Annotated in this window: 56 protein-coding genes and 3 tRNA genes (1 of these 59 only partly in view); 22 read left to right on the top strand and 37 right to left on the bottom strand. The window is 65.5% G+C overall.

Annotation, left to right across the window (positions count from 1 at the left end; translation table 11 throughout):
• The 7 genes from LQ144_RS14120 to LQ144_RS14090 form a co-directional block, all read right to left on the bottom strand.
• Window positions 1-785, bottom strand: partial view of a sugar phosphate isomerase/epimerase gene (locus tag LQ144_RS14120; RefSeq protein WP_230119330.1) — the 5' portion only. The gene continues 52 nt to the left of window position 1, outside the view; 785 of the gene's 837 nt are visible here — the first part of the coding sequence; its start codon is at window positions 783-785; its stop codon lies beyond the left edge, outside the window.
• Window positions 786-915: 130 nt separating this feature from the next.
• On the bottom strand, window positions 916-1,791 hold the full coding sequence (locus tag LQ144_RS14115) for an ATP-binding cassette domain-containing protein (RefSeq protein ID WP_230119329.1): 876 nt from the start codon (window positions 1,789-1,791) through the stop codon (window positions 916-918).
• A complete protein-coding gene (locus LQ144_RS14110) occupies window positions 1,788-3,659 on the bottom strand; it encodes a dipeptide/oligopeptide/nickel ABC transporter permease/ATP-binding protein (protein WP_230119328.1) in 1,872 nt (623 codons plus the stop codon). Before LQ144_RS14110 ends, LQ144_RS14115 begins: the two co-directional genes overlap by 4 nt.
• A complete protein-coding gene (locus LQ144_RS14105; RefSeq protein WP_230119327.1) occupies window positions 3,656-4,597 on the bottom strand; it encodes an ABC transporter permease in 942 nt (313 codons plus the stop codon). The genes LQ144_RS14110 and LQ144_RS14105 overlap by 4 nt, the downstream gene beginning before the upstream one ends.
• A 6-nt stretch (window positions 4,598-4,603) precedes the next feature.
• A complete protein-coding gene (locus LQ144_RS14100) occupies window positions 4,604-6,127 on the bottom strand; it encodes an ABC transporter substrate-binding protein (protein WP_230119326.1) in 1,524 nt (507 codons plus the stop codon).
• 207 nt (window positions 6,128-6,334) lie between these two features.
• Window positions 6,335-7,345 carry a Gfo/Idh/MocA family oxidoreductase gene (locus tag LQ144_RS14095; RefSeq protein ID WP_230119325.1) on the bottom strand — a complete coding sequence of 337 codons (1,011 nt, stop codon included), beginning with the start codon at window positions 7,343-7,345 and terminating at the stop codon, window positions 6,335-6,337.
• Window positions 7,342-8,190 (bottom strand): TIM barrel protein, encoded by an 849-nt coding sequence (locus LQ144_RS14090; protein WP_230119324.1) that lies wholly within the window; start codon window positions 8,188-8,190, stop codon window positions 7,342-7,344. The genes LQ144_RS14095 and LQ144_RS14090 overlap by 4 nt, the downstream gene beginning before the upstream one ends.
• Before the next feature lie 241 nt (window positions 8,191-8,431).
• Between LQ144_RS14090 and LQ144_RS14085 the strand changes: the two genes are divergently transcribed.
• Both LQ144_RS14085 and nadE read left to right on the top strand, forming a co-directional pair.
• Window positions 8,432-9,469, top strand: a complete 1,038-nt coding sequence (locus LQ144_RS14085) for a LacI family DNA-binding transcriptional regulator (RefSeq protein WP_230119323.1) — start codon at window positions 8,432-8,434, stop codon at window positions 9,467-9,469.
• A gap of 50 nt (window positions 9,470-9,519) precedes the next feature.
• Window positions 9,520-10,374: an ammonia-dependent NAD(+) synthetase gene (nadE, locus tag LQ144_RS14080; RefSeq protein WP_230119322.1), complete on the top strand. Its 855-nt coding sequence runs from the start codon at window positions 9,520-9,522 to the stop codon at window positions 10,372-10,374.
• Window positions 10,375-10,383: 9 nt separating this feature from the next.
• On the opposite strand, the gene LQ144_RS14075 is transcribed toward nadE, so the two are convergent.
• The 3 genes from LQ144_RS14075 to LQ144_RS14065 all read right to left on the bottom strand — a co-directional run bounded on the left by LQ144_RS14075 (window position 10,384) and on the right by LQ144_RS14065 (window position 13,481).
• Window positions 10,384-11,298 carry an NADP-dependent oxidoreductase gene (locus LQ144_RS14075; protein ID WP_230119321.1) on the bottom strand — a complete coding sequence of 305 codons (915 nt, stop codon included), beginning with the start codon at window positions 11,296-11,298 and terminating at the stop codon, window positions 10,384-10,386.
• Window positions 11,299-11,387: 89 nt separating this feature from the next.
• Window positions 11,388-12,344, bottom strand: a complete 957-nt coding sequence (locus tag LQ144_RS14070; RefSeq protein WP_230119320.1) for a plastocyanin/azurin family copper-binding protein — start codon at window positions 12,342-12,344, stop codon at window positions 11,388-11,390.
• Between the two features lie 354 nt (window positions 12,345-12,698).
• The gene (locus LQ144_RS14065) at window positions 12,699-13,481 is read right to left on the bottom strand and encodes an IclR family transcriptional regulator (protein WP_230119319.1); all 783 of its coding nucleotides are present in this window, start codon (window positions 13,479-13,481) and stop codon (window positions 12,699-12,701) included.
• A 248-nt stretch (window positions 13,482-13,729) separates the two neighbouring features.
• Here LQ144_RS14065 and LQ144_RS14060 point away from each other — a divergent pair, with 248 nt between their 5' ends.
• From LQ144_RS14060 to LQ144_RS14050, 3 genes are read left to right on the top strand one after another with little or no spacing between them, the layout of a single operon-like run.
• The gene (locus tag LQ144_RS14060; protein ID WP_230119318.1) at window positions 13,730-14,446 is read left to right on the top strand and encodes a CoA transferase subunit A; all 717 of its coding nucleotides are present in this window, start codon (window positions 13,730-13,732) and stop codon (window positions 14,444-14,446) included.
• A gap of 55 nt (window positions 14,447-14,501) precedes the next feature.
• Window positions 14,502-15,188, top strand: coding sequence for a CoA transferase subunit B (locus LQ144_RS14055; RefSeq protein WP_230119317.1), 687 nt, complete (start codon window positions 14,502-14,504; stop codon window positions 15,186-15,188).
• A complete protein-coding gene (locus LQ144_RS14050) occupies window positions 15,185-16,381 on the top strand; it encodes an acetyl-CoA acetyltransferase (RefSeq protein WP_230119316.1) in 1,197 nt (398 codons plus the stop codon). The genes LQ144_RS14055 and LQ144_RS14050 overlap by 4 nt, the downstream gene beginning before the upstream one ends.
• 123 nt (window positions 16,382-16,504) lie before the next feature.
• Here LQ144_RS14050 and LQ144_RS14045 read toward each other — a convergent pair whose 3' ends face one another.
• Both LQ144_RS14045 and LQ144_RS14040 read right to left on the bottom strand, forming a co-directional pair.
• Window positions 16,505-17,083, bottom strand: coding sequence for an ankyrin repeat domain-containing protein (locus LQ144_RS14045; protein WP_230119342.1), 579 nt, complete (start codon window positions 17,081-17,083; stop codon window positions 16,505-16,507).
• Window positions 17,084-17,283: 200 nt separating this feature from the next.
• Window positions 17,284-17,877, bottom strand: a complete 594-nt coding sequence (locus tag LQ144_RS14040) for a heme-binding protein (protein WP_230119315.1) — start codon at window positions 17,875-17,877, stop codon at window positions 17,284-17,286.
• A 216-nt stretch (window positions 17,878-18,093) separates the two neighbouring features.
• Here LQ144_RS14040 and LQ144_RS14035 point away from each other — a divergent pair, with 216 nt between their 5' ends.
• The 7 genes from LQ144_RS14035 (at window position 18,094) to LQ144_RS14005 (ending at window position 25,533) form a co-directional block, all read left to right on the top strand.
• Window positions 18,094-19,290, top strand: coding sequence for a histidine kinase (locus tag LQ144_RS14035; protein ID WP_230119314.1), 1,197 nt, complete (start codon window positions 18,094-18,096; stop codon window positions 19,288-19,290).
• Entirely contained in the window at window positions 19,287-19,913 is a 627-nt protein-coding gene (locus LQ144_RS14030; protein WP_230119313.1) for a response regulator transcription factor, read from the top strand. Before LQ144_RS14035 ends, LQ144_RS14030 begins: the two co-directional genes overlap by 4 nt.
• A gap of 71 nt (window positions 19,914-19,984) precedes the next feature.
• Window positions 19,985-21,040, top strand: coding sequence for a zinc-dependent alcohol dehydrogenase family protein (locus tag LQ144_RS14025; protein WP_230119312.1), 1,056 nt, complete (start codon window positions 19,985-19,987; stop codon window positions 21,038-21,040).
• Window positions 21,041-21,126: 86 nt separating this feature from the next.
• The gene (locus LQ144_RS14020) at window positions 21,127-21,444 is read left to right on the top strand and encodes a hypothetical protein (protein ID WP_230119311.1); all 318 of its coding nucleotides are present in this window, start codon (window positions 21,127-21,129) and stop codon (window positions 21,442-21,444) included.
• A 31-nt stretch (window positions 21,445-21,475) separates the two neighbouring features.
• Window positions 21,476-24,280, top strand: coding sequence for a PEP/pyruvate-binding domain-containing protein (locus LQ144_RS14015; protein ID WP_230119310.1), 2,805 nt, complete (start codon window positions 21,476-21,478; stop codon window positions 24,278-24,280).
• Between the two features lie 289 nt (window positions 24,281-24,569).
• A complete protein-coding gene (locus tag LQ144_RS14010; RefSeq protein WP_013599688.1) occupies window positions 24,570-24,773 on the top strand; it encodes a cold-shock protein in 204 nt (67 codons plus the stop codon).
• A gap of 139 nt (window positions 24,774-24,912) precedes the next feature.
• The gene (locus LQ144_RS14005; protein ID WP_230119309.1) at window positions 24,913-25,533 is read left to right on the top strand and encodes a DinB family protein; all 621 of its coding nucleotides are present in this window, start codon (window positions 24,913-24,915) and stop codon (window positions 25,531-25,533) included.
• A gap of 86 nt (window positions 25,534-25,619) precedes the next feature.
• On the opposite strand, the gene LQ144_RS14000 is transcribed toward LQ144_RS14005, so the two are convergent.
• Window positions 25,620-26,852 (bottom strand): acyl-CoA dehydrogenase family protein, encoded by a 1,233-nt coding sequence (locus LQ144_RS14000; protein WP_230119308.1) that lies wholly within the window; start codon window positions 26,850-26,852, stop codon window positions 25,620-25,622.
• A 154-nt stretch (window positions 26,853-27,006) separates the two neighbouring features.
• Between LQ144_RS14000 and LQ144_RS13995 the strand changes: the two genes are divergently transcribed.
• Complete coding sequence (locus tag LQ144_RS13995; protein ID WP_230119307.1) at window positions 27,007-28,749, top strand: AMP-binding protein; 1,743 nt, start codon at window positions 27,007-27,009, stop codon at window positions 28,747-28,749.
• 3 nt (window positions 28,750-28,752) lie between these two features.
• On the top strand, window positions 28,753-29,259 hold the full coding sequence (locus LQ144_RS13990) for a MarR family transcriptional regulator (RefSeq protein WP_230119306.1): 507 nt from the start codon (window positions 28,753-28,755) through the stop codon (window positions 29,257-29,259).
• A 40-nt stretch (window positions 29,260-29,299) separates the two neighbouring features.
• On the opposite strand, the gene LQ144_RS13985 is transcribed toward LQ144_RS13990, so the two are convergent.
• Window positions 29,300-29,974, bottom strand: a complete 675-nt coding sequence (locus LQ144_RS13985) for a PAS and ANTAR domain-containing protein (RefSeq protein WP_230119305.1) — start codon at window positions 29,972-29,974, stop codon at window positions 29,300-29,302.
• Between the two features lie 29 nt (window positions 29,975-30,003).
• Window positions 30,004-30,351: a DUF1508 domain-containing protein gene (locus tag LQ144_RS13980; RefSeq protein WP_290369773.1), complete on the bottom strand. Its 348-nt coding sequence runs from the start codon at window positions 30,349-30,351 to the stop codon at window positions 30,004-30,006.
• Between the two features lie 338 nt (window positions 30,352-30,689).
• Between LQ144_RS13980 and LQ144_RS13975 the strand changes: the two genes are divergently transcribed.
• A complete protein-coding gene (locus LQ144_RS13975; protein ID WP_230119304.1) occupies window positions 30,690-31,040 on the top strand; it encodes a metalloregulator ArsR/SmtB family transcription factor in 351 nt (116 codons plus the stop codon).
• A gap of 21 nt (window positions 31,041-31,061) precedes the next feature.
• Here the strand turns inward: LQ144_RS13975 and LQ144_RS13970 are convergent, their stop codons facing one another.
• From LQ144_RS13970 to LQ144_RS13945, 6 genes are all read right to left on the bottom strand, one after another.
• Complete coding sequence (locus tag LQ144_RS13970; RefSeq protein WP_230119303.1) at window positions 31,062-31,325, bottom strand: hypothetical protein; 264 nt, start codon at window positions 31,323-31,325, stop codon at window positions 31,062-31,064.
• A 90-nt stretch (window positions 31,326-31,415) separates the two neighbouring features.
• A complete protein-coding gene (locus LQ144_RS13965; RefSeq protein ID WP_230119340.1) occupies window positions 31,416-32,171 on the bottom strand; it encodes a CPBP family glutamic-type intramembrane protease in 756 nt (251 codons plus the stop codon).
• A 62-nt stretch (window positions 32,172-32,233) separates the two neighbouring features.
• The gene (locus LQ144_RS13960) at window positions 32,234-33,013 is read right to left on the bottom strand and encodes an enoyl-CoA hydratase (protein WP_230119302.1); all 780 of its coding nucleotides are present in this window, start codon (window positions 33,011-33,013) and stop codon (window positions 32,234-32,236) included.
• 33 nt (window positions 33,014-33,046) lie between these two features.
• Window positions 33,047-34,024 (bottom strand): 3-hydroxyisobutyrate dehydrogenase, encoded by a 978-nt coding sequence (mmsB, locus tag LQ144_RS13955; RefSeq protein WP_290369772.1) that lies wholly within the window; start codon window positions 34,022-34,024, stop codon window positions 33,047-33,049.
• Window positions 34,017-35,111: an enoyl-CoA hydratase/isomerase family protein gene (locus tag LQ144_RS13950; protein ID WP_230119301.1), complete on the bottom strand. Its 1,095-nt coding sequence runs from the start codon at window positions 35,109-35,111 to the stop codon at window positions 34,017-34,019. Before LQ144_RS13950 ends, mmsB begins: the two co-directional genes overlap by 8 nt.
• Window positions 35,111-36,610: a CoA-acylating methylmalonate-semialdehyde dehydrogenase gene (locus LQ144_RS13945; protein WP_230119300.1), complete on the bottom strand. Its 1,500-nt coding sequence runs from the start codon at window positions 36,608-36,610 to the stop codon at window positions 35,111-35,113. Before LQ144_RS13945 ends, LQ144_RS13950 begins: the two co-directional genes overlap by 1 nt.
• A 154-nt stretch (window positions 36,611-36,764) precedes the next feature.
• Between LQ144_RS13945 and LQ144_RS13940 the strand changes: the two genes are divergently transcribed.
• The gene (locus LQ144_RS13940) at window positions 36,765-37,571 is read left to right on the top strand and encodes an exodeoxyribonuclease III (protein ID WP_230119299.1); all 807 of its coding nucleotides are present in this window, start codon (window positions 36,765-36,767) and stop codon (window positions 37,569-37,571) included.
• Window positions 37,572-37,604: 33 nt separating this feature from the next.
• Window positions 37,605-38,504 carry a hypothetical protein gene (locus LQ144_RS13935; protein WP_230119298.1) on the top strand — a complete coding sequence of 300 codons (900 nt, stop codon included), beginning with the start codon at window positions 37,605-37,607 and terminating at the stop codon, window positions 38,502-38,504.
• Between the two features lie 14 nt (window positions 38,505-38,518).
• Here LQ144_RS13935 and LQ144_RS13930 read toward each other — a convergent pair whose 3' ends face one another.
• The 5 genes from LQ144_RS13930 to LQ144_RS13910 form a co-directional block, all read right to left on the bottom strand.
• Window positions 38,519-39,571, bottom strand: a complete 1,053-nt coding sequence (locus LQ144_RS13930) for a LacI family DNA-binding transcriptional regulator (protein WP_230119297.1) — start codon at window positions 39,569-39,571, stop codon at window positions 38,519-38,521.
• Between the two features lie 81 nt (window positions 39,572-39,652).
• A complete protein-coding gene (locus LQ144_RS13925) occupies window positions 39,653-39,919 on the bottom strand; it encodes a hypothetical protein (RefSeq protein ID WP_230119296.1) in 267 nt (88 codons plus the stop codon).
• Window positions 39,916-40,806, bottom strand: a complete 891-nt coding sequence (locus tag LQ144_RS13920; RefSeq protein ID WP_230119295.1) for a carbohydrate ABC transporter permease — start codon at window positions 40,804-40,806, stop codon at window positions 39,916-39,918. The genes LQ144_RS13925 and LQ144_RS13920 overlap by 4 nt, the downstream gene beginning before the upstream one ends.
• Complete coding sequence (locus LQ144_RS13915; protein WP_230119294.1) at window positions 40,803-41,840, bottom strand: sugar ABC transporter permease; 1,038 nt, start codon at window positions 41,838-41,840, stop codon at window positions 40,803-40,805. The genes LQ144_RS13920 and LQ144_RS13915 overlap by 4 nt, the downstream gene beginning before the upstream one ends.
• A 7-nt stretch (window positions 41,841-41,847) precedes the next feature.
• Window positions 41,848-43,140, bottom strand: coding sequence for an ABC transporter substrate-binding protein (locus LQ144_RS13910; protein WP_230119293.1), 1,293 nt, complete (start codon window positions 43,138-43,140; stop codon window positions 41,848-41,850).
• Between the two features lie 127 nt (window positions 43,141-43,267).
• Here LQ144_RS13910 and LQ144_RS13905 point away from each other — a divergent pair, with 127 nt between their 5' ends.
• The gene (locus LQ144_RS13905) at window positions 43,268-45,301 is read left to right on the top strand and encodes a glycoside hydrolase family 13 protein (RefSeq protein WP_230119292.1); all 2,034 of its coding nucleotides are present in this window, start codon (window positions 43,268-43,270) and stop codon (window positions 45,299-45,301) included.
• A gap of 180 nt (window positions 45,302-45,481) precedes the next feature.
• Here LQ144_RS13905 and LQ144_RS13900 read toward each other — a convergent pair whose 3' ends face one another.
• The 11 genes from LQ144_RS13900 to LQ144_RS13850 form a co-directional block, all read right to left on the bottom strand.
• The gene (locus tag LQ144_RS13900; protein ID WP_230119291.1) at window positions 45,482-45,763 is read right to left on the bottom strand and encodes a hypothetical protein; all 282 of its coding nucleotides are present in this window, start codon (window positions 45,761-45,763) and stop codon (window positions 45,482-45,484) included.
• 154 nt (window positions 45,764-45,917) lie between these two features.
• Entirely contained in the window at window positions 45,918-46,529 is a 612-nt protein-coding gene (locus LQ144_RS13895) for a hypothetical protein (RefSeq protein ID WP_230119290.1), read from the bottom strand.
• Window positions 46,526-47,089: a DUF6286 domain-containing protein gene (locus LQ144_RS13890; RefSeq protein ID WP_230119338.1), complete on the bottom strand. Its 564-nt coding sequence runs from the start codon at window positions 47,087-47,089 to the stop codon at window positions 46,526-46,528. The genes LQ144_RS13895 and LQ144_RS13890 overlap by 4 nt, the downstream gene beginning before the upstream one ends.
• A gap of 83 nt (window positions 47,090-47,172) precedes the next feature.
• On the bottom strand, window positions 47,173-47,553 hold the full coding sequence (locus LQ144_RS13885) for a hypothetical protein (RefSeq protein ID WP_230119289.1): 381 nt from the start codon (window positions 47,551-47,553) through the stop codon (window positions 47,173-47,175).
• Window positions 47,550-47,741 (bottom strand): hypothetical protein, encoded by a 192-nt coding sequence (locus LQ144_RS13880; protein ID WP_230119288.1) that lies wholly within the window; start codon window positions 47,739-47,741, stop codon window positions 47,550-47,552. Before LQ144_RS13880 ends, LQ144_RS13885 begins: the two co-directional genes overlap by 4 nt.
• Window positions 47,738-48,193 (bottom strand): Asp23/Gls24 family envelope stress response protein, encoded by a 456-nt coding sequence (locus LQ144_RS13875; RefSeq protein ID WP_230119287.1) that lies wholly within the window; start codon window positions 48,191-48,193, stop codon window positions 47,738-47,740. Before LQ144_RS13875 ends, LQ144_RS13880 begins: the two co-directional genes overlap by 4 nt.
• A 135-nt stretch (window positions 48,194-48,328) precedes the next feature.
• Window positions 48,329-48,793 (bottom strand): hypothetical protein, encoded by a 465-nt coding sequence (locus LQ144_RS13870; protein WP_230119286.1) that lies wholly within the window; start codon window positions 48,791-48,793, stop codon window positions 48,329-48,331.
• Window positions 48,794-49,042: 249 nt separating this feature from the next.
• The gene (locus LQ144_RS13865) at window positions 49,043-50,638 is read right to left on the bottom strand and encodes a glycoside hydrolase family 68 protein (RefSeq protein ID WP_230119285.1); all 1,596 of its coding nucleotides are present in this window, start codon (window positions 50,636-50,638) and stop codon (window positions 49,043-49,045) included.
• Window positions 50,639-51,463: 825 nt separating this feature from the next.
• Window positions 51,464-51,539 (bottom strand) — tRNA-Phe (locus LQ144_RS13860).
• A 48-nt stretch (window positions 51,540-51,587) separates the two neighbouring features.
• Window positions 51,588-51,661 (bottom strand) — tRNA-Asp (locus tag LQ144_RS13855).
• Between the two features lie 95 nt (window positions 51,662-51,756).
• Window positions 51,757-51,829: transfer RNA gene (locus tag LQ144_RS13850), tRNA-Glu, on the bottom strand.
• 240 nt (window positions 51,830-52,069) lie between these two features.
• On the opposite strand from LQ144_RS13850, the gene LQ144_RS13845 reads away from it, so the two are divergent.
• From LQ144_RS13845 to LQ144_RS13830, 4 genes are all read left to right on the top strand, one after another.
• Window positions 52,070-53,080, top strand: coding sequence for a DMT family transporter (locus LQ144_RS13845; RefSeq protein WP_230119337.1), 1,011 nt, complete (start codon window positions 52,070-52,072; stop codon window positions 53,078-53,080).
• A gap of 9 nt (window positions 53,081-53,089) precedes the next feature.
• Window positions 53,090-53,518 carry a metallopeptidase family protein gene (locus LQ144_RS13840; protein ID WP_230119284.1) on the top strand — a complete coding sequence of 143 codons (429 nt, stop codon included), beginning with the start codon at window positions 53,090-53,092 and terminating at the stop codon, window positions 53,516-53,518.
• A gap of 9 nt (window positions 53,519-53,527) precedes the next feature.
• Window positions 53,528-54,448: a cation diffusion facilitator family transporter gene (locus tag LQ144_RS13835; protein ID WP_230119283.1), complete on the top strand. Its 921-nt coding sequence runs from the start codon at window positions 53,528-53,530 to the stop codon at window positions 54,446-54,448.
• Between the two features lie 213 nt (window positions 54,449-54,661).
• The coding region (locus LQ144_RS13830) for a glycoside hydrolase (RefSeq protein ID WP_230119282.1) at window positions 54,662-55,740 on the top strand (1,079 nt) is incomplete at its 3' end.

Below are 55,740 nucleotides of genomic sequence, written 5' to 3'. Positions count from 1 at the left end.
AGGGCATCCCACACAGTGCGGCCGTAGAGTTCGTCCTGCTCCACGAGCATGTACTGGGCGCCGGCAGCCTGCGCGGCCGGAATGATGGCGGGGAAGTCCAGGTTGCCTTCGCCCACTTCGGCGAACTGCACCACGTTCTTGAACTCCGCCATGAAGCCCATAAAGTCCCCGGAGTCCAGCAGCCCGAAGGAGGACTCGGGCAATTCGCCGATCCGGTAGTCCTTCAGGTGCACCATGGCCGTACGGCCCGCGTACTTTTCCAGGGTGCGGACAGGGTCGAGGCCGCCGCGCTGTACCCAGTGAACATCGATTTCCATGCCCATGGCGGGGGAGTTCTCGGCGATGATGTCCAGCATGTACTTCCCGTCGAACTTCGCGAACTCGATGTGGTGGTTGTGGTAATACAGGCCGAGGCCCTGTTCCCGCAGGCGTTCGGCGTATTCGTTCGCCTGCTTGGCGAAGTCAATGACTGCGCCAATCGATTTCATGGCGGGGAACGGCAGCATGCCGATCCGAAGAAGCGTGGAGTCGAGGCGCTTGGCGTCATCCACGATCTTGTCGAAGTCGTCCCTGAGCGAGTCACCGGGACGGCCTTGGGGTGTCTCCATGGCCACGGACAAGGCTGCAATATCCATGCCCAGTTCGCTGCGGGAACGCTCCAGTTCAGCGACGTTTTCCGGAGTCATGGGAATCTGGGAGATCTCGACGGCGTTGTAGCCGATCGCGCTGACCTTGCGGAGCGTTTCAAACGCGCCGAGTTCGGTGAAGCTGTCTTTCAACATCATCGCTTGTACGCCAATTTTGGCCACTGTTTCCTCCGTGGTGTTCCGGGCCCCTAAGGGCCATTTTGCCGGTTTCGTGCTGTCACCCGATGCCGCCGCCCGGTGTTAGACGAACGCTGTTAGGCGAACGCCGTTAGGCGACGGCGCCGGCCTGTTCAATTTGATGCTGCTGGTTTTCCAGCAGCCGGTGCCGGTCCGCCCGGCGCTGTTCCTGCCGGTCCGGATCGGGGACCGGAGACGCCAGCAGCAGCCGCTGGGTGTAGGGGTGGTCGGGGTCGGTGGTGACGACGCCGGCGGGGCCCTGTTCGACGATCTCCCCGTGGTACATCACGGCGACGCGGTGGCTGATGTGCCGGACCACGTCGAGGTCGTGGGAGACGAACAGGTAGGAAACGCCGGTGTCCTTCTGGATCTGCAGGAACAGGTCGAGCACCCGCGCCTGGGTGGACAGGTCCAGGGCACTGACGGGTTCGTCGCAGACAATCAGCTTCGGCGAGAGTGCCAGGGCTCGGGCGATCGCGACCCGCTGGCGCTGGCCGCCGCTGAACTCACGCGGCAGCCGGTGGATGGCGTCCGAGGGCAAGCCCACCTGGTCGAGTAATTCCTTGACGCGCTTCCTGGCCGCTACGGACTCCATGCCCTGTACCCCGAGGGGCTCGGCGAGGATGGCGCCGATCTCCAGGGCCGGGTTCAGCGAGGTGTATGGATCCTGGAAGACCACCTGGAGGTCGCGGCTGAGCGTGCGCCGTTGCTTGCGCGTGGCGTGGCTGATGTCTTTGCCTTCGAAGATGATCTTTCCGCCCGTCACCGGGGCAAGGCCCAGGACTGCCCGGCCCAGGGTGGTTTTTCCGGAACCGGACTCCCCCACCAGACCCAGGGTTTCGCCCTGGCCGATGGAAATACTGATGTCCGTCAGGGCCCGGAACGGCTTGGCCCGGAACTTCTTGCTGGGATATTCCACAACCAGGTTGTCCACCGTCAGCAGCGGGGCGCTCTCCGTGGTGCTCATGCGACCGGCTCCTTCTGGCTGGATACAAGCATGGACATGGGTGTTTTGCCTTCGAGCATCGACGCCAGGAGGGTCCGGGTGTAGTGCTCTTTCGGGTTGCGGAGGATGTCGCGGACGGACCCTTCCTCCACAAGCCGGCCGTTCTGCATGACGGCCACGCGGTCGCAGAGGTCCGCCACCACACCGAAGTTGTGGGTCACCAGGATGACGCCGATGTTCAGTCGCTGCTGGAGTTCGCGCAGGAGGTCCAGGACGTCGGCCTGCACCGTGACGTCCAGGGCCGTGGTGGGCTCGTCGGCGATCACCAGGTCCGGCTCGCAGCTGATGGCTCCCGCGATCAGCACACGCTGGGCCATGCCTCCGGAGACCTCGTGCGGGTAGGCGCCAAACGTCCGGTGCGGATTGACGATTCCGACGTCGGTCAGGAGCTTCAGCGCCCGCGCCGTCGCCTCAGCCTTCGAGATTCCCAGGACACGCACCATCGGCGTCACCAGCTGGTAGCCGATGGTGAAGGCGGGGTCCAGGTTGCTCATGGGCTCCTGCGGAATGTAGGAGATCCTCCTGCCGCGCAGCTTGGACAGCCGCGCCTGGTCGACGCGTTCCTCGCCCGGTGCCACGGTGTAGTTGCCGTCGAACTGGATGGAACCGGCCACGAGCCGGGCGTTGTCCGGAAGCAGACCCAGGATGGAGAACGCCGTCTGGGACTTGCCCGAACCGGATTCACCCACAATGCCCAGGATCTCGCCGCGGTCCACGTGGAAGGAAACGTCGTCCACCACCTTCTTGACGGTGCCGTCTGCCTGCGGGTAGCCGACGCCGAGGTTGGTCACCTTTACCAGGTGGTGCTCGGTTCCGGCGTCGACGGCGGCCACCGACTTACGTGACTGGCGCGCGGTGGCTGGTGCCGCCGTCGTGCCCATCACCGGGGTTGCCTGCTTCTTGCGGTGCCTGATCTTTTCGCCATCCTCCAGAGCGTCACGGATGGCGTTGCCCAGCAGGACCAGCCCGCCGATGGTCAGCGCCATGGCCACAGCCGGCCAGAACAGCAGGGTCGGGTTCAGGTAGACGTTCTTGAAGCCTTCCGAGAGCATGACGCCCCAGGTGGCCTTGGTGGGATCGCCCAAGCCCAGGAATTCCAGGCCGGATTGGATGGCGATGGCAACACCTGCAATCGCCGCGGTCTGGATGATGATGGGTGCCCGGACCACGGAGAAGATGTGGCGGGCAATGATGCTGAGGTCGGAGAGCCCGGACACGCGTGCGGCGTCAACATACAGTTCGTTCCGGACCGACTGGACGGCTGTGCGGGTCAGCCGGAAGTAGGACGGACTGATCAGGACGCCGAAGGCGATCATGGACATCCATACCGACGGGCCGAAGGCCGCCCGGATGGTCAGCAGCACGATCAGGCCGGGGAGGCTCATGAGAATGCTGACCACCCAGTTGGAGACCGCCTCGAACTTTCCGGAATAGTAGCCGGCGATCAGGCCGGCCGGCAGGCCGATGACAATGGCGACGCCGGCGCACAGCAACGCCGAAAGAAGCGTCAGCTGCGCACCGAACAGCAGCCGGCTCCAGACATCACGGCCTGAACTGTCAGTTCCGAGGATGTTCACGGAGTCCGGTGCGGCCAGGGTTTTGGCGATGTTTGCGTGATTCTGGTCAAAGGGCGCCAGAACGGGCGCGAGGATGGCCAGAAACGAGATCGCCAGCAGAATTACCGTGGCAGCGATGCCAAGGGGGTTCTTGAACAGGCGCCGGATCACGGTGGAGCGGACCACAGTGCCGCTCTGCCCCGCGTGATTGGAGGGCGTGGGGGCGGCAGGTGCAGGGGCGGCAGCTGCCGCGGTTTCCACGGAATCGCTCATGACACACGTACTTTCGGGTTGAGCCAGCCATTAAGAATGTCCACCAGCAGGTTCACCACAATGACGACGACCACCGTGTACATAACGACGCCCATCACCACGGGAAGATCCGACTGGCCGGTAGCGGCGACCGCCAGCGGACCCATGCCCGGAAGGGCAAAGATCTGCTCGATGATGACCACTCCGCCAAGCATGCCGATCAGCTGCAGGCTCAGCACGGTCAGGCCGGCCGGTGCAGCACTGCGCAGTACGTGCTTGAAGAGGATCTCGCGCTCACCGATGCCGCGGCTGCGCAGGGTGCGGACATAGTCGCGCTCAAGCTGTTTGATGACCGCGCTGCGGATCTGCTGCGCGCCTCCCGTGACGCCGTTGATCAACAGGGCAATCACGGGAAGGGACATGGAATAGACCCACGCCTCGGCCCCGGAGTCCGGGGAGATGGTGCTGGTGGCAGGGAACAGTCCCATCTGGATGGCCAGGATGGTGACCAGGATGACGCCAATCACGAACCCGGGGATCGAGTCCCCGATGATGGCGCCAACCTGGACCACCCTGTCCACCCAGCCGCGCTTGACGGCCGCGGCCACACCGATCAGTGCGGCGCAGATGGCGATCAGGATCATTGCGGTGAAAACCATGGTCATGGCGACCGGAATCCGGGTGGCCAGGGAATTGGCCACCGGTTCCGAGCTGAACCACGAAGCACCAAGGTTTCCGGTCAGGGCATCGCCCAGCCAGGAGAAATAACGGGTCATTAGGGGCTGGTCCAGCCCCAGCTCGTGTTCCTTCATCGCCACTTGTTCAACAGTGGCCTGGTCACCCAGGATGTTCCTGGCGATGCTTCCGCTGGAGACATAGAGCAGGCAGAAGGTGAGCGCGGAGACCACAAACAGCACCACCAGCCCGCTTCCCAGCCTTTTCGCAATGAACCTGATCATGGTGTCCTACTTGGCCGGTGAGTAGTTGTAGATGGACGGAACGGCCTGCTGGATCTGCGGCCTGACGTTCACCTTGGAGTTGTGGTAGTACATCTGGTTGACCCGGAACAGCGGGGCGAACCATGCCTGTTCGACGACGTACTTGTTGACTTCCTGAGCCAGCTTGCCGGCATCGGCACCTCCGTTGCGCACTGCCGCGATCTTGGCGTCCAGCTCCGGCGTCGCGTTCTTGAACGGGTTGTAGAGCGCTTTGGTGGAAACAATCTGGTCGGTGGCGACCGTGGGCTGGCCCTGGAAGAGCGAGAAGTACATGCTGGTGAACTTCTGCGCGGCAATGTCAGAGGTGAAGGTATTGGTCAGCGCGGCGCCAACCTTGAGGGTGATGCCCACGTCCGCCAACTGCTGCTGGACCACGGAGATCTGCGTTTCGAAACCGGGAACGCCAGGGATTTCCAGGGTTACGCCGCTTTCGAAGCCGGCTTCCTTGAGGAGCTGCTTTGCCTTGGCCGGGTCGTAGCTGTAGTAGTTCTCGAGCTCTTCGGTCCAGGCCCCGCTGGCCTTGCCGAACGGCTGGGACGTCGGGGTTCCCTGGCCCAGCATGACCTGGTCAAGGATCGTCTTGCGGTCGAAGGCGTAGTTAATGGCCTGGCGGACCTTGACGTTCGCGAGCGCCGGGTTCTTGGTGCCGTCGCGGTCCAGGAGGAGCAGGCCCTGCCAGTCCACTTCGTTGGCGGCCAGCTTCATCTTGGCGCCCTCCGCCTGCTTGCCGTTCTTGGGATCCAGGATCGTGGCATCGACCTGGCCGGAGACAAGGGCGTTGGTGCGGGCGGTAAGGTCCGGCAGGATCTTGAAGGTCAGCTTGGAGTACTTCTGTAGGTCCTTGTTCCAGTAGTCCTTGCGGGCAGTGAAAACGGTCTGGGAGTCCTTGACCGACGCCGCCTTGTCCATCACGTACGGGCCGGAGCCCACCGGTTCGGTCTTGATGCCTTCGCTTCCAAGTGCCTTGGGGCTGCCCATCAGGCCCGCAGCCTGGCTGAGGAAGTATTCCAGGGCCGGGTCCGGGGTGGTGAGGTTGATGTCGATGGTGTCGGCATCCACAACGGCCACATCTTTGACCGCATTGAGCTGGGCCATCTGCGGGCCGTTGGCCTTCTTGAAGTGGTCCATGTTCGCCTTGGCCGCTTCGGCGTCGAACTTGGCTCCGTCGCTGAAGGTGACGTCAGTCCGCAGGTCCACAGTGAGCTTGGTGCTGTTGCTGTTGTACTTCCAGGCGGTAGCCAGCATAGGGCTGAGCTTTCCGTCCGGTTCGCGGAGGATCAGGGTGTCATACACGGCCTGGTAGGGCTGGAGGACGTGCCCCACGTGGGCCTGGGCCGGGTCCCAGGAACGTACGTCCTGGATCGTGCCGATCGTCAGCGCAGTGGCGGCGCCGGCGGCTGAGCCGGAGTTTGCGGTGCCGCCGCACGCGGTCAGGGCAAGCGCCGCGCTGACTGTTAGGGCGGTCACTGCCGCCTTGGGACCTAACTTCATTGTTGGCTCCTTGGATCTTTGGAACGTGATGCTTACGGAATAGGCCGGTGTGGCGTGGACCACACCGGCCTTGCGAGATTCAGCGTACGCATTGTTGCCCGTTTTGGCAACCGATTGTCAAAACGACTGCCATTTTGACTCGAATGGGCTGAAATACCGCGGCCTGACTTTGCTCAAACAGCCACAACCAGTTGCCGAACAGACGGCTCAGGACATCCTGTGGGCAGGCGCCGGGTAGCTCTGCCGGTAAATATCCTTGATGATGCGCAGCGACTTTTCGGCCTCCGCGGGGCCGATCCAGAACGTCTCCGCCTCGTCCAGCCGGCCATAGAAGTCGTTGATCAGCAGCTCGTGCGACACACCCCAGTAGGAGCGGCCGCCGGAGTCGCTCTTGCGCTCCGGAGTGACGTCTACGCGTCCGTCCGCATAGGTGACCGTGAGGTCGTCCCGCAGGCTCAGGACGGCCTTTTCCGTGACGACGTCGAGTGTTACGGGCGCGTTGAAGGCATTGGCCAGGGTGGCATAGAAGGCGCTCCGGGCACCGTTGGCATGTTCCGCAACGAATTCCGCGGTGTCTTCCACCTCAATAGTGCCGGCCAGGAAGCGCGTGGAAGCGTTGCCGCTGACCGTCACGACGTCGCCAACCAGCCACTGGAGCAGGTCCACGGTGTGGATGGCCTGGTTCATCATCAGCCCGCCGCCACCGCCGGCCCACGTCCCCCGCCACGGGCGGCTTTGGTAGTACTCGGCGGAACGCTGCCACATCACTGTTGCCGACGCTCCCACCACGGCCCCCAGCTCGCCCGTAGAGAGCAGCGAGTGCATGGCCTGCGACGTTGCGTTGTACCGGTTCTGGAAGCACACGGCGATTTTCGCCCTGGCTGCCGAGGCGGCTTCAACCAGCCGCCGTCCCTCCGCCAGCGTGTGGGCCAGCGGCTTCTCCACGATGACATTGACGCCGCGCTCCAGGCAATCCGCAGCCACCGAGGCGTGCTGGTCATGCGGGGTGCAGATGTGCACCACGTCCGGCCGGACGGCCTCAATAAGGGCGAGGTGGTCAGCGAAGCCGGGGACGCCGTAGGCGGCCACCGCGGAAGCCAGCCGCCCCGGATCCGAATCGCAGACCGCAACCAGCGTGGCGCCGTCGAGCTTTGCAACCGCTTCGAAATGCACGGCGGAAACGTCGCCGCAGCCGATGACCGCCGCCGTCGTGCTCAAGAGAGTTCAACCCCATTTTTCGCGGCGAGCGCGGCAAAGGCGCGGGCCGCGACGCCGAAGGCCACCGGCCCCGAGAATCCGCCCAGCTCATGGGCGCTGGCCAGGTGGGGTTCCAGCGAGGCGAAGCCGGTGAAGCCGTCCGCCTTCAAGGCGGCAATGGTGGCGTCCAGTTCGCCGTCGCCCTCGCCAGAGGGCACCACTTCCCCGCTGGTGGACAGCGCATCCTTGACCTGGAAATACTCAAGGTAGGGGCGCAGCATGGCGTAGCCGTCGGTGTAGGGCTTGACGCCCACCTGGACGAAGTTGGCGTTGTCCCAGGCGATGCGCAGCGACGGGGAGTCCACGGTTTTCATGATGTCGAGGACGCGTTCGGGGGTGTCGCCGTAGATTCCCTTCTCGTTTTCATGCAGAAGCACGACGCCGGCCTCCGCGGCTTCCGCGGCCAGCGCACCCAGGCGGGCGATGACGTCGTCCCGGATGTCTTCCTGGCTCTGGCCTTCGGCCCGGTAGAACGAGAAGATACGGATGTATTTGGTATCCAGGCCCTTGGCCACGGAGATGATCTGGCGGAGCCGCTGCACTTCGTGCTCGACGGGCAGCGAGACGTCCACCTTGCCGATGGGGCTGGCCACGGCCGAGACCTTGAGGCCCTTCTCATCGAGGATTTCCTTGAGGGTGGCAACCTGCTGCGGTTCCAGCTCGGAGACATTAGTGCCCCAGGCGCTGCGCACCTCAATGTGGCTGGCACCTAAGGCCAGCAATACCGCGGCCTGCACCGCGGGATCCGGATCTATTTCATCGCCAAAGCCTGAGAGCGGCCAGACTGCGGTTGTTGATTTGCTCACGCGGATCTCCTGGGTTTAGCGGCCGCCGCGGTGAAAGCTCGCCTTCCTGCTCCAGCGCGGTGACCCAGTTCACAAACGGTGTCCAGGCCAGTTTAGCCAGCTTGGCCGGCAATGACAACCGATTGCCAAACTTTGACAATCTGTGGCATTCTTTGCTGACGGGATCTGTGGCGGCAGTCACAGGCCCGCCTGTCCGCCCCCGGCCATTCCGGCCCGGCCACCACGTTCAGAGAGGAGCGCCGTGGCTACGACGCAACCAGCAGCAGTGGACCGTCCGCCCACCATCCATGACATTGCCGCGCTCTGCGGCGTCGCGGCCTCCACCGTTTCCCGGGCCCTCTCGACTCCTGACCGCGTCAACATCAGGACGCGCCTGCGGATCGAGGCGGCTGCGGCCCAACTGCACTACATCCCCAACAGCCAGGCGAAGGCGCTCAGCTCCGGCCGGACAGGTGCCGTGGGAGTCCTGGTCCCGGACATTACCAACCCGTTCTACTTCGACCTCATCAGGGGCACGCAGCTCCAGCTCAAGGCGGCCGGGTACACCCAGCTGCTCGTGGACACGGAGGAATCCGATGAGGTGGAAGCCAGCACCATGGAGCAACTGCGCAAGAGTGCGGACGGCATCATTGTTGCCGCATCCAGGCTCAGTGACGAAGCCCTGCTGGCTGCGGCCGCAAAGATGCCTATGGTCACCATGAACCGCGACGTTCCCGGGGTCCCTGCGGTCCTCATTGACACCCCGTCCGCCACCAGTCAGGCCCTCGACCACCTCATCTCGCTGGGCCACACCCGGGTCGCCTACATGGCCGGGCCCACGACGTCCCAGTCCAGCGAACGGCGCTGGACCGCATTGTCCGAGGCAGCCGAGGAACGCGGCGTGGAAGTCCGCAGGCTCGGTCCGTTCGCCCCCAAGACGCAGTCCGGCGCAGCTGCCGCGGACGCCGCCGTGCACAGCGGAGTGACTGCGTGCATCGCGTTCAACGACCTCATCGCCATCGGCATGCTCCAGCGCCTCCGCGAACGCGGCATCCGTGTTCCCGAGGACATGAGCATTGTGGGCTGCGACGACATCTTCGGCGCCGACTTCTGCAATCCGCCGCTGTCCACCATGGCGTCACCGATTGAACAAGCCGGCCGCGTGGCCGTCTCCATGCTGCTGGCCCAGCTGAACCCGCTGGCCGGCGGCGGCACACGCAGCAGGTCGGTGATGCCCACCCACCTGACGGTCCGAGGCTCCACCGGCCCGGCACCCGGCGCGACCCACGCATGGAAGTGACGGTGCGGACACAGTTGAGCGTTGCCGACGCCGCTGACTAGGCTGGGCACATGCGCGAACTCCAGGCCAAGATCATTGAAGAAATGGGCGTCCAGCCCCGGATCGATCCTCCCGAGGAGGTGCGCAAGCGCGTCACTTTCCTAAAGGAGTACCTGAAAGCCACCCGCACCAAGGGCTTTGTTTTGGGCATTTCCGGAGGCCTGGACTCTTCGTTGGCGGGACGCCTTGCCCAGATCGCCGTCGAGGAGCTCCAGGCCGAGGGCACCGAAGCCAACTTCGTGGCGGTCCGCCTCCCCTACGGCGTGCAGCATGACGAAGACGACGCCCAGGCCGCCCTGGACTTCATCCAGGCAAAGACGGAGTGGACCTTCAACATTTCGGCGGCCGTGGACGGTTTCGAGGACGAGTTCGAAAAGACCGTCGGATCGGAGATCTCCGACTTCCATAAGGGCAATACCAAGGCCCGGACGCGCATGATCGCCCAGTATGCCCTGGCCGGTGAGCACAACTACCTGGTTATCGGCACGGACCACGGCGCCGAGTCCGTGACGGGGTTCTTCACCAAGTTCGGCGACGGCGGCGCGGACATCCTGCCGCTCTTCGGCCTGAACAAGCGGCAGAACCGTGCACTGCTTGCCGAACTTGGCGCGCCCGCACGGATTTGGGAGAAGGTGCCCACGGCCGACCTCCTGGACGGCAAGCCCGGCCGCACGGACGAGGACGAACTCGGCATCACGTATGACCAGATCGACGACTACCTCGAGGGCCGTGATGTCCCGGCGAACGTAGCCGTGACCATCGAGCAGAAGTTCCTGCGGACCCGGCACAAGCGCACCGTTCCGGTCAGCATCTTCGACACCTGGTGGAAGCACGAGGGTCCGGAGGAGCCCAGGGCAGGACTCTGATCCGGGCTCCTAGGGCAGCAGCACGATCTTGCCGCGGCCGTGGCCCGTCCTGCTGATCTCCAGGGCATCGGCAGCCTCAATGAGGGGCATCCGGTGGGAGATGTGGAAGGTGATCTGGCCGTCCGCAGTGAGGGTAGCCACTTCCTCAACGCGTCCTTCCAGCTGCCGGACGGCGGCGATTCCGGCTTCCGCCGAGTGCTTGCCGGGAACTGTTGTTACGGCGCGGCTGCGGTCCTGCAGCAGTTGGGCCGTCGCGGCAACGGCCTCGTCGTTGCCGATGGTGTCGAACACAGCGGTGACATCACCCGTGGCGTGGCTCAGATCCCGCACCCGGTCTGCCAGCCCCGCTCCGTAGGTCACGGGTTCGGCACCCAACTCGCGGAGGTACTCGTGGTTGGACTCGGACGCCGTGCCGACCACCCGTGCCCCGAGTGCTACGGCGATCTGGACCGCGGCCGAGCCCACTCCTCCGGCCGCGGCATGGATGAGGAGGGTGTCTCCGGGGCCCACTCCGAGCTGCTTCAGGGCAGAGTACGCGGTGCCGCCGGCCACGGGGATGCATGCCGCCTGTTCGAAGTCGACCCCGGCAGGGAGCGGGGTGAGCTGTTCGGCCGGGACCAGGGCTTCCGTGCGGTAGCCGCCGGTGAGGCCGTTCCAGATCACTTCATCGCCGACGGCAAACCCCTCGAAGGCGGGCCCCACAGCTGTGACCACGCCGGCTGCCTCGCTGCCGGGCACCGCCGGAAAATCCAGCGGTGCCCATTGTTTCAGGTAGCCGGCCACAAGTTTCCAGTCCACAGGGTTGACGCTGACCGCCCGGAATTCCACGCGGACTTGGCCCTCGCCGGGCTCAGGCAGTTCCTCGGCTCCTACCTTCAGGACCTGCGGGCCGCCGTATTCGTCGAAGTAGATCCTGGTGCTCATGGCGCTGGCTCCTTTGCTGCTGTCCCTGGCCTCTAGTGCAAGGGTAGGCAGGGAACTGCAGGCGTCACAAGGAGACATCAGGAGTCCGGTCAGCGCCTGACTTCCACCTCTCCCACCATGCCCATGTAGTCATGCAGGGCGCAGAGGTAGTCGTACTCGCCCACCTTGTTGAAGGTCACGGTGAATTTTGCCCCGGGCTCCATCAGGCCGGAGCTGAGGTCCCCGCCCTTGAAGTTCTTGGGATTGCCCACCGGCGCGAACACATTGGCCGGCTCGTGCCCGAACGTCACGGTGTGCGGCGCACCCATGCCGGAATTCACGAAGGTCACAGTGTCGCCGAGGTGGACGACAATCTCGTGGTGGACAAACCGCATCAGCATCGCGGTTCCGTTGTCCGTTCCGGCGATCACCTTGTGGTTGCTGGCCTGCTTGCGGGCCGCCTCCCATTGCTTCTCGCCGTCCCGCACGATCTTCCGTTCCTCTTTCTTGGTCAGGCGGTCGTACTGCGACTGCGTGAACGGGTAGTCGGTTCCGGCTGCGCGGACATGGACCGTACCCTTCATCGCCATGCCATGCACAACGCAGTAGTAGGTGAACTTGCCGGTGTGCGTGAACTTCAGCGTGTAACGCTCCACCGCTTTGAATCCGGTGTTGGAGACATTGGCCATGATTCCGGAGTTGAAGTACGAGTGGCCGTCATACGTGGTGCCTCCCTGCCGGCTTAACTGCTTCGGATCAAAGGGGTTGAACGGCGTGAGCGGCTTGCCTTTCGCCAAGAACGTCACGGTGTGGATTTCTGCGGCGTTTGCCTCCCACTTGATCTTGTCTCCCGCGTTGATATAGATGTTCGACGGAAGGAAGGACATCCCCTGGATGGCCTGGTCTGAGGACTCTGAGCCGACTTGGACGGTCCAGGTCTTCGGCGAGTTCTCATCGTCGGCAACAGCAGCGGTACTAAGTGACAGCGGCAGGAGGATGGCCGCCAAAAAGGCGAGGAGAAGGCGCAGCAGGTGCGGCCTTTGGTGGTTTTTTGGTTTGAGAGTCATGCGACTCATTCCTTTACGCTGGGCGTTGGCAGCCGCGGTGCGGCCGGGAAGGTACCGGCCCGCAGATTGCGGTACCGGACCGATGCCAGAGCGGCGCGGATCCAGCGGGACCCTTCTGCTTTTCTCTGTCGCCCAGCCCAGGGAAGGGAAGAGGCCTCGGAACCGGACCCGCCACCGAACTAGGCGACAACACGGGACTTTCCGGTTCTCGAAGGGATAAGTTGTGGTTCTGTTGAGCCGTCAGAGCCCTGATTCGTGGCCGACGGCGTGCGGTCGAAGCCGGTCGGTCCGAGACTACAGATACAGTTCCCATGGTGCTCCGCGTCGAGGAAATTGTCGAGATGCCGAGGGTGGTCAGCCGGCGCTGGGCGTGCGGAGCAGGGCTGAGATCCGGTGTGCCTCTTCGAGGAGGAGCCGGCCCAGGAACTCCTGCCGGTCTTCGCGGAAACGCGGCTCGATCCCGGTCAGGGACAGTGCCCACGCCGGACGGTTGGCCTGGTCGAACACGGCCGCGCCCATTCCCCAGCTGCCTTCCAGCACCAGACCGGGGTTCACCGAATAGCCCAGCTGGCGGGTTTGCTTCAGGTTGGCCCGGACCAGTGCCTCCGGGTGCCCTTCTGCGAACTTTCCGGCGTGTACGGGCCACCCGGACAGGACCTGCTTCTGCTCGTTTTCCGGCAGGAAGGCAAGGATGGCCGTGCCTGCCGATGCCACGCCCAGTGGAAACCTGACGCCCTCATGCAGCACGAACGAGCGCACGGGGAAGCTTCCTTCCTCGCGCAGCAGGCAGACGGTCTCGGAGCCCCTTCGGACGGAGAAGAAGGCGCTCTCGCCTGTTTCCTCGGCCAACCGCCGCAGGCTGGGCCTGGCAATGTCCTCCAGCGGGAACCGGGCGGAGGCCACCGATCCCATCAGGAGAACCTCCGGGCCCAGGACCCAGTTGCCGGTCCGGGCATCGTGGTCCAGGAGTCCTTCCGCGGCCAAAGAGGCGAGAAGGCGGTGGACCGTGGGCCGGGTGAGGCCGGATTCGCGCACAAGTTCCACCAGGGAGCTTCCCTCCGGCCTGCGGCCCACGATGCGCAACAGTCCGGCAATGCGGCTGACCACCTGGGCTCCCTGAACGGGTGTCGGGTTCATAACTCTCCTTCGTATATCCATAATGTGGATAGTTTGAAGACTACCGTCCACACTGTAAAAATGGCCAGATGTAGGGACAATTTTGTCCTTGACAGTGCCCCTCGGGCGCCCGTACGCTCAACATCCAGAGCTTGAGTCCACAAAGTGGAACAAACGACGAGCATTTTTCGGGACGGTCTGCCAGCAGCCCATTGGAGCCCCCGCGCTCCAACCCCCAACGATCCAACCCAGCTCGATGAGGAGATGCGATGTCCAAACTTAGATCCGCAGCGGCCGAGGCCTTGCAGGATGTGCTCCGGGACGGCATGACGCTCGCCGTCGGCGGCTTTGGCCTGAGCGGCATCCCGGCAGACCTGATCGAGGCCGTCCGGGAGTCGGGCGTCGGCGACCTGACGGTGGTGTCCAACAACATGGGCGTGGACGGCAAGGGCCTCGGTGTCCTGATCGAGGCCGGCCAGGTCCGCAAGGTGATCGCCTCCTACGTGGGCGAGAACAAGCTATTCGCCGAGCAGTACCTGGCCGGCCTGCTGGAGGTGGAGTTCACGCCGCAGGGAACACTGGCCGAGCGGCTCCGCGCCGGCGGCGCCGGCATCCCCGCGTTCTACACCAAAACCGGCGTGGGCACCCTGGTTGCCGAAGGCAAACCGCTCGCCGAGTTCGACGGCGAAACGTACGTTCAGGAGCGCGCCATCCGCGCCGACGTCGCACTGGTCCACGCGCACACGGCCGACACGGACGGCAACCTGATCTACCGCTTCACCGCCCGCAACTTCAACCCTGTGGTGGCCACCGCCGGCGCCGTGACGATCGCCGAGGCCGAGGTGATCGTGGAGCCCGGCGAGCTGGACCCGAACCACATCGTCACCCCCGGCGTCTACGTCCAGCGCCTCGTCCAGGCGAGCAAGCGCGTCAAGGACATCGAGCAGCGCACCGTGCGCCCGCGCGTCGAGCCCGTCCCCGCCTAACCCAGCGCGAACGAACACTTAAGCCCCCCGAATTTGAACCCCCAAGGAGAAACCCATGGCCTGGACCAGGGATGAAATGGCTGCCATCGCGGCCGAGGAACTCAACGACGGCGACTACGTGAACCTGGGCATCGGCATCCCCACGCTCGTGGCCAACAACCTGCCCCAGGGCGTTCGTGTCGTGCTCCAGAGCGAGAACGGGCTGCTCGGCATGGGCCCGTTTCCGTTCGAGGGCGAGGAAGACGCCGACCTCATCAACGCCGGCAAGCAGACCGTCACCGTGCTGCCAGGCGGCAGCATCTTCGACTCCGCCACGTCCTTCGGGATGATCCGCGGCGGCCACGTCAAGGTTGCCATCCTGGGGGCCATGCAGGTCTCCGGCAGCGGCGACCTCGCCAACTGGACCATCCCCGGCAAGATGGTCAAGGGCATGGGCGGCGCCATGGACCTCGTCGCCGGGACCCCGCGCGTCGTCGTCCTCACCGAGCACAACGCGAAGGACGGCAGCGCCAAGATCGTCAAGGAGTGCACCCTGCCGCTCACGGGCCTCCGGGTGGTGGACCGGATCATCAGCGACCTCGCGGTCTTCGACCTGGAAAAGACGGACGACGGCGGCCCGCAGCTCACGCTCACCCGCCTCGCTCCAGGGGTCACCGTGGAGGAAATCCGTGGGAAGACCGAGGCGGAGTTCACGGTCGCACTCGAAAATGCCGCCCCCGCTTTGGAAGGAGCCTCAGCATGAGCCTCAAAGATCAGTTCGGCAAGGACGTCCTGCTCACCGGCTGGGGCCACAGCCGCTTCGGCAAGCTGACGGACGAGACCCTTGAATCCCTGATCGTTCAGGTCGCCACCGAGGCTATCGGCAACGCCGGGATCGAACCCGGCCAGATCGACGAGATCTACCTCGGCCAGTTCAACTCCGGCATGATGCCGCTGGCGTTCCCGTCCTCGCTCGCGCTGCAGGTCTCGGAGCAGCTGGCCAACGTCCCCGCCACGCGGCTTGAGAATGCCTGCGCCTCGGGGTCGGCCGCGTTCCAGCAGGGCACCAAGTCGCTGCTGGCAGGCACCGCAAAGACCGTGCTTGTGATTGGGGCCGAGAAGATGACCCATGCGGCGGCGGACGTCGTGGGTGCGGCGCTGCTGGGGGCGGATTACGACATGGCCGGCAAGGCCTCCACCACCGGTTTCACCGGGCTCTTCGCGGAGGTGGCCAAGCATTACGGGAAGCGCTACGGATCCAGCGTCGGGAACCTCGGCGACGTCCTGGGCACCATCGCGGCCAAGAACCACCGCAACGGCGTGGACAACCCCTATGCCCAGCTCCGCAAAGACCTCGGCGAGGAGTTCTGCCGCACGGTGTCGGACAAGAACCCGATGGTGGCCGACCCGCTGCGCCGCACCGATTGCTCCCCCGTGTCCGACGGCGCCGCCGCCGTCGTGCTGTCTGTCTCACCGACCGCCGGGGTCACTGCCCCGGTCCGGCTCGCCGGTTTCGGCCACGCGAACGACTTCTTCCCCGCAGAACGCCGCGACCCCACCGCCTTCGCCGCCACCCGGGTCTCCTGGGAGCGGGCCCTGGCGATGGCCGGCGTCGGGATCGAGGACCTGGACTTCGCAGAAGTCCATGACTGCTTCACCATCGCCGAGCTGCTCATGTACGAAGCAATGGGCCTTACGGAACCTGGGCAGGGTGTCCGCGCCATCGAGGAAGGCTGGGTGTTCAAGGACGGGAAGCTGCCCGTCAATGTGTCCGGCGGCCTCAAGGCCAAGGGACACCCCGTGGGCGCGACGGGCGTTTCCCAGCACGTCATCGCAGCCATGCAGCTCACCGGCACCGCCGGCGACATGCAGCTGGCCAGCCCCCGCCGGGCAGCGGTGCAGAACATGGGCGGCGTGGGAATCGCCAACTACGTCAGCGTCCTCGAGGCCGTCTAAGCCCGGGCGCCGAACCGTCCTGACCTTCTTTTGTCCGCAGACCGCGCCGACACGCGAATTCACCCGCGTGTCGGCTGCGTGGCGGCCGAATGAAGGTCAGGACGGCGATGTGGGCATGGCCATCTAGCTCCGGCCCCGGATCAGGGCCGCAATGTCGGCAAAGCCCAGGCGCTCCGCATTGTCCAAAGCCGTCCGGCCCTGGGGGTCACGGATGGAGGGGTCGGCGCCGGCCGCCAGGAGCAGCCGGACCACTTCCTGTTGCCTAGGACCGCCATTGTTGAGCAGGACGGCCTCCTGCATGGCAGTCCAGCCGAGGTTGTTCACGTGGTTTACGGGAACTCCCGCGGCGATAAGGATCCGGACCGTGTCCACATGGCCGTGTTCGCTGGCCGGTATGAGTGCAGTCCCGCCGTAGCGGTTGGTACTGGACACATCCGCACCGTTGGCCAGGGTCAGCCGAAGCACGTCGTTGAACCCTTCAGCTCCGGCGTAGAGGAACGCCGAATCCTGGATCGCGTCCTTGGCGTTGACGTTACCGCCGGCCCGGATCAGCTGCTTGACCAGCGGCGCATTGTAGGCTATGGCTGCAAGGATCAGCCGCCGGTCGAGCTCCGCCTGGGCCTCCCGGGGCGGCGCCGGGCGCGAAGCCGTGGCCCCTGTCGGCGTGGAAGTCTGCGACTTTGCCGGGCCTGGCGTTCCCAGGCGCGGCGTGGCCGGACTCGAGGTGGCCGCCGATGGCGCACTGGGTTCGGCGGTGGCAGCGCTGTCTGACGCCGTGCCTACTGCGCCCACGGCGCTGCATCCTGCCACTGCTGCTGCCACGGTAACGGCCGCTAGTGCGCTCACAACCGACATCCGTCCCGGCGCCGTCCAGCGGCCTTGAACCACCTCATGAACTGAACCTATCCGGCGATGGCATCGGCACCCGCTGCCGCGCAGGCTTCGTCGAGCTTGCCTTCCGGGGCGCCGCCCACGCCGATGCCGGCCACGGACACGCCGTTGACCTTGAGCGGCACTCCGCCTGGCAGGAACAGCGTGCCGGGAAGGTCGGCGATGCTGGGGCCGTTGCCCGTGATGCGCTTCGCCAGCTCGCTCGTGGGGGCACCAAAAGCGGCAGCGGTATAGGCCTTCCGCTTGGCCGATTCGATGGTGTGCTCAGCCGCGTTGTCGCCCCGGAGGATTGCCTGCACAGCGCCAAACCGGTCGACCAGCGCTACCGTGACGAAGGGCAGCTTGTCCGCCTGGCACTTGGCAAGCGCCGCGCCCACCGCCTTGGCCGAGGCGCCGACGGTGATCCGGCTCTGCGCCACGACGTTAGCTGGCACTGGCCGGACGTCCGCGGCAGGCACGGCAGCGCGTGCGGCGGCGGACACCGAAGCCGGCTCAGCCGCCCGCGCCGAGGAACCGATTCCGGAGTTGGCGGCGGCGGTCGCACCGGCCGTCAGGACAAGCGCTCCGGCCGCGGCGGCGGCAAAAACCTTGGTGGACTTTTTCACGGTAGTTCTCCTTTTTAGCGCTGAGACTCAGCTGAAATCCGGTAGCGGAATCGGGTACATTTCCATCGTGCCGCCTGCTCCGAACGCGCACATCGGGCCTTCGTCGGCACCGTGCTCCCCCTAACAGCCAGCAGGATCAGCCAAAAGGCTGAGGGACGAGCAACGGCGCGGGCAATAGCATGGTGGATAGCACTCCCTCCACCGGAACCGGACGCCATGCCTTCCTCAGCCCCAGCACTCCCCCAGGAAACCCTGCCCGGCCGGACAGCCCAGGCATCAGGCCCTCTGGGCAGGATTGACGCCGCGGTCCACCTGGGTTTCGCGGTGCTGCTGGTGGCGTCGGTGGTGCGTTACGTGATGCGGCACAGCCCTGCTGACAACCTCATGGTCCCCGGCCTGGCCGCCGCCGCCTGCGTTCTCTACGCCGTCATCGCCGTGCTTGCCCAGCGCGGGCGTCCCTGGGCCGTCTGGATGTTCATCCTCGTCGCCGTGTGGGCGGTCTTGGTGGTTGCCGCGCCCAGCTTCGCGTGGTGTTCGTTTGCGCTGTTCTTCCTCTGCCGCACGGCATTCCGGGGGGCGGTGGCCTACATCGCAGCGGGCGCGACGGCCGCCGCCACCGCCGTCGGGCTGTTCCGGCTCAGTGACGGCACCGACCTCGCCATGCTGCTTGGTCCGCTTGCCGTCGGCGTCATGCTGACGCTGATCTACGACCGCATCGAGCACGACGCCGCGGAGCAGCGCCGCCTGCACGCTGAGGTGTCGCTCGCCCAGGGACAGCTGGCCGCCAGCGAGCGCCGGGCCGGCACCATTGCCGAGCGTGAGCGTGTGTCCCGCGAAATCCACGACACCGTCACGCAGGGCCTGGCCAGCAGCCTGCTGCTCCTGGAAGCGGCGAACCGCGCCTGGCCTGCCCCGTCGTCCCGGCAGGACCTCAGCCAGGCCAGCGGGCTGCTCCGCCGGAACCTGTCAGAAACGCGGAGCCTCGTCCACGAGCTCGCTTCCCCCGGACTGGACGCCTCTCCCCTGCCCGAGGCCCTGCTGCAGGCCGCCTCGCAGTATGTCCCCGGGGCGCGGCTGCTGGTCACCGGCGAGCGGCGGCCCGTTCCCGCGGACGTCCGCCACACACTCCTGAGGGTGGTTCAGAGCGCGGCAGCCAATATCCAGCTCCACGCGTCCGCAGCGAACGCGACGCTGACGCTCGGCTTCCTTCCGGAGGCCGTCACCCTGGACATTTACGACGACGGCGGCGGCTTTGATCCGGCGGCGGCAGCACCGCCATCGGACGCCGGAGGCTACGGGCTGCGGGCCATGCGGCAGCGGGTGGAACAGCTGGGCGGCGTATTCTCGGTGGAAAGCACCCCCGGGGAAGGGACCATCGTGGCCGCGCAACTGCCTGCCAGGGAGGACGCATGAGCGCCATCACCGTCCTCCTCGCTGACGATCACCTCGTGGTCCGGAGCGGGCTCAAGGCGCTGCTGGGAACCCAGCCGGACATCGACGTCGTGGCCGAGGCCGCATCAGGCGAAGAAGCCTTGGCGAAGGTAGAGGAACATTCCCCTGCTGTAGTGGTCATGGACCTGGCCATGGGCGCCGGCATGGACGGCATCGAAGCCATCCGGAGGATCCGCGAATGCAATAGGCGGCAGGCGGTGCTCGTGTTCACCACATACGATTCCGACGCCGACATCGTCCGCGCGGTGGACGCCGGCGCCATGGGCTACCTGCTCAAGGACGCCGCACCGGAGGAGATTTTCGCCGCCATCCGGGGTGCCGTGCAGGGCAGGAGCGTGATGAGCGCCCCGGTGGCCTCCCGGCTGTTCCAGCAGCTGCGCAATCCCGGCGAGGTCCTGACCCCGCGCGAAGCCGAGCTGCTGAGCCTCCTCACCGAGGGGCTTAGCAACCGCGAACTCGGCCAGCGGCTCTTCATCTCCGAGGCCACGGTCAAAACCCACCTGGCCCACATTTACGCCAAGCTCGGAGTGGAAACGCGGGCAGCAGCCATCGCCACCGCCATCCGCCGGGAGGGCATGCGCTAGGCTGGGCCGCCTCGTACGCGTGCGGGGTTTACACTCGTTCAGGTCACGCCCACCTTCCGACAGGAGCAGCCATGCGCGCCACCATTATCCACGGCCCCGGAGACATCAGGGTGGAGGACCGGGACTATCCGTCCGTCCAGCTCCCCACGGACGCGGTGGTCAAGGTGACTGCAGCATGTGTGTGCGGCTCAGACCTGTGGCCGTACCGCGGCGTGAAGCCAACCCACGCACCCTCCGCCATAGGTCACGAATTCATCGGCGTGGTGGAGAGCGTCGGCGATGATGTGAAGGCTCTCAACGAGGGCGACTTCGTGATAGCCCCGTTCGTGGTGAGCTGCGGCGAGTGCCCGCAGTGCCTGAACGGCGTCACAGTCGCCTGCGACCGGCTCGCCGGCTGGGGCGGCAAGGACGATGCAGGATTAAGGATCGACGGCGGCCAGGGCCAGGCAGTGCGTGTCCCCCTTGCCGAGTCCACCCTGGTCAGGGTGCCCGACGTCGGCGACCCAGACGATGCGCTCCGGAAGAACCTCCTGACGCTGTCCGACGTCATGGCCACCGGCCACCACGCCGCCCTCAGCGCCCAGGTCTCGCCCGGCCGGACCGTTGTGGTGGTGGGCGACGGCGCCGTGGGGCTGTGCGGTGTCTTGGCAGCCAGGCGCTTGGGTGCCGAGCGGATCATCGCGATGTCGCGCCACGCTGACCGGCAGGCCATCGCCCGCGAGTTTGGCGCCACGGACATCGTGGAAGAACGCGGCGACAACGGCGTGGCGAAGGTCCGTGAGCTGCTCGGCGGCGTCCTCGCGGACTCGGTGCTGGAGTGCGTGGGGACCAAGGAGTCCATGGAACAGGCCCTGCATTCGGTCCGTCCAGGCGGCGCCCTGGGGTTCGTCGGGGTACCGACCGGCGGCGCCGAGATTCCGCTGCGCTATCTGTTCGATAGGAACATCACCGTGGCAGGCGGGATGGCTCCCGCCCGTACATATATCCCGGAACTGCTGGCAGACGTGCTGGCCGGGACCATCAACCCGGGCCGGGTGTTCGACGTCGAAATGCCGCTCGAGGAAGCAGCCGAGGCCTACAAGGCAATGGACGAACGCCGGGCCATCAAGGTGCTGCTGACTCCATAAGACGGACCCGCTCCGGCTATTGCATGGCCGCGGGCCGGGGTCTAGCGTGATCGGCATCAGCATCCACCGCCCCTCAAGGAGCCGTCATGGCCGGGTTTGTGCAGATCATCGAATTCCAAAGTTCCCGCATCAAGGAGATTGAAGAATTGGGCCGTCCGTCAAGGACCGAGGGAGCGACTGACCCCACGTTCCGTCGCATCGTGGCCACCGCGGACCGCGACCGGCCGGGGACCTACTTCACCATCGTCGAATTCGATTCCTACGAGTCGGCCATGGAAAACTCCAACCGGCCGGAAACGTCCGACTTCGCCGCGAAGATGGCGGCGCTGTGTGACGGACCACCGGTCTTCCGCAACCTTGACGTCATGTGGGAGGACACGGGCGAGGCTTCGGACGCTCCCTAGCGGCCGAAATCCGCGAAACCGGGAGCCGGAGATGGCCTCCCCGCAGCACGCCGACCAGGACAGTCTCGTGCTGGAGCTCGGCAGCCTCGGCTCGGCACCACTTTCCCGGGTGGGCGGCAAGGCCCTCAACCTCGGGAAGCTGGCCGCTGCGGGTTTCCCCGTGCCGCCAGGTTTCTGCCTGACCACCTCGGCCTACGCACTGGCGGTTCCACGGGAGCTGGACGCTCTGGCCGCTCGCCTTGACGGGATCGGCCCCGTGGCGGCCTCCACCGACGCCGAGGCAGCGATTGCCGAGCGCCAGCTTGAACGGACGCAGCCTGCCGAGCGCCAGCTTGCCCAGCGGGCGCGGGAGCTTGTGGGGACGTCACCGGTCCCACCGGAAGTCGCAGCCGCCCTCCGCACTGGCTACGCAGCGTTGGGTGCCGCGCCCGGCGCCGAACACGCCCCGGCGGTGGCGGTTCGCTCCTCCGCCACCGCGGAGGACCTGTCCTTCGCGAGCTTCGCCGGGCAACAGGATTCGTTCCTGGATGTCGTCGGTGCCGACGCTGTGATCGAGGCCGTCCGGCGATGCTGGGCCTCCCTGTGGACCGACCGGGCGGTTGCCTACCGCTCGGCCAACGGGATCAGCCATCGTGACACAGGACTCGCCGTCGTCGTCCAGCTTTTCGTCGACGCCGCCACTGCGGGTGTGTTGTTTACCGCCAATCCGGTAACCGGCACACGCGGTGAAACCGTCATCGATGCGAGCCCGGGACCAGGCCAGGCGGTGGTCTCCGGGGCAGTGAATCCGGACCATTTCACCGTGGACAGTGCGACGGGGCGGATTCTGCAGCTTGTCCGCGGACGCGTCGGTGCGGCCACTGCCGACCTCGAGCCCGGCAACGCCGGTGGCCAGCCGAGCCTTGCCGACGCCGAGGTCCGTGCTCTGACCGCGCTGGGCCTCGACGCCCAGCGGCTGTTCGGCGAACCCCAGGACGTCGAATGGGTCATCGACGCCGGCGGCATGATTTGGCTGACCCAGTCGCGTCCGATCACCACGCTGTACCCCCTGCCCGATCCATCGTCCGCGGAACCGTTCGGCGTTGAATCCGAGCCAACATCCGACGTCCGCGTTTATCTGTGCGGCTCCCTGCTCCAGGGGCTGACCCGCCCCATCACGCCAATGGGGCTTTCCGCGCTGGGCATGTGGGGCGACCGCAGATCGCCGTGGACCTACGTCAGCCCCGGCCTGCGCATGTATATGGACCTCACCCCTTTAGTGCGCAGCAAGTCCGGCCGCCGGGCCCTGGTGAGAATGCTCCCCCTGGCGGACGGTCGCTCGGCAGCCGTTCTCCCCGCACTTCTGGACGACCCGAGATTCAGGGTCATCAAGCACCCGCTCAGGAAAGCGCCGGCCACAGCGGACGGGGCCCGCGGAGGCGGTTCCTTTGCCAGCCCTGGCCTGGTGACGTGGCTGCTTCCGGCCCTGATTCGAGCCGTTCTCCGGCCGGAAGCAGAATTGCGCAGGGCACGGACCTTCGCACAACGCCTCGCGAAGGATCTGGCACTGCGCGAGCCCGCTACCGCCTTCCGGCGCCTCGACCACGCCGAGCATGCAGCGGCGCGGACGGTTGATGGCCTCTTCCGATCCACACTGCCGGGACCCGCCACGGGCTATACGATGCTGGCCCTGGCCCGCTGGCTTCTGCGCGGAATTGCCGAACCTCGCGAGCTGGAAGCAGTCCTCCGCGGATTGCCCCACAATGTGACCACCGAAATGGACCTTGAACTCTGGCGTTTTTCCGTGTCCATCGCCGGGGACCCCGCCTCGCGCAGCGCATTCCTCGACAAACAGCCTGATGAACTGGCCGTCAGCTACGCCGCAGGAGAGCTGCCCGCTGTGGCGCAGGCCGGCCTGCGCGGATTCCTGGAACGTTATGGCCACCGCGCCGTGGCGGAGATCGACTTGGGCATGCCCCGGTGGGCCGAGAAGCCGGACCATCTTCTCGGGATGATTTCCAACTACCTTCGGGTGGAGGATCCGGAACAGGCTCCGGACCGGCAATTCCAGCGGGCGTCCGATCACGCGGAGGCGAGAATTCGCAGCCTCGTTGAGCGGGCCCGTACAAGGAGCCAGCTGCGGGGCCGTCTGGTGGCGCTGTGCCTGCACCGGTCACGGCAGCTGTGCGGGCTACGCGAACTTCCGAAGTTCTACGTCGTCACGGTGCTCGGTGAAATGCACAGGCAGCTCACCGCCGTCGGCGCCGAGATGGCCAGGACCGGTGCCGTCGCCGCCGCCGCCGACGTCTTCTTCCTCAGCTTCGACGAGGTCCGCGTGGGCCTGCGCGGCGCCGATCTGAAGGGAATGGTGACCGACCGCCGTCGAATTTATGATGCTGAACTGCGGCGCCGGAGAATTCCCCGGCTCCTGCTCTCCGATGGCACGGACGTCGAGGCCGTGGTCGCCGCTGCGGCCGCGGCCGTGGTCGCCGGTGCGGCCGCGGCCCCCGGAGGAATGGTCGGGACACCCGCATCCACAGGCACGGCCACTGGACGGGTCAGGGTGATCCTGGACCCTGTGGGCGCGCGCCTCGAACCCGGGGAAATCCTGGTGGCGCCTTCCACAGATCCGGGTTGGACGCCGCTCTTCCTGACCGCTGGTGCGCTGGTGATGGAAATGGGCGGCGTCATATCCCACGGGGCGGTTGTCGCCCGGGAGTACGGCATCCCCGCCGTCGTGGGCGTGCCGGACGCCACCAGCAGGCTGCGCACCGGTCAGACCGTAACTGTGGACGGCGCAGCCGGGACTGTTACCGAGGTTGCGACCGCCGCAGCCGACGTTGGGACCGTGAGGTAGTCCGGTCCTTGGAGGAGCAGATCGGGGACCCTCCATAGCCCGCGGAATGCCCCGGGATTTCGTGCTGCTGCAGGCGGACGTCTTCAAATTCGCCCTGCCCGGGACCAGGAAACCGCAGGTCCGGCCACCCCCTGCGGACCGAATCTGCCGTTACAGGAGGGACAGTTGATGACGGTAGCTATTGCACGGCCAGCGTACGCACCCTAGGTTTGAGACAGCGGAAGACAGTCTCCGCATCTGCCTGCCGTCGGAGCAGGACCAGAAAAGGGTTACAAAGGAAGTAGTAGTAATGGCAACAGGCACAGTTAAATGGTTCAACGCCGAAAAGGGTTTTGGCTTCATCGCTCCGGATGACGGATCAGCAGATGTTTTCGCGCACTACTCGGCAATTGCCAGCAGCGGCTACCGCTCCCTGGATGAAAACCAGAAGGTCGAATTCGATGTGACCCAGGGTCCCAAGGGACCGCAGGCAGAGAACATTCGCCCGCTGTAAGGCTTGAAAACTGCCCGGGATGTGCCGACTGGCACATCCCGGGCAGTTTCTTAACTACTTACATGGACGGAGTTCGTGGACCGCCGATCCGGACCGCGCAGACACCCCATACCGGGGCGATCTCGGTAGAGTGCCCACTATGGATGACAAAGCGATTCTGCACCGCTACCTCCGCACGCGCCGGGCCCAGCTGCTCGCAAAGCTCGACGGCCTCGGTGAGTATGACGCCCGCCGCCCAATGACGCCCACCGGGACCAACCTGCTGGGCCTGGTCAAGCACGTTGCGAGCGTGGAGCTGGGCTACTTCGGTAAGGTGTTTGGCCGCCCCAGTGAGCGGGACGTCCCCTGGCTCGACGACGGCGCGGAACCGGATGCTGATATGTGGGCGACGGCTTCGGAGACCCGCGATGAGATCGTGGACCTGCACCGCTTCTCAGCCTCCCACAGCGACGCCACTATCGAGGAACTGCCCCTCGACGCGCCCGGCGTGGTGCCGTGGTGGCCCGAAGAGCGGAAGCACGTGACCCTGCAGCAGATCTTGGTGCACATGTGCGCAGAGACGGCCCAGCACCTGGGGCACGCCGACATTCTGCGGGAACTCATCGACGGCTCAGCCGGGCAAGGGTCCAACGACCCCAATATCCCGCAGCGGAGCGCCGCCGAGCAGACGGCGCACTTCGGCCGGATCGAGGCCGCGGCACGCGAAGCGGCGACTCCGGCGGAAACGCCCGCAACGCCGCCGTTCGTGTCTGAACGCTAGGCATCAGCGCCCCGCGGTTTGTCGCCGGCTTTAGGCCTTGGGATTCGGCGCCGGCTTTAGCGCCGGCTTTAGGCTCTGGGGCAGCGCTAGACGAAGGCCGACACCCCCGTTACCGCCCGCGCCACGATGAGCGAGTTGATCTCGTAGCTGCCCTCGTAGGTGTAGAGGATTTCAGCGTCCCCGAACAGCTTTCCCATTTCGAAGTCGCTGCTGATGCCGTTGCCGCCCAGCAGCGAACGCCCCATGGCCACCGAGGCACGCGCCAGCCGGGTGGTGGTGGACTTGGCCATGGCGGCCTGGGCCATCTCGAGTTTGCCTTCCTCCTGGATCCTGGCAAGCTGGGCCATCAGCGCCAGGGACGCGGACGCATTGCCGAGGATCTCGGCGAGTTGCTGCTGGATCAGCTGGAAGCGGGCCAGCTCCTTGCCGAACTGCCGGCGCTGCAGCGAGTAGGCGCGCGCGACGTCGAACGCGGCCAGCTGGATCCCGGCCCCCTGCCAGCCGACCCAGGCACGCGAGTCCCGCAGGAGCTCGTTGGCCTTGGAGAAGTCCGTAGCCCCGGGGAGCAGGCTGGCCTCCGGGATTCGGACGTTGTCCAGCACGATGTCCGCGTTCTGCATGATCCGCAGGCCGATCTTGTTGGCGATCTTAGTGGCCGTGTAGCCGGGCCGGTCCGTTTCCACGATGAAACCCTTGATCTGCTGGTCGGCCTCATCCCGGGCCCACACCAGGGCAAAATCAGCAATGGTGCCGGCTCCGATCCAGCGTTTGGCCCCGTTGATCACCCACTCGCCGTCCTCGAGCCGGGCAGTGGTTGCCAGGCCGCCGGCGATGTCCGATCCGTGGTCCGGCTCTGTCAGGGCGAAGGCCCCCAACTGCGTGAAGGCAGTCAGTCCGGGCAGCCAGCGCTGCTTCTGTTCGTCGGAGCCGAGCTCCTGGATCATGCCCACAATCAGCTCGTTGTGGATGCCCACCAGGGCGGAAAGCGACACGTCGGCCCGGGCAACCTCCACGTACATGAGGCCTTTGAAGAGCGTGGACGTGCCGTCCGTCTGCAGCCCGCCGAGTCCGCGCTTTCCCATCTCAGCCAGCAGCCCAAACGGGAATTCCTCGCGGTTCCAGTAGTCGATGGACTGTGCCCTCACCCTGGCCTGCAGGAACTCCCGGATGTCCACGTAGCGCTTCCGCTCGTCGGGAGGGAGCAGGTCGGCAATGTACATGAGGTCGGCGTCGGGGAACGGCGGCGCGGAAACCTCCGGCCCGCCTGCCGCCTGCGGAGGCACCGTCCGCCGGGCAGCATCAGCACCTGCGGATTGCATGCCTTCCGATTGCATATCTGTGGATGGTGCGCTGTCACGTCCTTGTGGCTGCACGGGCATGTATCCCTTCGCTCTTCCAAACCCTTGGATGTCCTAGTATATTGCACAGTGATGTGGATCACTAGGACGTGCATCCCGAGGCGAAAGGTGCCCCATGACAGTCACCGATGACTTCCGTGCAGCACGCGACCAGCTGCTGGCCCTGCGCGATGACTACGGACAGGCCCGGGGCAGCTTCCAGTGGCCACGGTTCGAGGAGTTCAACTTCGCCCTGGACTGGTTCGACGCCGTCGCGGCGGATCCGGCCACCGGCGGCAACCCCGCGCTGGTGATCGTGGAACAGGACGGTTCGGCCACGCGGCGCAGCTTCGGCAAGCTGTCGGCACGCTCAAACCAGGTGGCCAACTGGCTCCGCAGCCAGGGCGTTCGGCGCGGGGACCGCATGATCATCATGCTGGGGAATCAGGTGGAGCTGTGGGAGCTTATGCTGGCCGGCATCAAGCTCGGCATCGTGCTCATCCCCACCACCACCCTGATGGGTCCGGCGGACCTGGAGGACCGCGTGGAGCGCGGCGAGGCGGCGTGGGCCGCCGTCGGAAGTTCCAACATCGGCAAGTTTGCCGACGTTCCCGGCGCCTACACACTGATTGAAATCGGCGAAGCCGGCACCGCACCCACCCGCGCGGTCCAATACTCCGACTCCGCCGCCTCCGCCGAGGACTTCACCCCGGACGCAGTCACGAAGGCCGATGAGACCCTGCTGCTGTACTTCACCTCGGGCACCACGTCGAAGGCCAAACTCGTGGAGCACACGCACACGTCCTACCCCGTGGGCCACCTGTCCACGATGTACTGGATCGGCCTGGAGCCCGGGGACGTGCACCTGAACGTTGCCTCCCCGGGATGGGCGAAACACGCCTGGTCCAACGTTTTTACGCCGTGGATCGCCGAGGCCTGCGTGTTCATCTACAACTACGACCGCTTCGACGCCCGCGCCCTGATGGACCAGATGGACCGCGAAAAGGTCACCAGCTTCTGCGCCCCGCCCACGGTCTGGCGAATGCTCATCCAAGCAGACCTCACGCTCCTCCGGAACCCGCCCACCAAGGTGGTTTCGGCCGGTGAACCGCTCAACGCCGAGGTGATCGGGCAGGTCCACCGGGCCTGGGGCCAGACCATCCGGGACGGCTTCGGCCAGACCGAGACCACGGTGCAGGTGGCCAACACCCCGGGCCAGCCGGTCAAGATCGGCGCCATGGGCCAGCCGCTGCCCGGTTACGATGTGGTTCTCGTTGACCCCGCCACCGGCGAAGAAGCCGACGACGGCGAGCTCTGCCTGCGCCTGGACCCCCGCCCCGTGGGGCTGATGAAGGCGTACTACGGCGACCCCGGGAAGACGTCGGACGCCTTCCGCGGCGGCTACTATCACACGGGCGACATGGCCAGCCGGGACGAGCGCGGCATCATCACCTATGTGGGCCGCGATGACGATGTCTTCAAGTCCTCCGACTACAGGCTGTCCCCGTTCGAACTGGAGAGTGTCCTGATCGAGCACCCGGCGGTGGCCGAGGCCGCAGTCGTGCCTTCTCCGGATCCGGTCAAGCTGTCAGTGCCCAAGGCCTTCGTGGTCCTCGCAGCTGGCCATGAGCCCGGGCCGGAACTCGCCGAGGAGATCCTGCGCTACTGCCGCGATCACCTGGCTCCCTTCAAGCGCATCCGCCGCATCGAATTCGCCGACCTGCCGAAGACCATCTCCGGCAAGATCCGGCGCGTCGAACTGCGGCACAGCGAGGAGATCCGGCACGCCGGCAATTCCGTTTCCGGCAGTCCCCTCGCCCAAAACCTGGGCACGGAATATTCGGAAACGGACTTTCCGAGCCTGAAGAGCCAGGGGTGAGCGATGGGAACACCGCTGCCCCGCGACCCCATCGCCGACGCCCAGCGGAACTGGGAACGCCACGGCTGGGGTAATGTCGCCGCGCCGATGGCCGCCATTACCGCGATCATGCGTACCCAGCAAATTCTCCTGGCCCGTATCGAGGGGGCGCTCAAGCCGTTTGGCCTGACCTTCGCACGCTACGAGTTGCTTGCCCTGCTGAGTTTTGCCCGGAGCGGCGCCCTGCCCATGAGCAAGGCGAGCGCCCTGCTCCAGGTCCATCCGACGTCGGTGACCAACGCCGTCGACCGCCTCGAAAAGGCCGGCCTGGTGATCCGTTCACCGCATCCCACGGACGGGCGCACCACACTGATCGAGCTCACCACCGAGGGGCGCACCGTTGCCAAAAGAGCGACGGCGGTACTCAACACCGAGGTTTTCAGCCAGTCCGGCTTCGCTGACGGTGAGGTGGACCAGCTGATCCGGATCCTGGGCGATTTCCGCCGCCAGGCAGGGGACTTCTCCGATTAACGGCGGACTCGCCGGCCGGGCCCGCAGTGGAGTCCTCAACTTAGCGGCCGGGCACGGCATCCTCGCCTGCTGCCCGCGCGGACGGCAGGAGTAATTCCTGCACGAAGGCGTCGAGCAGGGCCGCCTGATGCGGACTGTTGGCAAGCTGCACCAGATCGGCCGCCGTGCTGGACAGCTTGATGTTGGTGTGCTGGCTGTGGGTGGAAAGAAGGTCGAAGGCGGCATCGGAGCCGATCCGCAGGATCCCCATGAGTATTCCCTTGGCCTGTTCAATGGTGCTTCGTGTCCCGACGGCCCCTTCGACCGCCTCGCGGGACGCCCGTTCGGTCTCCCAGCGAAGCGTGCTGGTGAGGTCGATAATGAAACCGTCCACCGCCCGCAGGACGCCTGCCTCCACCACCGCCTCCCCCGCAGTGAGGACGCGGTGCTCGCGCAAGCGGGAGTCGATAAGGCGGTGATAGCTGCAGAAAAATCCACCCGAAACACAGGCGGCGGCGAATACGTCGCGGCAGCGGTCCCTGTCCTCGGGGTGTTTGTGGGAGTAGAGAAGTTCGATCGTCGGCACGATCTCCCCGCGGCAGTACCCATGGAGGGCATAGATTTCATCGGACCAGTGCAGCTCAAGGGACTCCGCATCATAGCGAAACGTCCCGGCCACGCAGTCCGCGTCGCCAAGGGCGCTGGAGTACGTTTTTACGCTCTTCGGCTCGTTCATCGCGACATCTTCAGCCGCCCCGCGTCCGCTCATTTCACCCCGGGCGGCTGTCCGCTGGAGGAGGAAACGAGGGACCGGGCCGGGGCGGACAGCGTGCACGCCTGCCGCACCTCGGGGCGTGCCGGGAGGCCGCGCCGAAAGGCTGCCCCTGAACCGCCCGCTGGAACCGCAGCCGGGCGGCGCGGAGGCTGGCGGTCAGCCGGTGCCGCCGAAAGTTCCGTCACGTGGCCCATGCCTGCATACTCGCGAACAGCTGCAATACCCTCCACCGCTGCTGCCTTGTCGGGAAAGGCCCGGGACACTGCCATCACGGTACCGTCCGGGGCTGTGAGCTGAAATCTGAACGAAGCATCAGCGTCAATGAATAGTTCGAACATGCCGGCCATGAAGTCCTCCCCGATCAAGAGAATTATCAGGCTTCCGATGACGCCGTCGGCACCGGAAGCAGTCGAAGTGTTCCCTTATCGCGCCACAGACGATGGCGGGCGCGAATTGATGAATTCATGAAAGTGTGAACCAGTTGTGCCCATTTTTCAAGGCCGGTCCACGCCTTAGCACCGCCCCGGGCGTCCGTCCGAGACATTAGGATGCAGGTTTTGCCTGCCCGGGCATTTGGCGGTCCTAAGACAGACCGTTCTGTCTCTATACTTGATTCTAGGCGCGGCTGTTCGTCCCCGCCGGTATCGGATTGGGGACTGCAGCGGAGGGAAATTCAATGGATGACATGCCAGGCGGCGTTGTCCTGACCAGCGTGAAAGCGGACCTCTTCAAATCGATGGGCCATCCGGCACGCATCCTCATCCTGGAGATGCTGGTTGCCGGCCCCGTGGCTGTAAGCCGGCTCCGGGACGACACGGGCCTGGAGGCCTCGAATCTTTCCCAGCACCTGGGAATCCTTAGACGACAGCGGCTGGTCATCCCATCCCGCAAGGACGGCCGCCTGTTCTACGAACTGTCCTGCAGTGACGTGAGCGAACTTCTGGAAGCGGCCGCCGGACTGCTTGGATCCGTCCGGCAATCCACAGGCGGGCTCCATACCTCCCGAAGCCTGCAGACTGCCGGCTGACGCCAGCTACCGGCCATCCCGCTAGGCCGGGCTTGCGGCCTCTTTCTGCGCGGACGATCCGAAGAGCCAGGCTGCAACGTCGCTTCGCAGGATCAGGTGGGGACTGCCAGTCGCACTGACGCTGCCGGCCGGCACGTAGTAGCCGCGGCCTGATCCCGGGCCTCCTACGGCACGGTCCAGTGCCTCCACGATCCGACGGCTCAAATGGCCGTGGGGACCGGCGGCGTGGATCTCCTCAAGTTCATCCAGGGTGAGTCGTCCCAGTACAGCAGCGATGTCTGCCACGATCGTTCCCTTCTCGCACAATTGCTTGAAGTGCAACGATAGAGCGCCGCGATTAACGGCGGGTGAAATCGCGGCGGCGATCAGCCGTACTCAGTACAGGAAAATGTCGAACCATGCCCGGTTATGGGCGTGGAGCAAAACGAGGAAGAGCACGAAGTCGAAGAGCAGGTGAACGGCCACAATGTAGGAAAGTGACTTCGTCACGGAGAATATGCGGGCCTGCAGGAGCGCGAAGGGAAAGATGAAGAGCGGCGCCCAGGCCCGGAATCCCAGTTCCCACAGGAAGGACGTGAACAGGACGGCCTGCAGGAGGTTGGCCTGCCAGTCGGGCAGGTGCCGCCGGAGCAGCGCGAAGGACGTGCAGATGAAGAACAGCTCGTCCCAGATACCCAGGGCGTTCGTTCCGACGAAGAGCCGCGCGATACCGTCGGGGTCATGTACGGCCGGCCAGTTGGCATAGACCCCTGTCCTGATCATGTAAACGGGCAGCACGGCGTAGCCCAGCACCACCACAAGGGGCAGGTACAACTTCTCTCCGCGCGTCCACTTATTGCCGGTCATGACCGGAAAGACCACTGCGTGTTCTTTGGTGATCCAGCGCGAAACGGCATACGGAATCCCCACGGCCAGGATCATGGCGGATCCCATGATGAGCATGTGCGAAGTGCTGATATCCGTGGTGATCGGAACAGCACTGACCGCGGCGACCCCCACCGCAATCAGGACGAGGTCGCGCAACAGCGCCCGGTCAACGAACGCAGCAACCACCAGCGCAGCTGCCAGCAGGGCGTAGCCGGGAACGCTCTGGTCCAACGCGAACAGGGTGAAGCCGGACAGCGACAGCATCGCCGCCGGGATGACGCGCAGGGAAGTCCCCTTGACAGTGCGCTGCACGGCCAGGGGGATGTTCACCGGTGCCTGAACTCCGGCTGGCGCTTCTCCGAGAAAGCCGCCATGCCTTCTTTCTGGTCCTCTGTGGCGAAGAGTGAATGGAAAAGCCTGCGCTCAAAAAGCACGCCCTGCGCCAGCCCCGTCTCAAACGCCGCGTTGACCGCTTCCTTGGCCAGCATGGCGGCGGGTTTTGACTTGGACGCGATGACTTCGGCTGCCTGCAGCGCCTCCTCCACGGTGTCTGCTGCCGGCACTACCCTGGCCACGAGACCGGAGCGTTCCGCCTCTTCGGCATCGATGAACCGGCCGGTCAGGATCATGTCCATCGCCTTGGCCTTGCCCACAGCGCGGGCCAGCCGCTGGGAGCCGCCCATGCCGGGAAGCACTCCAAGATTGATCTCCGGCTGGCCGAACTTGGCGTTGTCCCCGGCGATGATGAAATCGCACATCATCGCCAGTTCACAGCCGCCGCCCAGGGCGAAGCCGGACACCGCCGCAATCAGCGGAATCCGCAGCCTGGTCAGGTCTTCCCACCCGCGGAACCAGTCGGCGTCGTACATTTCGATGTAGCCCTTGGAGGCCATCTCCTTGATGTCCGCACCGGCTGCGAAAGCCTTGCCTGAACCTGTGATCACCACGGCGCCCACCCCAGGATCGGTGTCCATGGCTGACACCGCGGCAACGAGCTCATCGAGGGTCGCCCTGTTCAGGGCGTTCAGCGCCTCGGGCCGGTTCAGGGTCACCAGGCCCACACGGCCACGGCGCTCCACCAGAATGTTCCCGTACTCCTGCGACATGCGTGCCCCTCATGGTTGGTCGTAAAACTAAGACTACTGACCGGACTTGTCCCGGATGTCGGTGATGATGCCGGAAAAATCCCGTCCGGCACCGCCCTCGGCGGCGAAGGCGTCATATATTTCCGAAGCCAGCGGTCCCATGCGGGCCGCAACGCCCGTGCTTTGGACGGCGTTGAGGGCCAGCCTGAGGTCCTTCGCCATCAGCGCACCGGCGAAGCCGGGCTGGTAGTCCCGGTTCGCCGGGCTCGTGGGCACCGGCCCCGGGACAGGGCAATTTGTGGTGAGCGCCCAGCACTGCCCGGACGCTGCCGAGGCGACGTCGAACAGTGCCTGATGCGTCAGCCCCAGCTTCTCGCCGAGGACGAAGGCCTCGCTCACGGCGATCATTGAGACACCCAGGATCAGGTTGTTGCAGACCTTCGCCGCCTGCCCGGCACCGTGCTGCCCGCAATGGACCACGCGCCGGCCCATCACCTCCAGCATCGGCCGCACGGCTTCAAAGTCCTCCGGCAGGGCGCCCACCATGAACGTCAGGGTGCCCGCCTCTGCGCCCACCACACCGCCGGAAACCGGCGCGTCGATTGCCCGGTGCCCGGCTTCGATTGCCAGCCGGGCCGCCTCCCGGGCCTCATCAACGTTGATGGTGGAGCAGTCCAGGAACATGGTGTCCGGGCCGGCAGCCGAGAGCAAACCGGCCCGCCCTTCTTCGCCCTGGTAGGCGTCCAGCACGTGCCGGCCGCTCGGGAACATGGTGAGGACCACGTCCGCCCCGGCCACTGCTTCGGCGGCGCTTCCCGCGGTGGGGACGCCGTGCTCACGCGCGGCTTCGAGGGCCGCCGGCACGACATCGAATCCCGCGACTGTGTAGCCGGCTTTGACCAGGTTGACCGCCATGGGACCGCCCATATGGCCCAGCCCGAGGAGCGCTATGTGCTCCTTCTTCTCCGCCGGGCCGGTGGCAGCCGCATCGCCGCTGGGCCCTGAAGCGTCCGGTGTCGCAACGTCAGGCATTGTCAGTCTCCTTCTCCAAAAGAACCAGCTCCCTGTCCCCCAACGGCGCAAAGAACCGCTCAACGTCGGCCGCGTGCACTTCCGACAGCGTGGGTGGCCGCCAGTGCGGATTTCGGTCCTTGTCCACCACCTGCGCGCGGATCCCTTCGCGGAAGTCCGGGCCCGCCAAGCAGCGCAGTCCCACCCGGAATTCCTGAACGAGAGCCTCGTCGAGAGTGAGCCCCGCAGCGCGCCGCAGCGATGCGAGGGCCACCTTCACAGCCGTGGGTGACTTGGCCTCGATGGTGTCCGCAGCCTCAGCCGCCTCACCGCCCGCAGCCCGCAGCGTCCGAAGGATTTCCTCGGCGTCGCCGGCCGTGTAGCAGGCGTCGATCCAGTGCCGCTGCGCCTCCAGCCCCGAGGCCGGCGGCTTTTCGGCGAAGCGTCCGACGGCGGCTTCCGCGGTTTCGTGTTCAAGCGCTGCCGCCAGGTCTGCGAGCTTTTCGGACTGGACAAAGTGGTCGGCAAGTCCCAGGAACAGCGCATCGGCGCCGTCCAAATGGGCGCCGGTCAGGGCCGCATGGGTGCCGGCCTCCCCCGGCGAGCGCGCGAGCAGCAGGGTGCCGCCGACGTCGGGCACGAACCCGATGGTGGTTTCCGGCATCCCCGTCCTGGTCCGCTCAGTGACGATGCGGACGGAGCCGTGGGCGGAGATTCCCACGCCGCCGCCCAGGACCAGTCCGTCCATGAATGCCACATACGGCTTGGGATACCGGGAGATGAGCGAGTTGAGCCGGTACTCCGCTTCCCAGAAGCCGGCGGTCTCATCGCCGCCGGCCAGGATGTCGCGGTAAATGGCCACGATGTCCCCGCCCGCGCACAGGCCCCGTTCACCGGAACCCTGCACCAGGACGGTGGCCACGCCGTCGTCGTCGGCCCAGGCGGTGAGCCGGCGCAGCATTGCGGCCACCATGCCGGCGTTGAGCGCGTTGACCGCCCTGGGGCGGTTCAGCGTGATGACGCCCAAGTGGCCGCGCCGTTCAAACAGGACCTCCGCATCGGCATTGTCAGTATCAGTCGGGATTGAATCAGAGCGCCGCTCAGCCATCAGCTTCCTTCCGGCATGATGAAGCTGGCCCCTTGGCGGATACCCGAAGGCCACCGGGTGGTCACGGTCTTGGTCTTGGTATAGAAACGGAAGGCGTCCGCGCCGTGCTGGTTGAGGTCTCCGAAGCCGGACGACTTCCACCCGCCGAAGGTGTAATAGGCAATGGGCACCGGAATGGGCACGTTGATGCCCACCATGCCCACTTGGACCCGACTGGCGAAGTCGCGTGCGGCGTCCCCGTCTCGCGTGAAGATCGCCACGCCGTTGCCGAACTCGTGCTCGCTGCAGAGCCGGAGGGCTTCGTCATAGTCTGAGGCGCGCAGGACGCTCAGCACGGGGCCGAAGATCTCCTCCTTGTAGATCTTCATGTCCTTGGTGACGTTGTCGAAGAGCGTCGGTCCCACCCAGAAGCCGCCGCCGTAGCCTTCCACCGCAAGTCCGCGGCCGTCCGCCACCAGCGTGGCGCCTTCGTCGACACCGGACTGGATGTAGCCCTCGATCCGCTCCTTGGCAGCTGGCGCCACCACCGGCCCGAAGTCCGAGTCCTTGTCCAGGCTGTGGCCGACCTTCAGGCCCTTAATCCGCTCCTGGAGCCGTGACACGAGCCTGTCCGCAGTATCCTCACCCACCGGAACCGCCACGGAGATGGCCATGCAGCGTTCGCCGGCGGACCCGTACCCTGCCCCGATCAGGGCGTCGGCGGCCATGTCGAGGTCCGCGTCGGGCATGATCACCATGTGGTTCTTGGCCCCGCCGAAGCACTGGGCGCGCTTGCCGTGGGCGGCCGCGGTGGCGTAGATGTACTGGGCGATGGGCGTGGAGCCCACGAAGCCGATTGCCTTGACGCGTTCGTCCTCGAGCAGCGCGTCCACGGCTTCCTTGTCGCCGTTGACCACGTTGAACACGCCGTCCGGCACGCCGGCCTCCGTGAAGAGCTCGGCCAGCCGCAGGGGCACGGACGGGTCCCGTTCCGAGGGCTTGAGGATGAAGGCGTTGCCGGCCGCGAGGGCCGGGCCGGACTTCCAGAGCGGGATCATTGCAGGGAAGTTGAACGGCGTGATGCCCGCAACCACGCCCAGCGGCTGGCGCATGGAATGCACGTCAATGCCGGATCCCGCGTTGTCGGAGAACTCGCCCTTGAGCAGATGAGGGGCCCCGGCAGCGAACTCCACTACTTCGATGCCGCGCTGGATGTCGCCCTTGGCGTCCGGAATGGTCTTGCCGTGTTCCGAGGACAGCAGCCTGGCCAGCTCGTCCAGGTTCTCGTTCACGAGGTCCACGAACTTGAGCAGGATGCGGCCGCGGCGTTGGGGGTTCATAGCCCCCCACTCCAGTTGGGCCTTTTCCGCGCTGGCGATGACGTTGCGGACCTCCTCGGAGCTGGCCAGCGGCAGCCTGGCCTGGACCTCACCGGTACAGGGGTCATAAACATCGCTGAACCGGCCGGAGGTGCCGTCGACCCTGTGGCCGTCAATGTAGTGGGACAGTTCGCGCACCATGATGGAATGCTCCTTCGCATGTGACCCAGGTCATCTTGGACCTGAATATACTCGGACTTCCTACTAAATTCCAGAGTCCAGGAACCGGGATGGACGCGCGTTCCGCCTTTGGTGCCCCATTCACCCCGGGCCCAAGTTCGGTAAGTTAGGAACTGTGAAGATAGCTACCTGGAATGTGAACTCCCTCCGTGCCCGAGCTGACCGAGTGGAAGCCTGGCTGCAGCGCTCTGACTGCGATGTCCTGGCCATTCAGGAAACCAAGTGCAAGGACGACAACTTTCCGTGGGAGCTGTTCGAACGGATGGGCTACGAGGTGGCGCACTACGGCCTGAACCAGTGGAACGGCGTGGCAATTGCTTCCCGGGTGGGGCTCGACGACGTTGAACGCGCGTTTGTGGACCAGCCGGTGTTCGGCAAGGCGGGCAAGGACCCCATACAGGAAGCCCGCGCCATGGCAGCGACCTGCGGCGGCGTCCGCGTCTGGAGCCTCTACGTCCCCAACGGCCGCGCCCTCAACGATGAGCACATGCCCTACAAGCTCAAGTGGCTGGACTCCCTCAAGAACCACGCCGCCGGCTGGATCACGGAGAACCCCGAAGCGCAGATCGCGCTGATGGGCGACTGGAACATCGCGCCCACGGACGACGACGTCTGGGACATCGACATGTTCCTCTCCCAGGGGCTGACGCATGTCAGCGAACCCGAACGTGCCGCATTCCGCGCCTTCGAGCAGGTCGGCTACTCGGACGTGGTCCGCCCGCACACCCCCGGCCCCGGCGTCTACACCTACTGGGACTACACACAGCTACGCTTCCCCAAGAAGGAAGGCATGCGGATTGACTTCGTCCTGGCGTCGCCAGCCCTTGCCGCGCGTGTCACCGGAGCCTCGATTGACCGTGAGGAACGCAAGGGCAAGGGCGCCTCTGACCATGCCCCCGTGCTGGTGGAGCTTGCCGACTAATGGGGACAGACAACCAGTGACGGGGAGGCAATCATGACGGGAAACCTCTACCGGGGCCAGGCCGGCCTGCCGTTCTCGTCCACGCTCCGGGTCTATGAGCCGCTGGATGCCTTCCCCGAGGACCAGCAGGCTGCCCTCAAGGCGGCCGGCAAGCGTGCTGCCTCCCGCGCCGCCGTCGAAAACGCCGAGCTGCTGGCCTCGCTCGGACGGATCACCAGGCCCGGCGGCGATCCGTTCCCCACAGGACGGACCGATCTGGTGCGCATCACCCGCGCGCCCGGCGTGCCGGTGGAGAACGGTGCCAAAGACGCGGCGGACACGGAAAAATCCGACGGCGCTGCACTCCTTTACTGCCCCAGCCAGCTGGTGCTGCGGGCCGGGCTGGCGGCCAATGCGCTGATGGAGGGAATCCACGGGCCGCTGGCCGAACTCCTGATTCCGGAAGAGCAGCGCGACAGGCACCAGGAGCGGATCGATCTGGTCAACGCGCGCGAAGGCGCCACCCGCGTGCACACCCGGGCGTCCACCTGGGGCATCCCGTTCAGCTGGTTCTCCCTGTTCCTCGAGTCTGATCCGCAGGAAGTGGTGGAGTCCGGCGGCCGGATCCTCACCGTCCGGGTCTGGACGCCCATTGCCCAGGCCCTCGACCGGGTGCGTTACGCCGTGGCGAACCTCGCCCTGGCCGCGCCGGACCTCGACATGCTCGATGACCTCACGCAGCTCACCGAATGGCTGGAGCTCTTCCATGCGGATGCCATGGTCGAACTGGACTACGGGGCGGTGGCAGACAAGGTCTACCCGGATGATTCGCCCATGGACGTGCGCCTTGGCATCGAGTGCCTCGCCGAGGGAGACATGACCGGCGCAGCTGCCGCCTACCGCAGGCTCGCTTCGCGCTGGATCCCCATCCGGCAGCTGGCGCGGGCATCCTGACCGCCTGACGCCCGCTAGGCGCGGGGCGCCGCCGTCGTCCGTCTGACGATGAGGCGGTGCGGCGCGACGGTGGAGTGCACCGCGCCGGTGATCCCGACGAGTTCATCCAGGAGCATCTTGGTGCCCAGCTCGGCCTGCTCATCGGGCCGCTGGCCCACAGTGGTGAGTCCCAGGGCTTCGGAAAAGTCGTGGTCGTCGATGCCGATCACCGACAGGTCCTCAGGAACGCGGACGCCCACGCGGTTCGCCTCAAAAATGACGCCCATGGCCATTTCGTCGGAAGCACAGAAGATTGCTGTCGGCTTGGGACCGTGCTGGCCCCACAGCCGCCTGAATGCTTCCTGGCCGCTCCGGACCGTGAAGTCTCCCCACTCATCCCACTCCGGGCGGACCTCGAGGCCGGCCGCGGTCATGACGTCCTGGAATGCAAGGATGCGGACGCGCGGAACGTCGAAGTTGAGGTCGGTTTCGTCGTCGCCGTGGAGCAACGCGATGTCGCGGTGGCCGAGGCCGATCAGGTGCTTGACGGCGGCGGACGCTGCTGCGTAGTCGTCAATGCCAATGTAGGCGCATTCCTCAACGTGGCCGCCCACGACGACCAGCGGAATGTCGATCTTTTGCAGGTGCTCAAGCTCCTCATGGGACAGCGCCATACAAAGAACCAGGAGCGCATCGATCTGCTTGTAGACCATGGTCTTGCTGAAGAGCCGTTCACGGTGGCTGCCGTGGCCGCCGAGGTTGAACAGGGACAGGTTGTACTGCCGTGCGTGCAGCTCGCGGTCTGCGCCTTCAATCGCTTTGGAGAAGAACCAGCGGCTGACGAACGGGGCCAGCACGCCAATCGTTTTGGTGCGTCCGGTGGCCAGGCCCGAAGCCGACGAGGAAGCCACGTAGCCGAGGGCGCCTGCCACTTCCAGGATTTTTTCACGGGTTGCAGGTGAAACCCTCGGCAGCCCGCGCACGGCCCGGGACACCGTGGCCGTGGACACTCCGGCGGCGGCAGCCACGTCTTCGATGCTTACTCCGGAGTGGCCGCCGCGCTGTGCCCGGTCAGTTGTGCGCGCCACGGTGTCCCTTCAAAGCCCTTATGCTGATTTCCGCCATGTCGTTCTCCCAGCGGCAAGAAACCATTTTAGTCCGGCCCGCTGTCAGCTGTGCCTGGTGGCGGTGCGCGCGGGCAGGCGCCTGCGGAGCCTGATCATCCCGTACAGCGCCAGCAGGATGGCCAGCAAGCCCAGCGCCCAGCCGAGGGCCGGCTGGGCCGTGAGCTCCATCCAGACGGTGAAGACGAGCAGCACCACGGCCCAGAAGCCAAGGAATCCGATGATGATGTCGAAGTCCTCGCCCGACCGGACACGCTTATGCCCCAGCCAGGCTGCCTGCTTCTTGCCCCGCGGTGCTGCCCCGTCTGTCACTTGACTGCACCCGCTGTCAGGCCGGCCACGATCTTGCGCTGGAAAACCAGCACCAGGATGACCAACGGAATGGTCACGATGGTGCCCGCCGCCATGATGGCGGTGTAGGGAATTTGGTTTGGCTGCGCCCCGGCGAAGTTGGCGATAGCCACTGTCACCGGCTGGGTCGCGTCGCTGGACAGCTGGCTGGCGATCAGGAATTCATTCCACGAGGAGATGAACGCCAGGATCGCAGTGGTGAAGATAGCCGGGGCGGCCAGCGGCATGATCACCTTCCGGAACGCCTGGCCCTGCGTGCAGCCGTCCACACGGGCCGATTCCTCAAGTTCCCACGGCATTTCGCGGAAAAACGAGGTCATGGTGTAGACCGTCAGCGGCAAGACAAACGAAATATTCGGAATGATCAGCGCCTGGTAGGTGCCCATCCATCCGATGTTGGTGAACAGCTGGAACAACGGGGTGATCAGGGCAACGCCCGGGAACATGGAAGCACCCAGGATGAAGCCCAGCACCAAGTACTTGAACTTGAAGTTCAGCCGGGCCAGTGCGTAGGCGGCGAAAACACCGATGACCAGCGACACCAAGGTGACGACTCCACCGATGAACACGCTGTTCAGCAAAGCCTGGCCGAACCTGTTGCCAAACGATGTGTCGAACGCGGTATTGAAATTGTCCAGGGTGACGTGCGTCGGCAGGATCGAGGTGTCGTACGTGAAGCCCACATCGCGGAAGGCCGTCACCACCATCCAGTACGCCGGTGCAAGGCACCAGATCAGGACCACTGCGGCACTTATGTAAGTGCGGCCCTGCGCCCACTTTTCCCGGTTCTGGGCCGCCTTCCTGCCCCTGTCCTGCTGCGCGCGCAGTTCGGTTGTCGCGGCGGTCATTTCTTCCCCTTACCGGTGGCGCCGCTTTGCTCCACAACATTCGCCCCGAGGAAGCGGACGAAAATGAAAGCGACAAGAAAGATGATGATGAAGGTGATGGTCGACAAGGCCGCGGCAGAGTTGAAGCCTTGCCTGATCTGGTTAATCACCAGGATCGACAGCGTGGTGGTGTTGTTCGCGCCGCCCGTGAGGATGTACGGAAGGTCGAACATGCGGAGCGCGTCAAGGGTGCGGAACAGGATGGCCACCATGAGCGCAGGCTTCACCAGCGGCAGCGTGATCATCCGGAACCGCTGCCAGGCAGTGGCCCCGTCCACCTTTGCCGCCTCGTAGACCTCGGCAGGAATCATCTGCAGACCCGCGAGGATGAGCAGCGCCATGAACGGAGTGGTCTTCCACACATCCGCGATGACCACCGCCCACTTGGCGGGCCATTCGCTGCCTGTCCACAGAATGGAGGTGTTGAACAGTTTGTTGGCTATTCCTTCGAAGGCGAAGATGAAGAACCAGAGCTTGGCGGTCACGGCGGTGGGAATGGCCCACGGCACCAACACGGCCGCACGAACGAGGCTCCGGCCCTTGAACGTCCTGGCCATGATCATGGCCATCCAGAAGCCGAGGACGGTTTCGAAAGCAACGGTCACGACGGTGAAGAAAAACGTTGTTGTCGTGGCCGACCAGAACTGGGCGCCGAGTGTTCCTGGCGGGCAGGCGACGGTTCCGCCGGCAGGTGCCGCACACTGCTGCGCGAGCCAGTTCACGTAGTTCTGGATGCCGGCCGAGCCGCCGGCGGTGAAGAGTCCCGTGGCCGGATCGAGTCCGGCGTCTTTTTGGAAGGACATCACGATGGCACTGATGATCGGGTAAACGATCACAATGCCCAACGCGATGACGGTGGGGGCAAGGAGCCAGGCAGCCCACTTACCCTGGCTGAGGATCTTGTTGTCCTCACCCACGCCCTTGGGGGCGTGATGGACGGGGGTACCGCCCGACGCCGGTGCCTTGACCGGCGTCGGGCCTAATTCGGTTGCCATGGCAGACCTACGATCCTGCACCGGCGGATTCGATGGACTTCTGCATGTCTGACAGTGCAGTGTCCACGGGCTTCTCGCCCTTGATGGCTGAGTAGGCGTTTTCCTGGATGGCCTTGGTCACCGCCGGGTAGAACGGGGAGACCGGGCGGGGAACGGCTTTCTCAATGGACGTCTTCAGGACCGGCAGGTACGGAAGCTTGGCCACAAGATCCTTGTCGGTGTACAGGGATCCCAGCACCGGGGCAAGCGAACCCTGGGTTGCGTAGAACTTCTCGGACTCTTCCGAGGTCATGAACTTCAGGAAGTCCAAGGAAGTGGCCTTGTTCTTGGAATAGACGCTGACAGCCAGGTTGTGTCCGCCCAGCGACGAGGCGCCGGCGCCGGTCGCGCCGGGGATCGGTGCGATGCCAAGCTTGTCCTTCACTGCAGACGAACCCTCAGTAGTTGCCAGGTTGTAGACGTAAGGCCAGTTGCGCAGGAACAGGAGCTTGCCGCTCTGGAACGCCTGCCGGCTCAGCTCCTCCTGGAAGGTGATGCCTTCCTTGGGAATGTTGCCGTCTGCGTATGCCTTGGCGAGGTTCTCCAGGCCGGCCTTGGCCTCGGGGGTGTTCAGGCTGGGCTTGCCGTCCTTGTCCAGGACCGATCCGCCGGCGGAGTTGATGGCCTCGGACGCGTTTACGGTGAGGCCTTCATACTTGCTGAACTGGCCGGCGTAGCAGCCGATGTTGTTTTTCTTGGCGATGGAGCACATGCTCATCATCTCGTCCCACGTCTTGGGTGGGGTCGGCACCAGGTCCTTGCGGTAGTAAAGCAGGGCTCCGTCAGAGGTCTGCGGCGCGGCATACAGCGTGCCCTTGTACGTGCCGCTGTCAACGGTGGGCTTCAGCATGGCGCCGGTGTCGATGGCCATCTTGTCCTTGAGCGGCTGCAGCCAGCCCTTGGCAGCGAACTCGGCGGTCCACACTACGTCAACGTCCACGACGTCGTAGCCGGCGTCCTTGGCCTGGAAGTGCTGCACGATATCGTCGTGCTGCTGGTCGGCCTGGTCGGTCTGCTCCTTGAAGGTCACCTTCTCGTTCGGGTGCGCGGCGTTCCACTTGGCAACCAAGGGGCGCACGACGTTGCTGTTGTCCTTGCCCTGGACGTAAGTAATGGGCCCGCGCCCGTCAAGGCCCGCAGCGGCGTCGCCGCCGGCAGCACCGCCACCGGTGGCACCCCCGCCACCGCCACCACAGGCGGAGAGCGTTAGGGCGAGAACGCCGGCAGTAGCTACCGGTAGTAAGAATTTCGGGGTTTTCATTGGCAGGAGACTCCTCGCTGAGTGACAAGACAAATCACTGGTGCATTTGATGTGGTGACAGTCACACTAGTAACGTTGCCGGAACAAATGCAAGCGTTTACACCTAATTGTTACCGGAGAGGCAACCATGAGCCACCGCCCGATTTCAACGCCCGGTTCCGACATCGGGACGTGGTGGGCCAGCGCAGTCGTCTATCAGATCTATCCCCGTTCCTTCGCCGATGCCAATGGCGATGGCATGGGCGATCTCCTGGGCGTCACCGCGCGGCTACCGTACCTGAAGAAGCTCGGCGTCGATGCCGTCTGGCTGTCGCCGTTCTACAAATCCCCGCAGGCGGATGCCGGCTATGACGTGGCCGACTACCGCCAGGTGGACCCGATGTTCGGCAGCCTCGATGACTTCGACGAAATGTTACACGAGGCTCACGGCCTGGGCGTGAAGGTCATCGTTGACCTGGTGCCGAACCACACCTCGGACGAACACGTGTGGTTCCAGGAGGCCCTGGCTGCGGAGCCCGGCTCAGCCGCGCGGGAACGCTACATGTTCAGGCCGGGGAAGGACGAAACGGAGGGTTCCGGCGACGGGAACACGGCCCCAAACAACTGGAAGTCCATTTTTGGCGGGCCGGCCTGGACGCGGACCACCAACGCGGACGGAACCCCCGGCGACTGGTACCTGCACCTCTTCGACACCAAGCAGCCGGACCTCAACTGGGAAAACCCTGAGGTCCAGGAGGAAATGCGATCCGTGCTGCGCTTCTGGCTGGACCGCGGCGTGGACGGCTTCCGTGTGGACGTGGCCCACGGAATGGTCAAGGAGGCCGGGCTCCCGGACTGGGAAGGCGTGGCCGCCATGGTGGAAGGCTCGTCCGAGGGCCGGCATCTTCCGGACGCCCCCGGCGCCCACCCGGAGGCAGTCGAACCGCACACAGCCCACCGCGCAAGCCTGGCGGCCGGCAGCGCCGGCGCGGATGACGCCGTCGGGGCGAAAGTAGCCGTGCTCGATGCGCCCGGGGAGGCCCTGGACCACCAGCCGGTGTCGCCGCTGTATCCGCCGTCGCCGTTCTTTGACCAGGACGGCGTCCACGACATATACCGCGACTGGAACCGCGTGCTGGCCGGGTATGACGGTGACCGCATGCTGGTCGCCGAAGCCTGGGTGGAGCCTGCGGAGCGCCTCGCCCGCTATATCCGGAAGGACGAAATGCAGCAGGCGTTCAATTTCGATTTCCTCCTGGCCGGGTGGGACGCCCAGCGCATGGCCGTAGCCATCGAAGAGTCGCTCGAGGCAGCCGCTTCGGTCGGCGCACCGACAACGTGGGTGCTGAGCAACCATGACACGGTGCGGCACACGACCCGCTTCGGACTTGCGGACCCCACCACCTTCCCGAAGGGCATCGCGGCCGAGGACGAGCAGCCTGATGCCGCCCTGGGACTCGCGCGCGGCCGTGCGGCCACGCTCGTATCCCTGGCGCTGCCAGGTTCGGCCTACCTCTACCAGGGCGAGGAACTGGGCCTGCCGGAGCACACCACCGTGCCGGCGGACGCGCGCCAGGACCCGACATTCTTCCGCACCAACGGAGTTGAGCGGGGACGCGATGGGTGCCGCGTTCCGCTGCCGTGGAAGTCCGGCGAGCCCGGCTTCGGATTCGCCGAGGCCTACACGGCGGCCGTTTCACCTTCCAGCGGAGCACCTTCCAAGGGGGCACCTCCCAGCGGAACGCCCGACGGCGGATCATCAGACGGCGGATCGTCAGACGGCGGGGCAGGTCACCGCCAGCCCGCCGAGCCGTGGCTGCCCCAGCCGGCGTCCTTCGGCGAGCTGGCCGCGGACCTGCAGGACGGCGTCGAGGGTTCCACGCTGGAGCTGTACCGATCCGCGCTGTCGCTGCGCAAGAGCCATGGCCTGGGCTCGGGATCGTTTTGCTGGGCCGACATCCATGACCCCGAACTCGGCGTCCTGGCGTTCCAGAACCGGGGCATCCTGGTGGTGGCCAACATGGCAGCCGAGCCGACGCCCGTTCCGGATGGCTACCGCGTGGTGTTGTCGAGTGCGGCCGGACCCGCGGGCGCCGGGACGGCCGCCTCCGTTGCGGCCGAAGCCGTGACTGACGCAGCAGTTATTGTGCCGAACAGCGCAGCTTACCTCGTGGCGGGATAGCCGGACGCCGAGGACAAGAGTGCCGCGTTAGGCCGAAGAGCGCTGCGTTCCGCGGGGAACGCAGCGCTCTTCTGCCTTTATCCGGCGCGAATGGTGGTAGCACAGACCGGACGCTGCCCGGTAAGCCTGCCCGGGGTGCCGGGGCACCACGGCGCCGGGCGCGAGTGACTCGCGAAAAGGCTACTTGCCGCCCTTGAAGAGCCCGGCAAGCTTGGCCCCGAAGCCCTTGACGTTCTCGGTTACATCGCCGGCGAGTTCCTTCGCATTTTCCGCCACGTCTCCGGCGAGGAATTCCTTGACACTCCCCGCCGCCTGACCGGCAAATTCCTTGACGTGTTCAGCGGTCTCGCCCGCGAACTCCTTGACGTTTTCGGCAGCGTCGCCCGCAAATTCCTTTGCATGGCCCACAGCGTTTTCGAGTCCGTCCTTGGCAGCCTGGTTTCCTGTTACGTCTTCGCTCACAGTGTTCTCCTTCATCGACGGGCTTGGCCGGGCGGTTGGGCCCGGATACGGGCCGTGGCTGCCGCAATGGACAACCACGCCTCGCTCTTCAAAACTATGGCCAAGGCGTGCCTGCACCAAACGGGAACGCGGCCGGACCTGCAGGAGGTCACATTCAGCGGACGCGCTCCGCACGGCTGAAGCGGCTGCGGGCTCCGGCGGCAACATGCACCAGCACGGGAGTCTTCTGGCCCACGACCGCTTCCAAGGCCGCGACCAGTGCTGACGTGTCCGCCGTGAGTGTGTGCGGGGCGACTCCGGGCCTCGGATGCAGCCGGATCTTCAGGGCTGGCTGCCCACGGACCTCGTAGGTGGTGACCGTGGCGCCGGCAAGATCGGGACGTTCAGCCAGCGCATTCTTCAGTGCCTGTTCTGCGACACCGCCGCCGATCCGCACGTCTCCGGGAACGCTGCCGGGATCTTCGGCGGCCAGCAGAAGATCGGCACGTCCTTTCCCTTGCTGGGCGACCCAGGCCACCATGAGGACGATCAGCAGCACGAGGGCAAGGGCCAGGACAATCCAGACCCAGCTTTCCTGCCGGCCAGGGAACCTCGTGCCGTCAAAGAGCCGGTTGGCGCCGTCCCAGACGTCTCCTGACCAGGACTGCCACCAGGATCCAACGGCGGGAACAGTGGCCAGCAGCATCAGCAGGATGCCAACAGCCAACAGTTTGAGGCCGAGGATGCCGATGAGGATCCTGTTGAGCAGCCGGGGCGTGTTGTTCATGCGCCAATCACCCCCGACGTCGCCAGATTAACCCGCACCGCAGGCATGGGAATCGGCGCCATTGAGCGAAGTTCGTCCTCAACTGCTTCGCGGACGGCGTTCTCACTCACCGGTACACCGGAGGTCGGGCGGACATTCACCACGGCCTGCCGCTGGGATACCACCACCATTACCTGCTCCGACGTGACGTTTGCCGCGAGGCGCGCCCGGCGGGCCAGGGCGGACGCGATTACTTCGTCGTCCACCACCACGGCCACCCGGGGGTCGTCCAGCAAGTGCCGTGCCCGGCGCCCGGGCAGTATGGCGCTGAGGAAAAAGAAGAGGCCCGCAGCCGTGACCACTGCGCCGGTAACCCCCAGCAGGAGGGGCGGAATGCCGTTCGGAAGCGAAACGATCCGTTCGGCTGCCGTCTGGGGATCGACAAGCCAGGGCGGCTGGCCGACGGCCCGGACAGCCGATTCGAGGAGTGCGTAGAGGCAGAAGAGGATGACGAGGGTGGCGGCGATCCCTGCCGCCGCAGCGCGGGAGGAATGGGTTTCCCGGTCCAGGATCCGGCGCATGTCCAACGACGCGGAGTGGCCCGGCCCGCCGGAGGCATCCGCCGGCTCCTCGCCGGTTGGGTTCTGCTGTTCGATGACGGAGCTCAACGGACCCGGCCCCTTTCCGTGACGTGGGCACCGCTGATGCGGATATCCACCCTGCTCAGCCGAGCACCGCTGAGTTCGGTGACCCTGGCCAGGATCTCGGACTTGGCGGCAATGGCCCTGTCCCAGATGGAGCCACCGAAAGCCGGCACCCGTGCCGGGTCGCGGAGGACAGCAGTCAGGGCGGGAATCTTGATAGGCGTGACCAGTGACAAGGCCAGCAGGCCGTCGTCGTCCGACCAGTCTGCGCGGACGTCGTGCGGCGGAATCCCCAAGGCGTCACCGGCTGCAGCCTTGGCCAGGCTGGTCAGGGCCTGGGTGCTGATCCGGTTGTGGCCGTTGTAGAGCTGGCTGGGAGCCGCCCCGGCTTCCGCGCTCATGATGAGGAGCGCCGGCCGCTGAGGGCATCGATGACGCTGCGCAGGTCCAGTTTCCCTTCTGCGGCGCGGCCCAGAAGGGCACCTATGCCCATGAACAGGAGGGAAATCAGGAACCCCCACAGGCCGAACTGGAGCGACATGAACGCCACGAAGGCGCCGATTCCGATTCCCACGACCGTCAGGCTCACAGGATCGCCTCCCTCTCAGCTGCCGCCGCTGCCCCTGCTGGTTTCACCGGCGGGGCAATATAGACATCGGTGATTTCGACGTTCACCTCTATGACCTGCAGGCCAACGAGTTTCTCGACTGCCGAATAAACGGCGGCCCGGACCTGGTTGGCCAGGGAGTGCAGCGGCGTGCCGTACGCCGCGACCAGGGTGATATCAACCGCGACCTGGGTTTCGCCAACCTCGGCATGTACCCCCGCTGCGTGGTCTGAACTGCCTACCGCGTCCCGGATGGCCCCCAGCGCCCTGGAGGAACCGGTGCCCAGGGAGTAAACCCCTGGCACGGCGCGGGCGGCGATTCCGGCCACCTTGGCTACTGCCGTTTCAGAGATGACCGTCCGGCCGCTGCCGCCGGCCTGACTGAGGGCCGTTTGTGTGCGCGTGCCGGCAGGATCCGTGTTCGGGTATTCCATCAGGCGCTCCCCTTCCGTTGATCACAACCCTATCCCCTAGGTCCGACATCGTCAGGGGTAGAGCCGCGATTCGCCCTTCCGTTCCGGCACCGTTCCTTGACCTCAGGAAGCACCCTTTATAACTAGGAACTAAAACTAGGAACAGTTGCTGGCCAGCCATTTGGTCACGGGGGCCATGGCGTCCTGGAACTTACCGCTGGAATACACCGTCTGGTCGCTCAGCCCGGCCACGGCCACTTCATTAAGCCTGGCGAAGTCTGCCTTCAGAGATTCCGGGACGCGTTCCGCCGTTTCACTCAGCTCCGCCTTCTTCTGCTCAAGTTCCGCGGTCTTGCCCTGGGCAGCGGACAGAGGCAGCAGGGAGGCACCGGTGGCCTGTTGGGAAATCGTGGTGCATGCCTCCGCGGCGGTGGCGAAGCCTCCAAAAGCTCCGGATGTTGTGCCCGCGCTCGGCGCCGCGGCGGGGTTGCTCGAAGAGCCGGAACTGTCTGGAGAAGAGGACGGCGACGGCGCGCTGCCGGCTGTCGGGGCGGAGCAGGCGGTCAGTGCCACAGTGGCGAAGACGGCGGCGGCGGTCAGCGGACGGGCAAAGTTTTTCACAGTTCACATTTCCTGGATCGGTTCCGCCGCCGAACGGCGGCCTTGTCTGGCCGGCGGAGGCGCCGGCCGTGTGTCCCCCGGCGTGCGAGTCTAGCCGGGGCGACACCCTGCTTTCCAAGTTGACAGCCCAAGGTTTCTGGCTGACGGGGCGTACGAGGCGCAGGTGTTTAACAGCGGAGGCGCCCGGAACTGGTCCGGGCGCCTCCGCCGATTTACTGCAGTGTTGCCGTTCTACGGGTGAGCCCGGCGTTACTTGTAGTGGCCTTCGCCGCCAACGCGGACGTTGGTGGGCAGGTAGCCGAACGGGCCGAGGCCGTTCTGGCCGAAGCTGCGGTCAACCTTGGAGACACCGTCCCGGAAGTTGATCTTCACGGTGGGCGACAGCGAACCGCCGCGGACGCCGTTCACGTTGTCGATGAAGGACTGGACCAGTCCGCCCGGCTGCACGTAGTGCGAGTAGGCCTGGAACTGGCGGCCGTTCTGGTTCGGGGTCGGCGCTTCCGGGGATTCCGACGGCAGGTTCAGGTCCGTCGGGGAAGCCAGGGCGAGGCCGCTGTTGTTCATCGGCTGGTAGTCGGAGCGGATGCCGTTGCCCACGAAGCCGTAGACGCCGTCCGGGCCGCGCATGCCAGCCGCGTAGGTGAACTGGTGGCTAATGGTGAACAGGTAGTACTTGTTCTTGCCGCCTTCATTCTGGATGAAGATCTGCGGGCGCTCAGTCTGGTCATTGACGCAGTTGGCGGAGAGGACAGGAGGCAAGAAGTGCCACTTGGTCAGGTCCTTGTTGTCTGCTACTGCCAGGCCGACGTTTGCAGTCTGATAGTAGGCGCCCTTGCTGTTGACCTCGTCACGCTTCTCCGCGTTGGGGTCACCGGGAGCGTAGCCCAGGTCCTCGTCCTTGCACTTGTAGTCGCCGCGGGTTCCGCCGGTGTTGCCTTCGAACACCATGTAGGTCTTGCCGGGGTGTGCCGGGTCGGCGAAGGTGTAGGGGTCCCGGAACGCGAAGCCCGGGTTCTGGGCCTTGTTCTGGTACATCTTTCCGTCCGGCTCCAGCAGCTTGGTGTGCTTGAAGCCGTCGAAGGTGACGCCGTTCTTGTCGGCGTGAATCTTACCCAGCGCCTTGGCAATGACGGCGTCAGGGGCAATTCCACCGCCGCCGGAGTTGCGCTCCTTGACGTCGTAGAACGTGGTGGCCGTGTAAAACACGTTCACCTCGTTCCCCTTCATGAGCCGGGTGGAACCGGACCATTCGGTGTTGCCGATGGAGGTGTTGTCCAGGAACAGGTGTCCGCCGTAGTTCCACTTGTCCTTGGCCGGGTCAGCGTTGGTCTTGCGGAAGAAGTAGCCGATGCGCGCATTCCAGTGGCGCTGGTCGAAGCCGTAGCCTGCGTGGCGGTCGGCGACCAGCGAGAAGATCACGTCGTAACCCTTGTAGCTGATCTGGTTTGCGTGCTCATCGGTCAGGGACCAGGTGTCCCAAACCCACACGTCGTCATTCATGGCCGGGAAATCCTGGGGGATCTCCGGCATGGTGACGTCCGGACTCATGGAGTTCTGGCCGGGCTTTACCGTGGAGTCGCTCTGCGCCATGATCTGCTTGGCATCAGCGCGGGTCCACTTCGAGGTGAAGTCAGACGCCGGATCGTGCACCTTCTGCGTGTGCTTGGTCGGCAGCGGAAAGCCCGGGGCGGGGGCCGGCATCTGGGTGTTCGACGGCGGATCCGACGGCTCGTTGGCCTGCGCCGAGGGAACTGCCAGGAAAGCCGTGGCAGCGACAGCGGCCGCCAGTGCTGCGGCGGCTGGTCGCCACCGCAGCATCCGGGTGGTGTTGGGGTGCTTGTGCATTTTTTGCTCTTCTCGCGGAGATAAATTTCGTGGAAGACGGGCTGACGCCCTGTCCCCCGCACTCCGGAGGCCTCGCTGACACGGCATGCGTCGTCGAGGACGCCGTTGTGTCGAGGGAGAGCGGGGTTTGGGTAGAACCCCGCTTGGATGGCTCGGAAGGTTTGTGCTTTTCCCGGCCCACATTCAACGGTAGACAACGTTGTCACCCGAGTTCAACACGGTTTTCGGAGTGCGGCCGGCCCAGCCCATAATTTGTGCAAGCGCTTACATCTTCCGTTGGCGCGCGCGTGCCACGATCACATATCCGAGTCAAATGTTGCTTAACAAATATGATTTCTTTTCGTCATCCACTGTCCGTTTACCCAACCGCTGCTCCGTAACGGCCCTATTCGGTCTGGAAAAGGGCCGTTACGGAGCAATCGACATCACGGGGAGTGGTGACGGGGATCATGGAAGATAGTTGTCATCCGCCACGCATCCAGTTGGCGCAGCTGCACCCCTCCAGTGGAGGAGCCCGAACAGTACCCCCGCCCGGTGTCGGGCAGGCGCGTGTGTCGGGCAGGCGCATGCCGTCAGCGGCTTGGCGTTCGCGAAGATCTCCAGGGCGGAGTGGTCCACACCCCGCGGAGCTACAAGCGGCCGTGAGGGAGGGCCGGCGCATGCTGAGGACGCGCGAACCGCACAGATGCACGGCAACGATTTGGCGCCACCCGACTTCGCCCGACCCTGGACCACCCGCGCGTCTTCGGAGCGCTTGTGGGGCGCTAGAGAGGTCGCGGGGTTAAAGAAGAAAAGCACCAGTTCCGAAGAACTGGTGCTTCCCAGTGGTGGCTCCGACCGGCGTCGATCCGGTGACCTTTCGATTTTCAGTCGAACGCTCTACCAACTGAGCTACAGAGCCTAGGTGACATGTCACCATGAGAGCCGGAATTTCTTCTGGCAATCAGAGCGACCCTGACGGGACTTGAACCCGCGACCTCCGCCGTGACAGGGCGGCGCGCTAACCAACTGCGCTACAGGGCCTTGCTTGTTTCTTGCTGTTCACAGTATCGCTACTGCAATTTTTCAAGGCCTTTAGCCTACCAGACTTTCACACCCGGTTTGACCACTTCCTTGCGTACCCCCAACGGGATTCGAACCCGTGCCGCCGCCGTGAAAGGGCGGTGTCCTAGGCCGCTAGACGATGGGGGCCTGAACTCAATCCGGCTCATTCAGGGCAAAAATAAAGGGCCGAAGCCATTCGTTTTTGTCCCTCCGAGTTGCTCCGAACTGGACCTCTAAAACTATAGGGCCTACCCCGGGGAAATCCAAAATTGGCCGGGATGACACTTCGGAGGCCCCGGAGTGGGCTGCCGAAAATTGGCAGTTTCTCGTTTAGACGTGACCGATTTCCGCCAGCCCTGGAACGTGGAACAGGACTACATTGGCACCATGGCAACCACCGCCGACACCAGCCCCATGCAGCCCGCACGTCCCCACAAGGGATCTCCGTCAGCTGCACCCGCCCCTGCCCCCTCCGCGACCGGCGATGCTTCACGGCCTCACGGTGCGCCGACACCGGATAACCCGGCCAGGGGGCCAGTCAACAAACTGGGTGTCGCCGCCGTCGTCATCACGGTGGTCCTATGGGCCTCCGCGTTCGTCGGCATCCGCGCCGTCGGACCCAGCTTCTCCCCCGGATCCCTGACGCTTGGGCGGCTGGCGATCGCCGCCGTCGTGCTAGGGGCTTTGGTCCTGCCCAAACTCCGCGTGCTGCCGCGGGGACGCGAGTGGTGGCCCATCCTGGCCTACGGCGTGATGTGGTTCGGCGGCTACAACGTGGCCCTCAACGCCGCCGAACATCTCCTCGACGCCGGAACCAGCGCCCTGCTGATCAACGTCAACCCCATTCTCATCGCGGTTATGGCCGGCGTCATCCTCAAGGAGGGGTTCCCGCGCTGGCTGATCATCGGAAGCCTCGTGGCGTTCGGTGGCGTTGCCGTGATCGCGCTGGGTTCGGGGCAACGATCGACGGCGGATGTGGCCGGCGTGCTTCTTTGCCTCCTCGCTGCTGCGCTCGCCGCCGTCAGCGTCATCGTCCAGAAGCCGGTGCTGCGGAAGTTCCCCGCCGCGCAGGCCACCTGGTTCGGGATCATGGTGGGGTTCCTGTGCTGCCTGCCCTTCGGTGGCCAGCTGGTGACCGAACTGCAGGCGGCGCCGCTGCCGGCCACGCTCGGCCTCGTGTACCTCGGCATCTTCCCCACCGCCATTGCGTTCACCACATGGGCCTACGCCCTTTCCCTGATCGACGCCGGAAAGCTGGCGGCCACCACATACTTGGTACCTGGCACCACCGTGCTGATCTCGTGGCTCGTGCTGAGCGAAATCCCCACGGTATGGGGGCTCGTGGGCGGCGCCATCTGCCTGGTGGGCGTGGGGCTCACGCGGAGGAGATCCCGCTAGAGTTTGGATATGCCCGCAAACCTGCCGCCAGGACTTCCCATCGTTCCTGACGGAGCCGGCGATTCCTCTGGCTTCGACATGTCAGAGACTGATTTCGAAGCGGCTGTCAGCGACGCCCTGGACCGGATCCCGGCCGATGTGGCGCGGGCCATGGACAACGTGGCGGTCTTCATCGAGGACGACTACACGCCGCAGCCGGGCGAGGACCCGGACACCGTTCTGCTGGGTCTCTATGAGGGTGTCCCGCTGACGGAACGCGACTCGTGGTGGGACGCGGGCTCCCTGCCGGACCGCATCACGATTTACCGCCAGCCCATCCTCGACACCTGCTCCACGCGCGAGGACGTGGTGGACGAAGTGGCCGTGACGGTGGTCCACGAGATCGCCCACCACTTCGGCATCGACGACGAGCGGCTCCACGAGCTCGGTTGGGACTAGCCTGTAGGCATGGGACACGACCACAACCATTCCCACGGCCTTACGGCGACGGGCAAGCACCGCAACCGACTGATCGCCGTTCTGGCCATCACAGTGGCCGTGGTGCTCGTCCAGGTGATCGGAGCAGCCCTGTCAGGCTCCCTGGCGCTGCTGGCCGACGCCGGACACATGCTCTCCGACGCCGCCGGCATTTTCATCGCCCTCCTGGCGGCGTGGATCGCCGCCCGCCCGGCCAGCGACCTGCGGACTTACGGCTACCAGCGTGCCGAGGTCCTCGCCGCCTTGGCCAATGCCCTCATCCTCGTCGTCATCTCGGTGGTCATCTTCAGTGAGGCCATCCGCCGGATCGGGTCCGCGCCGGACGTCCAGACGGACATCATGCTGTATGCGGCCATCCTCGGCGCGGCGGCCAACCTTGCGTCCCTGCTGATCCTGCGCGGCGCCCAGAAGGAAAGCCTCAATGTGCGCGGCGCCTACCTGGAAGTGCTGGGCGACCTGCTGGGATCGTTCGCGGTCATCGCCGCAGCACTTGTAATCATGCTCACCGGCTTCCGGGCCGCGGACACCATCGCGTCCGTGCTGATTGCCGTGATGATCCTGCCCCGCGCCTGGCACCTGCTGCGGGATGTGGTGGATGTCCTGCTGGAGGCCACGCCGAAGGGCGTGGAAGTGCGGATGATCCGCGAACATATCCTGTCCGTGGCCGGCGTGGTTGCCGTCCACGACATCCACATTTGGACCATCACCTCCGGTGTGCCCGTGTTCTCTGCGCATGTGGTGGTCGAGGACGCGGTCCTGAGTGCGCGCGGCGCTGACCAGGTTCTGGACAAGCTCACCACCTGCCTCGGCTCGCATTTCGACACCGAACATTGCACGTTCCAGCTCGAACCCGCCAGCCACTCCGAGCACGAGTCGCACCAGCACGCCTGAGCGCACGGCGGCTCGAGTCCCGCCCTTGGCGCAACACGCACGTCCAAAATCCGACAGAATGACTCTCGTGTTGTTTAGGATGCTGATGTGACTCGTGTTGCCAAAGTGATTATTGGCACGTAGCCTCAGTGCTGCTGGGTGATCTGCAGAGGGGCACTTCCGTGCCGCCTCCCTACTCGTTCGTCCCGGCCCTAGATGCTGCGAGGTTTGCGAATGAGTTTGTCCGGTCCCGGCCGCAAGGCGGCCGTGCTGTGCACCGCCGTCGTCCTTCTTGGAACCCTCGCGGGGCCGGCGCAGGCTGACCAAGCGCCGTCCGCTCTCGCCGCCGCCGTCACGGTTCCGGCGTCACCGAAAGTCCCCTCTCCCGAGGACATCGCCGCTGCAAAGTCCAGTGAACGCACGACGGCAAAGGAGGTCACCAGCATTGAGCACATCCTTGCCGATGCGGCCGCCGCCCAGGAGGGCACCTTTGCGCGAACCCTCGAAGCGAACAACGCGTACAGCGACGCGCTGGTGGAGCTGCGCATACGCGGCGATGCCGCGGCGGAGGCGACCGCCCGTGCCGAGGCAGCGGACAAGGATCAGGCAAAGAGCCGCAAGGAGATCGGCCAGCTGGCGGGAGATCTATACCGCAATGGCGGGCTGAACCCGGCCCTGAGCAGCCTGGTCACCGGAAAGGGCGATGTGCTGCAACAGGCCTCCACGCTGCAGGCCCTCTCCGCCGGCCGCAGCCGCGCCTTCGAAACGGCCGTGAACAGCGCTTCCGCGGCAGAATCACTTACCGCGGCCGCGGCTGATGCCCGGCGCGCGGCAGACGACGCTGCGAAGACCGCAGAATCGCTCAAGGCCGAGGCCGAACAGGCCAACGCAGCGCAACTGAAAGCAGTGTCCGATGCGACGGCGCAGCGGACAGTCCTGGTCGGCCAGCTCGCCTCGCTGAGGCACACCACGGCGGCGCTTGAATCAGCCAGGGTTGATGCCTTGGACCGCCAGCGGCAGCAGGCACGCCTCGCCGCGGTAACCGCAGCAGCCCAGCAGGCCGCAGCGGATCAGCCTGCGGCTGCCAGTTCGGCGTCCAACGGGCCCGCATCCAATCAGCCGGCGTCCCCCCAGCCGGCACAGGAAAGCCAGACCGGCGCCTCCGCGCAGAAGGCTGCTCCGGCGGCACCGGCTCCAGCGCAGCCTGCGGCGCCTGCGCCTGCGCCTGCCAGGCCCGCCCCAGCCGCGCCGGCGGCGCCCGCGCCGGCACGTCCCGCAGTGCCCTCACCGGCAGTGCCTGCCCCGGCAGTGCC

This window comes from Arthrobacter sp. Bi83, assembly GCF_918698095.1.
Taxonomy (GTDB): Bacteria; Actinomycetota; Actinomycetes; order Actinomycetales; family Micrococcaceae; genus Arthrobacter.
Note: the sequence above shows the minus strand (reverse complement) of the source record. Positions and strands in the feature narration are given on the sequence as shown.

Excerpts from the sequence above, each read along its gene's own strand:
- LQ144_RS14115 (WP_230119329.1), bottom strand. The coding sequence starts at position 1,791 with ATGAGCACCACGGAGAGCGCCCCGCTGCTGACGGTGGACAACCTGGTT.
- LQ144_RS14110 (WP_230119328.1), bottom strand. The coding sequence starts at position 3,659 with ATGAGCGATTCCGTGGAAACCGCGGCAGCTGCCGCCCCTGCACCTGCC.
- LQ144_RS14105 (WP_230119327.1), bottom strand. The coding sequence starts at position 4,597 with ATGATCAGGTTCATTGCGAAAAGGCTGGGAAGCGGGCTGGTGGTGCTG.
- LQ144_RS14100 (WP_230119326.1), bottom strand. The coding sequence starts at position 6,127 with ATGAAGTTAGGTCCCAAGGCGGCAGTGACCGCCCTAACAGTCAGCGCG.
- nadE (WP_230119322.1), top strand. The coding sequence starts at position 9,520 with ATGCGCGAACTCCAGGCCAAGATCATTGAAGAAATGGGCGTCCAGCCC.
- LQ144_RS14075 (WP_230119321.1), bottom strand. The coding sequence starts at position 11,298 with ATGAGCACCAGGATCTACTTCGACGAATACGGCGGCCCGCAGGTCCTG.
- LQ144_RS14070 (WP_230119320.1), bottom strand. The coding sequence starts at position 12,344 with ATGACTCTCAAACCAAAAAACCACCAAAGGCCGCACCTGCTGCGCCTT.
- LQ144_RS14065 (WP_230119319.1), bottom strand. The coding sequence starts at position 13,481 with ATGAACCCGACACCCGTTCAGGGAGCCCAGGTGGTCAGCCGCATTGCC.
- LQ144_RS14060 (WP_230119318.1), top strand. The coding sequence starts at position 13,730 with ATGTCCAAACTTAGATCCGCAGCGGCCGAGGCCTTGCAGGATGTGCTC.
- LQ144_RS14055 (WP_230119317.1), top strand. The coding sequence starts at position 14,502 with ATGGCCTGGACCAGGGATGAAATGGCTGCCATCGCGGCCGAGGAACTC.
- LQ144_RS14050 (WP_230119316.1), top strand. The coding sequence starts at position 15,185 with ATGAGCCTCAAAGATCAGTTCGGCAAGGACGTCCTGCTCACCGGCTGG.
- LQ144_RS14035 (WP_230119314.1), top strand. The coding sequence starts at position 18,094 with ATGCCTTCCTCAGCCCCAGCACTCCCCCAGGAAACCCTGCCCGGCCGG.
- LQ144_RS14030 (WP_230119313.1), top strand. The coding sequence starts at position 19,287 with ATGAGCGCCATCACCGTCCTCCTCGCTGACGATCACCTCGTGGTCCGG.
- LQ144_RS14025 (WP_230119312.1), top strand. The coding sequence starts at position 19,985 with ATGCGCGCCACCATTATCCACGGCCCCGGAGACATCAGGGTGGAGGAC.
- LQ144_RS14020 (WP_230119311.1), top strand. The coding sequence starts at position 21,127 with ATGGCCGGGTTTGTGCAGATCATCGAATTCCAAAGTTCCCGCATCAAG.
- LQ144_RS14015 (WP_230119310.1), top strand. The coding sequence starts at position 21,476 with ATGGCCTCCCCGCAGCACGCCGACCAGGACAGTCTCGTGCTGGAGCTC.
- LQ144_RS14010 (WP_013599688.1), top strand. The coding sequence starts at position 24,570 with ATGGCAACAGGCACAGTTAAATGGTTCAACGCCGAAAAGGGTTTTGGC.
- LQ144_RS14005 (WP_230119309.1), top strand. The coding sequence starts at position 24,913 with ATGGATGACAAAGCGATTCTGCACCGCTACCTCCGCACGCGCCGGGCC.
- LQ144_RS14000 (WP_230119308.1), bottom strand. The coding sequence starts at position 26,852 with ATGCAATCCGCAGGTGCTGATGCTGCCCGGCGGACGGTGCCTCCGCAG.
- LQ144_RS13995 (WP_230119307.1), top strand. The coding sequence starts at position 27,007 with ATGACAGTCACCGATGACTTCCGTGCAGCACGCGACCAGCTGCTGGCC.
- LQ144_RS13990 (WP_230119306.1), top strand. The coding sequence starts at position 28,753 with ATGGGAACACCGCTGCCCCGCGACCCCATCGCCGACGCCCAGCGGAAC.
- LQ144_RS13985 (WP_230119305.1), bottom strand. The coding sequence starts at position 29,974 with ATGAACGAGCCGAAGAGCGTAAAAACGTACTCCAGCGCCCTTGGCGAC.
- LQ144_RS13980 (WP_290369773.1), bottom strand. The coding sequence starts at position 30,351 with ATGTTCGAACTATTCATTGACGCTGATGCTTCGTTCAGATTTCAGCTC.
- LQ144_RS13975 (WP_230119304.1), top strand. The coding sequence starts at position 30,690 with ATGGATGACATGCCAGGCGGCGTTGTCCTGACCAGCGTGAAAGCGGAC.
- LQ144_RS13965 (WP_230119340.1), bottom strand. The coding sequence starts at position 32,171 with ATGCTGTCGCTGTCCGGCTTCACCCTGTTCGCGTTGGACCAGAGCGTT.
- LQ144_RS13960 (WP_230119302.1), bottom strand. The coding sequence starts at position 33,013 with ATGTCGCAGGAGTACGGGAACATTCTGGTGGAGCGCCGTGGCCGTGTG.
- mmsB (WP_290369772.1), bottom strand. The coding sequence starts at position 34,024 with ATGCCTGACGTTGCGACACCGGACGCTTCAGGGCCCAGCGGCGATGCG.
- LQ144_RS13950 (WP_230119301.1), bottom strand. The coding sequence starts at position 35,111 with ATGGCTGAGCGGCGCTCTGATTCAATCCCGACTGATACTGACAATGCC.
- LQ144_RS13945 (WP_230119300.1), bottom strand. The coding sequence starts at position 36,610 with ATGGTGCGCGAACTGTCCCACTACATTGACGGCCACAGGGTCGACGGC.
- LQ144_RS13935 (WP_230119298.1), top strand. The coding sequence starts at position 37,605 with ATGACGGGAAACCTCTACCGGGGCCAGGCCGGCCTGCCGTTCTCGTCC.
- LQ144_RS13920 (WP_230119295.1), bottom strand. The coding sequence starts at position 40,806 with ATGACCGCCGCGACAACCGAACTGCGCGCGCAGCAGGACAGGGGCAGG.
- LQ144_RS13915 (WP_230119294.1), bottom strand. The coding sequence starts at position 41,840 with ATGGCAACCGAATTAGGCCCGACGCCGGTCAAGGCACCGGCGTCGGGC.
- LQ144_RS13910 (WP_230119293.1), bottom strand. The coding sequence starts at position 43,140 with ATGAAAACCCCGAAATTCTTACTACCGGTAGCTACTGCCGGCGTTCTC.
- LQ144_RS13905 (WP_230119292.1), top strand. The coding sequence starts at position 43,268 with ATGAGCCACCGCCCGATTTCAACGCCCGGTTCCGACATCGGGACGTGG.
- LQ144_RS13895 (WP_230119290.1), bottom strand. The coding sequence starts at position 46,529 with ATGAACAACACGCCCCGGCTGCTCAACAGGATCCTCATCGGCATCCTC.
- LQ144_RS13890 (WP_230119338.1), bottom strand. The coding sequence starts at position 47,089 with ATGCGCCGGATCCTGGACCGGGAAACCCATTCCTCCCGCGCTGCGGCG.
- LQ144_RS13885 (WP_230119289.1), bottom strand. The coding sequence starts at position 47,553 with ATGAGCGCGGAAGCCGGGGCGGCTCCCAGCCAGCTCTACAACGGCCAC.
- LQ144_RS13875 (WP_230119287.1), bottom strand. The coding sequence starts at position 48,193 with ATGGAATACCCGAACACGGATCCTGCCGGCACGCGCACACAAACGGCC.
- LQ144_RS13865 (WP_230119285.1), bottom strand. The coding sequence starts at position 50,638 with ATGCACAAGCACCCCAACACCACCCGGATGCTGCGGTGGCGACCAGCC.
- LQ144_RS13845 (WP_230119337.1), top strand. The coding sequence starts at position 52,070 with ATGGCAACCACCGCCGACACCAGCCCCATGCAGCCCGCACGTCCCCAC.
- LQ144_RS13840 (WP_230119284.1), top strand. The coding sequence starts at position 53,090 with ATGCCCGCAAACCTGCCGCCAGGACTTCCCATCGTTCCTGACGGAGCC.
- LQ144_RS13835 (WP_230119283.1), top strand. The coding sequence starts at position 53,528 with ATGGGACACGACCACAACCATTCCCACGGCCTTACGGCGACGGGCAAG.